This is a genomic window from Streptomyces sp. NPDC026672 (assembly GCF_040638185.1).
GTDB lineage: Bacteria > Actinomycetota > Actinomycetes > Streptomycetales > Streptomycetaceae > Streptomyces.
Window position 1 is genome coordinate 1 of record NZ_JBEZXS010000007.1, and the last position, 56,439, is coordinate 56,439.

A 56,439-nucleotide genomic window follows, 5' to 3' on the forward strand; every position below is an offset into this window, starting at 1 on the left:
GCCTCCGTGCGGTGAAGATTCGACACCTCCACCACACACGGAGGCCTTCGCCATGATCAAGCCCGGCGGCGTTAACAACGCTCGTGATCAATACAACTAGGGCGTGTTTCGAAAGTCCCGCCTGGCCCGCGACGCCTGGCACGCACACTCGCTGCGTTGTCGGAACGCCCAAGGACATCCAGTACGAGGGCGATCCTCCGCCTTGCGATTGCACGCACCAGACGCCGCGGACCCCGCCCTCCGGGCGGACGGCGCTACTTTCGAAACACGCCCTAGTCGGTGAGGGCCCGCAGCCACTCGGCCAGCGCGGCGCCCATCGCGTGGGGCGCGTCCTCGGGAGTCCAGTGCAGGCCCGGGACCGGCGCCTCGGTGAGGTTCGGCCACGTGCCGATCAGCTCCCGCTTGCGGCCGCCCAGCCGGGCGATCCCACCCGGGACACCGGGGAGGTGGAGCTTGGGCACCGGTGTGCGCGCGAGCCAGGCGGCCTGCGACTCCAGAGCGGTGCGCGTCTCGCCGCGGTCGTCGCCGAAGGGCACCTCACGCGGCCAGTCGCTGGTGGGGCGGCGGTCCTCGCCGGGCCGCGCGTAGGGCCGTACGATCTCGGCGAGTTCGGCCGGGGCGAGCATGCGGGTGATGGTCTGCGGGGCGGCGTGGACGAAGAAGTTGTTCTCCAGGACGTCCTTCTCGCCCTCCGCGGTGCGCAGGTACGCGAACTGGGGCCGCATCCCCTCCGGCCAGTCCTCCCAGTCGAACGGCGGGGTGATCGCCTCGGAGAAGGCCAGGCCGCGCACCCGCCCCTCGTTGCGCATGGCCCAGTCGAAGGCCACGTTGGCGCCCCAGTCGTGTCCCACCAGGACGACACCGTCACCCAGGTCGAGCGCTTCCATCCACGCGTCGAAGTGGCGGGCGTGGGTGGCGAAGGAGTAGCTGCCGGGTCCGCTGTCCGGGAGTTTGTCGGAGTCGCCGGCGCCGATGAGGTCGACGGCGAGGGAGCGTGTCCGCCCGCCGTCGAGGTGGGGGATCACGTTGCGCCAGAGGAAGGACGACATGACGTCGCCGTGCACGAACACGACCGGGACGCCGGTGCCTTCGTCGACGTAGGCCATGGTGCGGCCGAGGACGTCCACCCGCCGCTTGGTGAAGGGGGAGACGGCCGGGATCGGTGGGCCCTGCGGGGCCGGCGGGAGCAGGGCCACGTTGTTGAGCAGCGCGCCGAGGGGGGACAGGGCGGCGCCGCCGATATTCACCTGCTCGAAGTAGTCGTACCAGCCGGACGCGGCGATGCCGGCCTCGAACCCGCGCCGGGTGGCGGCGTCCGGCACGCGGTAGACGGAGAAGAAGTCGTAGGGGGCGCGGCGGTCGGTGTCGGGGTCGTTCGCGCCGTAGCCGATGATCTCCACTCCCTGCCGCTGGAGGTCGGCCAGGGCGTTCGAGAGGCCGAAGACGAAGGCGCGGCGCCGCTCGTCGTCGAGTTCACGCCACTGGGGACGGTAGTTGTACAGCTCGACGAATACTTGATGCATGGTGCTTTCCTCGGGTTGACCGGCCCGCGCGGTGCGGGCCTCGTCGGGGTGACTGATCTGACTGACGGGCGGGCGGCTACACGGCGGACGTGAAACGTCTGCGGTAGTCGCCGGGGGTGGTTCCGAGCCGTGTCCGGAAGACACGGTGGAGGGTCTCCACGGAGCCGAGACCGCACGCGGCGGCGATGGCGGCCGGTGTCATCCGCGTACGTTCCAGGAGACGGCGGGCCTGTTCGACACGCAGGCCCTCGACGTACTCGCCCGGTGTCGCGCCGACCTCGGTCCGGAAGACCCGGGCCAGATGGCGCGGACTGACCGACAGCCGCTCGGCGAGCGCGCCGACCGAGAGATCGGCGTCCAGGTTCTCGCCGATCCACCGGCGCAGCTCGGCGACGTCGTCCCGGCCGCCGGGCCGCGCCGCCAGCGGGACGCTGAACTGGCTCTGGCCGCCCGGCCGTTGGACGTACATGACCATGATCTGCGCGACCTGGAGCGCCATGTCGTCGCCATGGTCCTCGGCCACGAGGGCGAGGGCGAGGTCCAGCGACGAGGTGATGCCGGCGCTGGTCCAGACACGGCCCGAGCGCACGAAGATCGGATCGGCGTCCACCTCGACGAGCGGGTGGTCCGCGGCCAGTCGGGGCGCGGTGGCCCAGTGGGTCGTGGCCCGGTGGCCGTCGAGCAGCCCCGCGGCGGCCGCGATGTGGCTGCCCGCGCAGACCGCCGCCACCCGGCCGGCGTCCTCGCCCGCCGTAGCCAGCCAGGCCGTGACCTCCGGATCCAGCACGGGGTACGGCCCGTCGGGGCCGACGTCCATGCGTCCGCAGACGATCACGGTGTCGGCGTGGCCGTGGAACTCGTCGAAGGACAGGTCGGCCTGGACCCGCAGGCCCGTCGTCGTCCGGACGGCCTCGCGCGAGGGTCCGACGAAGCGGATCTCGTAGCGCGGCCGTTCCGGCGACAGCAGGTGGTTGGCCATGGTGAAGACCTCCGCGGGCCCGGCGACGTCGAAGGCGTCCACACCCGGGAAGACCGTCACCAGGACGATGTGCGTCGGTTCCGCTTCCATGTCTTCATCGTGGGACGCCGACCGGATGTCCGCAATGACAGGTGTTTGGCAGATACGGACATGGGCGTGGCGCGGGTCCGCAACGCCTCACCGGGTCCGTGCGACGCCGGTCGGGGCGAGGACGCGGTCACCGGGACACCGATCAAACGATGCCCCCCGGCCCGGCGGGGTCGGGGGAATGCTCAGTGGAATGCGTCGTACTGCCTGCGGGCCTGGCTGATCTCCTCCTGGTGCCGGGAACTCCAGTCGCAGACGGCGTCCAGTTGCGCGCGGAGTGAAAGCCCGAGCGGGGTCAGGGAGTATTCGACCCGGCGGGGATAGGTCTGGTGATCGTGCCGGACGACAAGACCGTCCCGTTCCATGCCGCGCAGGGTCTGCGTGAGCATTTTCTCGCTGATTCCCTCGAGGGACGCCCTGAGTTCGGCATAACGTCTGGTGCCGTCGGCCAGCAGCACGATGAGCCAGCCGCTCCACCGGTCGGCCATCCGGTCCATGCCCACCCGGCTGTCCCGGCCGGCGCGTGCGTCCGTTGCCGTGGGATCACTCGGCCCCGGGGATCCGGGCCGGGGCCGGATGCGTGCGTCATCCATGCTCAGACACTACAAGCATCCGCACTTGCAAGTACGTACTCCCCTTCCCGGAAGGTCCCGCCTAGCCTCTCGGAACATGACCTTCCCCGCACGAAGTGCACACCTCCGCATCGGCTCGACGACCCTCACCTATCTCCCGGACGGCCACGGCGTTCACCCTGCCGCCACCGTTTTCCCGGAAGCGGACCGGTCCGTTCTTCACGATTACCTCGACGACGAAGGACAGGTGATCCTGTCGTTCGGTTCCTTTCTCCTGCGGACCGGTGGGCGACGCATTCTCGTGGACCTCGGAATGGGCGCCGCCGACTTCCGGATTCCCGGCGTGGGGCGGATAAGGAGCGGTTCCCTGCTGGAGAGCCTGGCGGGCGAGGGCCTTTCCCCGCAGGACATCGACACTGTCGTCTACACCCATCTGCACCGCGACCACGTGGGGTGGACGAGCGACGTCTCCGCGCATCCCGCGGACCCGGACGGACCCGCGTCCGCGCCCGCCGCACTGACCTTCCCCCGCGCCCGCCACCTCGTCGCCGAGGCCGAGTGGACGTACTGGACGAAGGAGGCCGACGCGGACGCGGGCGGCCCCGACCCCCGCGGTGTCCTGGAGCCGCTGGGCGACGTCGTCGGATTCCTCGGCGACGGCGACGAGGTCGCACCGGGCGTCACGGTCCGGCTGACCGCCGGCCACACCCCGGGGCACCTGGCGCTGGAGGTCACCGACCCGGACGGCCCCGGTTCCGAGCGGGTGCTCATCGTGGGGGACGTCCTGCACTCCGCGGCGCAGATCGCGGAGCCCGGCTGGTCGTTCTTCGCCGACGTGGACGCCCGCCTGGCGCTGACGACCCGGGAGAAGGTGCTCGCCGAGCCCGGCACGATCCTCGCCGCCGGCCACTTCTCCGGCCAGGTCTTCGGCCGCGTGGAGCACTCCACGTCCGGCACGACCTGGCTGCCGCACCCGACGGAGGACCGGCCTCCGGCCGGCGGCGGGGTGGGTTCAGGCAGCTGAGCCGGTGGCGATCGACTTCAGTTCGGTGTACGCGTCGAGGCCGTGCGGGCCGTACTCCCGGCCGAAGCCACTGCACTTGTAGCCCCCGAAGGGCGCGTCCGGGTGGCGCGGGGCCCCGTTGACGGAGAACGTGCCCGTGCGGACGGCCCGCGCGATCTCCACCCCGCGCTCCCGGTCGGCGGTGAAGACCGCGCCGGCCAGGCCGTAGGGGGAGTCGTTGGCGATCCGTACGGCGTCGGCCTCGTCGTCGTACGGAATGACCACGACGACCGGGCCGAAGATCTCCTCCTGCGCGATCCGCATGGAGTTGTCGACGTCGGCGAAGACGGTGGGACGCACGTAGTAGCCGCTCTCCAGGCCCTCGGGCGCGCCGGGACCGCCCGTGACGAGCCGCGCGCCCTCCTCGATGCCGACCCGGATGTACGACTCCACCCGGTCGCGCTGGCCGGCCCGGACCATCGGGCCGATGAAGGTGGACGGGTCCGCGGGATCGCCGACGGTGAGGCCCGCGACGAGGTCGCCGATCGCGGTGACGATCTCCTCGTAGCGGCCGCGCGGGGCGAGGACGCGGGTGAGGGCGACACATGCCTCACCGTTGTTGGCGAAGCCGCCGTAGCGCAGCCCCTCCACGACCTGGCCCAGGTCGGCGTCCTCCAGCACGATCGCCGCCGACTTGCCGCCGAGCTCCAGGCTGACCCGCTTGAGCCGACCGGCGGCCACCGAGGCGATCCTCCGGCCGGCGGTGGTGGACCCGGTGAACGCGACCTTGTCCACTCCCGGGTGGCCGACCAGGTACTCGCTGACCTCACGGTCGGCCGGCAGCACGCTGAGCACACCCTCGGGCAGCCCGGCGGCGGCGAACACCTCCGCCAGCCGGATGCCGTCGAGCGCGGTCTCCGGCGACGGCTTGAGGATCACGGTGCAGCCGGCCAGCAACGCGGGGATCAGCTTGACCAGCGCGGACTGCTGCGGCGCGTTCCAGGGGATGACGGCGGCGACGACACCGACCGGTTCGCGGCGCACGAGCGTGCGCGGACCGGAGGCGCCGGCCAGTTCCTCCTCCCAGGGGTGGGCCGCGGCCAGTTCCAGGAAGTTGTCGGTCATGTCGCACACGTAGCCCTGGAGCAAACGCGTGAACCAGCTCGCCGAGCCGTTCTCCGCGGTCGTCAGGGCGGCGAGTTCCTCGATCCGCTCACGGTGCAGCGCGGCGAAACGGGCGACGACCCCTTGGCGCTCCTCGGGGGTCAGCCGGGGCCAGGGCCCGTGGTCGAACGCCTCCCGGGCGGCGGCGACCGCCCGGTCCACGTCCGCGCGCTCGGACTCGGGCGTGGTCCCGACGAGGCGGTGGTCGTGCGGCGAGCGGACCTCGATCACGCGGTCGCCCGCGGGGGCGGTCCAGCGACCGCCGATGAACAGCTTGTCGTAGCGGTACGGGGTGGTGAGGGGCGGGGTTGTGGTGCTCACGGACGTGTTCCTCCGGTTGATGTCGCGCGGGGTCCTGGGCCGACCCGCGCCGGCGCTCTCAATAAAACACTGTTTCGTAATTAGTGCAACCGTGTTGTGTTAAGGTCGGGGCATGGCCACGCCCCCCTTCCAGCGCGCCCGCAGCTCCGAGCACAAGGAGCAGCGGCGGCAGACGATCCTGGACGCCGCGCGGACGCTCGGCCTGCGGGACAGCGTGCGGGCGGTGAGCCTCACCGACATCGCGGCCGAGGCGGGTGTGCACAAGTCGGGGGTGCTGCGCTACTTCGAGACGCGCGAGGAGGTCTTCCTCCAGCTGACCGCCGAGTGCTGGGGGGACTGGGCCGCGGCGGTGGCGGAGGAACTGCGTACGCCGGGGCCGAGGGTCGCCGTCGTGCTCACCCGCACGCTCGCCGACCGCCCCCTCTTCTGCGATCTGCTCGCCCACGCCCCGCTCCACCTGGAACGCGGTGTCTCCACGGACGCGGTGCGCGCCTTCAAACTCACCGTGCTCGACGCGGTGGACACGGTGCGGACGGCCCTGACGACCGCGCTGCCCGGCCTCACCTCCGACGACGCGCAGGACCTGGTGGCCGCGGTGACGACGATGGCCGCGGGCCTGTGGCAGACCGCGCACCCGCCGCAGACCCTGGCCCGCCTCTACGCCGAGGACCCTCGTCTCGGCCACGCCGCCGTGGACTTCCGGCCCCGCCTGGAGCGCACGACGGAGCGACTGCTCGCGGGCATGGGCCCGTACTGAACGACCGGGACACCGTGCCCCGTCGACGCGGTCGACGCCATCGATGCCGTATAAGCCGTCAAGGCCGGTTCTTCCGCGTCCGATTGCGGGCGAGCCAGTCGGTGACCTCGTCGATGCCCTTGGTCAGATGCCTGCGGTAGGTGCTGAAGGGCAGGCCGAGCCGTTCCGCGGAGGCCTCCTGGTTGGGGACGCCGGAGAAGTAGGTGGCGTGCAGCGCCTCGAAGAACTTGCGGTCGCGCGGGTCTCGGGACAGCACCTCCACCGCGTCGGTGACGACCCTCACCAGTTCCCTGCCGTTCTCGGCGACCCCGGCCGCGCACAACGGGTTCCGGTCGAGGTTGTCCTCGCGCGCCAGACTGCGCAGCGCGTCCCGGACAGCCGCACGGAAATCGGTGCGCGACAGCTCCGCACCCCTCGGCCTGGCGTGGCCGACCCGTATCGGTTCGCCGCGCTGGACCTCCATGGCGAAGCGCTCGAACCAGTCGCCGAGGGGGCTTTCGACCCAGTCGTGCGCGTGCAGGGCCAGCGGTGACTTGTCCACGGCCGCCGAGGTGAACGCACCGGAGTCGGGGTCGACCTGGAAGCGTGACAGGAGGATGCTCTCGCCGGCCCGCAGCGGCCCGTGACTGTCGAAGTGCGCCTGCATCAGGGCGAGAACGGGATCGACGGACACCTCCGTCGGCTGCGCTTCTCGACGCCGGGGCGCATCTTCTCCACCCGGGCGGGGGTCAGCGCCTGGTCGACCAGACCGCGCAGCCGACGGTGCGCCGAACCATGGGAGTTGATGACGCTCTCGGTGCTGACGAAGCCGATCAGCGGCCAGCCGTCGGGGACCTCGCCGCGGTTCATGGCTCCCCAGTGCTCGATGCCCTTCGCCACCCGGGGGTCGGTCAGCACCCGGCGCAGATCGTCGTGGTGCGGTACGGCCCATGCCTCCACGTCGCCCGGAAGCCGGACCGGCACCGCCCGCCCGGCCGCTCGCAGACGCGCGTTCTCCGCGTGCTGGTCGGCTCCGGTCACGTCCAGGACGAACGGGCACCGCGCCGGTTCCCCGGCGGCCGATCCGGCACCGTGTTCTCGTGACTCCACTGCTGCTCCCGTTTCTTCGGCCGACAAAAAAGCCAGGACGTCCGCGGCGAAATCCTCGTGCTCCTGGAAGAGGAATCCGTGACCGGCGTGGGGGAATACCTTCAGCGTCGCATTCGGCAGCCGGGCCGCGAGAAGCCGGCCCTTCGCCGCGGAGATCATGACGTCCTGCTCGCCGTGGGCGACCAGAACGGGATGCGGAAGCGGCTTCTCGGAATTGTCGGGGAGGTCCGCGCCCCAGGTCTTCGCCGCGTCCAATTGGGCACGCCAGGAGATTTCCTCGACGCCGGTGTCGGGATCCTCCCGCGGGCGCCCGAGCCGGCGGATGAACGCCACTCCGGCATCCCGGCCCTCGGGTGTGCCGGGGAAGAAGAGGTGGATGAGGTCCTTGGGCCCGATGGCGCTCTTCCTGGTGATGGTGTGCACCCGGCCGCTGAGGGCCAGGTCCTCCCCGGAGCCGCGCGGCGCGGTGCCGGCCAGCACCAGGCGCCGTACCAGCTCCGGGCGGGTGCGGGCCACCTGCTGTGCCACGTAGCCGCCCAGGGAGAAGCCGAGGAGGTCGACGCGGGCGAGCCCCAGGGTGTCGACGAAGTCGAGGACGCCGTGCGCCATCTCCTCGACCGTGTGCGGGGCCGCGCCGTCCGTCAGGCCGATGCCCCGGTTGTCGATCAGGACGACCTCACGACCGGCGGCCAGCCGCTCGACGAGGGCCGGATCCCACATGTCGATGGTGGCGCGGAAATGCGACAGGAAAAGCAGCGGAGGCCCTGAACCGCTGCCGCCCCGCGAATAGGCGTACCGAATTCCTGTCGAAGACCGCACGAACAACTTCCTCATTGTCGCCCTTCCGTCCGTGATGCATCGTGCGCTCGGCAGAATGGGGCCCTCGAAGGCATGCGAGCACCCGTCGGGAATCACGGACAGTTCGTCGAGTCGCGTTTCGACTTCAGCACCGGAAGCTTAAACGGTCCGCTTCCCCGCGGATCACCGGACCGGCGGTGCGCGCTTTCACGGAAGTCTTCGGTCTTTGCACGATCCTCTTGCGCGCGGGATGGCCGTCGTGGGCGGTGTGCTGTACTCGGAGCATGTCTGTGGATGAGCTGCGTGACCTGCTGGAACGGCATGCGCGTCCCGATACGGGCACGGCCGTCGACGGGGTGCGGATCTGCCGGGCCGAGCCCGAGGTGTCGCCGGGGGCGTCGATGTCGGGCACGGTGTTCGCGGTCGTCGCCCAGGGCAGCAAACGGCTGGCGGTCGGCGACCGGGTCCACGAGTACGGCGTGGGGCAGTACCTCGTCACCTCCGTCGACCTCCCCGTGACCGGGTACTTCGTCGACGCCGTCCCGGGCCGTCCCGCGCTCGGATTCGGGATGGTCCTGGAACCCGCCGTCATCGCGGAACTGCTGCTCCGGACCGGACGGGCGGACCCGCCCCGCTCACCCGGCGCCGTCCGGCCGGGCATCGCGGTCAGCGACGCTCCGGACGAACTGCTCGACGCCGTCGTACGGCTGCTGCGGCTGCTCGACCGGCCGCAGGACCGCAAGGCGCTGGTGCCCCTGGTCAAGCGCGAGATCCTGTGGCGGCTGATGACCGGGGAACACGGTGACGCCGTCCGCCAACTCGGCTTCGCCGACAGCAGCATGAGCCCCATCACCCGGTCGGTGCGGTGGATCCGGGAGAACTACACCCGGTCGTTCCGGGTCGAGGAACTGGCCCGGATGTCGGGCATGAGCGTCTCCGCGTTCCACAAGAACTTCCACGCGGTGACGGCGATGTCCCCGATCCAGTTCCAGAAGCACATCCGGCTCCAGGCGGCGCGACTCCTGCTGGCGAACCATCCGAACGACGTCACCGGCGTCGGCTTCCGCGTCGGATACGACAACCCGTCCCAGTTCAGCCGCGAGTACCGCCGCCTCTTCGGCGCACCACCCAGCCGCGACGCGGTGCGCATGCGCACCGGCGCGGGGCCCGCCCCCGCCGCGCTGCCGTGACGGACCCCGGGTCGGACAGGATCGTGCAACCACGCAGGAGGATCCTGTTGGCCCGGCACACCCCCCGGTTGCTGTGATGGAGGCACCGGCACGATCCACGGACCGGCGACACCGGGTCCGGCCTCCCTCCCTGCCTTCCCGCAGATCAGGGGCCGGCGTATGCCCACATCACGGAGACCATCATGCAAGAGAACCTGATCAACGAGGTCTACGTCGACGGGGAGTTCGTCACCCCGCACGGCACGGAACTCTTCGACCTGTTCGACCCCACCACCGGCAAGGTGACCGGACAGGTGCGGCTCGCCGACGAGGTGGACGCGGCGGCGGCCGTCGCGGCGGCCGGGCGTGCGCTGCCGGTGTGGTCCGCGACCTCGAAGGAGGAGCGGATCGACGCGCTGCGCCGGCTCCGGGACGCGGTCGCCGCACACAAGGACGAACTCCTGGAGGCGGTCACCGTCGAGTACGGCGCACCCCTGCGCAACACCTACATGGTCGACTCCGCCGCCGACGCCTTCACCGACATGATCACGACTCTGGAGGGCTTCGACTTCACACGGCACATCGGCCGCGCGACCGTGGAACTGGCGCCCGTGGGTGTCGCCGCCCTGATCACGCCCTGGAACTCCGACGCGTTCTTCATCTGCGACAAGCTCGCCACCGCGCTGGCCGCCGGCTGCACCGTCGTCGTCAAGCCCAGCGAGATGAGCGCGACACAGACCCGGGTCGTCACCCGCGCCCTGCACGAGGCCGGGCTGCCCAAGGGCGTCCTGAACGTCGTGACCGGGCGCGGTGACGTCGTCGGCTCCGCGTTCACCCGCCATCCCGACGTCGCCAAGGTCTCCTTCACGGGCTCCACCGCGACCGGCAAGCTGATCCTGCGCGAGGCGGTCGACACCTTGAAGCGCGTGACGCTCGAACTGGGCGGGAAGTCCCCGTCGATCGTCCTCGACGACGCCGACATGGCGGAGGCCGTCACGGGCGCGCTCATGGCCGGGTTCGTCAACAGCGGCCAGGCGTGTGTCGCCGGTACCCGCATCCTCGTCCCGGAGAGCCGGCTGGAGGAGTTCCTCGCCGTCGCCGAGGAGAAGATGCGGGACTTCCCCGCGGGCGACCCGCGCGACCCGGCGACCGCCGTCGGGCCGATGGTGAGCGAACGCCAGTGGGAGCGCGTCCAGGGCTACATCCGCCGTGGTGTCGAGGAGGGCGCCCACATCGTCGCAGGAGGTCCCGGCCGCCCCGACGGACTCGCCGACGGCTACTTCGTGCGTCCGACGCTGTTCGCGGACGTCACCAACGACATGACGATCGCCCGCGAGGAGATCTTCGGCCCGGTGCTGTCGGTCATCGCCTACCGCGACGACGACCACGCCGTGGAGATCGCCAACGACTCGCCCTACGGACTGCACGCGTATGTGTTCTCGTCCGACCCCGAGCGGGCCCGTCGCATCGCCTCCCGGCTGGAGGCGGGCCGGGTGGCGATCAACGGCGGCTACGAACCACTGTCCCCGTTCGGCGGGTTCAAGCAGTCGGGCATCGGCCGCGAGTACGGCGTCTTCGGCCTGGAGGGCTTCCTCGAACCGCGGTCCGTGATGGCCTGACCGACGCGCGGACGGCACCGCGGCGGCCCCGGACGACGCCTTGTCGTCCGGGGCCGCCGCAGGCCGTGTGCCCGCACGCGGCGAGTCGGCCCGTCAGTAGGTCCAGCGCCAACTGCCGGACTTCAAGCGGCAGGTGATGGGGGTGCCGGCGGCGTTCGTGGTGGAGGCACCGTGGTCGCCGCTGCGGCAGAACTGGCCCGCCGAGTAGCAGTTGCCCGCGTTGGACACGATGGAACAGGTGCCCGCACGGGTGCCGCCGCCCGTGTTCGACGAGCCGCTGCTCGTGTGCGACGATCCCCCGCCCGTTCCGCCGCTGCCGGACGATCCGGAGGAACCGGCCGCCGCCCGCACGGTCTTGGTGACCGTCACGGTCGGGGCCGGTCTGGGTTCGGCGGTTCTGGTGACCGTGACTGCGGGCTCCGGAGCGGGTGTCACCGTGGTGGTCGCGGTGGTGGTGACCCGCACCGTCGGGGCGGCCGCGGCGACCGTGGTGCTCGCGGGGTCCGGGTTGCCGCCCATGGCGACGACGAGCGCGCCGAAGGTGAACGCGCTGAAGGCTCCGAACCAGATCCGCTTGCGCCGGTGCAGCGGGCGGGTGTCGGGCTCGTGCGGCGGCCCGGCGGGGCGTATCGGGCTGGGCGGGTACGACGAACTCATGAGATCCCCCCAAGGGATGTGATGGGTGCGCTCCCACAGGTGTGGTGCGCACGGCGCCTGCCTCCGGTGCGACCCCCCGGTCCCGAGCGTGAGCGGAGGCAGGCCGTGACGAACCGTCGGTTCGCTGTCGTACGCCGGCGTGCGAGGCGCTGGTGACGCCCGCCGCGGCGCACGCGACGGTGCGATTGTCGCGCAAAGCGCGCGCACGCGGGGGAGGAAGGGAGGGCGAAACTCGGACGGACACCGCGGGGGGACGGCCCGCGATCGGGGCCGGGGCAGGGCGCCGAGGACCGCTGCGCGACCCTGCCCGTACCGCCGAGCGCATCACCGCTCTCCTGCGCACCCGGCCCCGGGCCGGCTGAACCGGGGTCGGGTTTCCAGGCCGGAGAGTCAGTCGTGGACGAGTTGTTGGCCGCCGTCGATGTCGTAAGTGGCGCCGGTGAGGGCGTCGTTGACCATGAGGTGCACCGCGAGGGCGGCCACGTCCGCCGGTCCCACCACCCGGCCGATGGGCAGCGTCCTCCGCAACTGCTCGCGCCGCTCGTCGAGTCGGTCGCCGAGCAGGGCGGCCGACAGCGGTGTGTCCACGAACCCGGCCGCGATGAGGTTGACCCGGACCGGGGCGGTCTCCAGTGCCAGGTTGGCGGTCAGCGCGGGCAGCGCCGCGGTGACGGCGCCCATCACGGCCATCCCGGGCGCGGGCCGCCTGCCGCCGGTGCCGCCGACGAACAGCAGCGTCCCACCGGGCCTGACCTTCTCGCGGCCCGCCCGCGCCACCGCCAGCATCACCGCGACACGTCCGCCGAAGTCCCGCGCGGCCTCGGACAGGTCCACCTTGGCGAGGGGCGTGTACAACGGGCTGCCAGCCGTGACCAGCACATGGTCCACCCGGCCGGGCAGCTCACGCAGAAAGGTCTCCAGCCGCTCGGCGTCCTGGGCGTCGAACGCGGCCGTGCTCAGCGGGCCCAACTCCCGTGCCGCACGCTCCAGTCGTTCCGCGTTCCGCGCCACCAGCACCAGTTCGCCGCCCGCCGCGCGGACCTGCCGCGCGGTCTCCAGGCCGATGCCCGCGCTGCCGCCGACCACCACGACCGTCTGCCCCGCCAGCGGCCCGTCCGCCCGGACCGCTTCCCGCTCCGCCCCGCTCACCATGCGCCACCACCGCCCGCGCCCGGCCCCTGCGCATCCCTTCGCTCGCCCCACATGACCGCCTCCAGGCGTCCTCCGCGCGTCTGCCTTCCCCCAATTGTCCCGCCGGGTCCCCGGTCCCGCCTTTCCGCGCCGGCGCACGGCCTCGGGACCCGACGGCACGTCCACGGCGTCCCGGGGGTCGGCCCGTGCTACGCCGGACGTGACGGCGCCTCCCGCTCCGCCGCGGTCGCCGTAGCCGTGGCGGGACGGTGGGCGAGCCGGTCCTTCGCCCTGCGGCCCCGCCGCTCCACCGGCACCTGCCCGTGCGCGGCGGCGAGGCCGTACGCCGGCATGTCCCCGTAGATCGACTCGTACGACCCCTGTGGCACCACGTACGTCTCGTGCCAGATGCCCACGTGTCCGCGCGCCTTGCCCGCCTTCTCCTTGCGGTTCATCAGCGACCACGCCCTGTGGTGGAGCATGCCGGGCGCCGAGGCGTAGGCGTACAGCTTCTCCTTCGACTCCCAGTACTGCACGACGTAGTACGACCGTGGCGAGCCGGTCAGCAGGACATGACCGAGCAGGCCGCGTTCGGGGTTCCTCCTGAGCTCGCGGAGCATGCGCGGCATCGCCGCCAGCGTCGGGAACCAGTGGTGAACCGCCCAGAAGTGGTTGATCCGCACGCCGATCAGCAGGACGACCACGTCGCCCTCCGCGGCGGCGGTGGTCCGTCCCGCGGTCACGGGCTTTCCGAACATGACGACCCCTTCCCCGTACGACCTGGATAGCGGCGCTATCCAATCGTTCTGCTTGGATAGTGGCACGATCCAATCGGGGGTCGCAAGGGGGTTCGGGGGCCGTGATGGCCGTATTGGATAGTGTTACTGTCCGCGATGGGCGGGGACGGTAGTGGACGGCCGGAAGGGCGCGACCCTCATGCGAATCTCGGAACTCAGCCGGAAGAGTGGGGTGTCCGTCCCCACGATCAAGTACTACATCCGGGAGGAGCTGCTGCCCGCCGGGCGGCTCGTCTCCGCCACCCAGGCCGAGTACGACGAGCAGCATCTGCGCCGGCTGCGGCTGATCAGGGCGCTCATCGGGGCCCGCGGGCTCTCCGTGGAGGACACCCGGAAGGTGCTCGGCGCGCTCTCCGCGGAGCAGTCGCATCCGCACATCGTCCTCGGGCTCGCCCTCGGGGCCATTCGGCTTCCCGACGAGCCGGCCGAGGAACCGGAGCAACTTGCCGCGGTCAACGCGCTCCTGGACGAACTCGGCTGGCAGGTCCACGATGTCGCGTCCGCCCGCGGTGTGCTGGCCGGGACCCTGGCCACCCTCCAGCAGTTCGGGATCGCCATGGACTGGCGGACCCTGCTGCCCTACGCCCGACTGGCCGAGCGGACCGCCCGGCTCGACCTCGACCAACTGGAGGGTGTGTCCGAGCCGCTTGAGCTGGCCGAGCGGGCCGTCGTCCTCACCGCCCTGCTGGAACCGGCCCTGCTGGCCCTGCGCCGCCTCGCCCAGGAACACGAGTCCGCACGGCGCTACGACACCTAGCGGCCGAGGCGGGCGGTGGGTGGTCGGTGGTGGGGCTTCGGCCTCATGGGCGTGACTGCTTCGGCAGGGTGAGGACCTCGGCTCCGTCGTCGGTGATGGCGATGGTGTGCTCGCTGTGTGCCGTCCGGCAGCCCGTCGCGCTTCGGAGCGTCCATCCGTCGTCGTCGGTGACGAGTTCGGCCGTGTCCGCCATGACCCACGGCTCCAGGGCCAGCAGCAGCCCCGGGCGCAGCTTGTATCCGCGGCCGGGTCGCCCGGTGTTGGGGACGTGCGGGTCCTGGTGCATCGTCGATCCGATGCCGTGACCGCCGAACTCGGTGTTGATCCGGTACCCCGCCTCGCCGAGCACCGTGCCGATGGCGTGGGAGACGTCCCCGATGCGGGCCCCGGGTCCGGCGGCGGCGATCCCCGCGGCCAGCGCGCGCTCGGTCGCGCCGATCAGCGCGACGCTCTCCGGGGGCCTCGTGTCACCCACGACGAAGCTGATGGCGGAGTCCGCGGCGACCCCGCCCAGGGAGACGGCGAGGTCGAGCGTCAGCAGGTCGCCGTCGGCGAGCGCGTAGTCGTGCGGCCGTCCGTGGAGCACGGCGTCGTTGACGGCCGTGCAGATGTAGTGGCCGAACGGCCCGCGTCCGAACGACGGCGCGTAGTCGACGTAGCAGGACTGTGCTCCGGCCTCGACGATCAGGCTCCTGGTCCACCGGTCGATGTCCAGGAGGTTCGTGCCGACCGTGCTGCGCCCCTTCAGTGTCTGGAGGATGTCGGCCACCAGGGCGCCCGTGTCCTTCGCTCGGGACAGCAGGGTGGGGTTCAGGATCTCGATCACGCGGCGCCCTTCTCATGCGACCAATAACTATACCGGCCATACTATACCGGTACTAGAATCGGGGGCATGGTCAGGTTGCCGCTCACTCCCGCAGAGGTCGAACGAGGACAGCGCCTCGGCGCGCTCCTGCGCCGGGCCAGGGGAGCGCGTTCGATGCTCGAGATCGCGCTCGACGCACGTGTCTCACCGGAGACCCTCCGGAAGATCGAGTCGGGGCGCGTGGCCACCCCCGCCTTTCCGACCATCGCGGCGATCGCCGACGTCCTCGGCCTCTCCCTCGACGCGGTGTGGGCCGAGATCAACCAGCCCGAACACATCGTCGCGCCGACCGCCTCCGGCCGCCCCGCACATGGGCAGTTGACCTCGTAGACCGAGGCGGTGAGCCCTACTCCCAGTCGAGGAGGCCGTCCGTGACACGTGGGGCGGTGTCGCCCCTCGGGGCGTGCTCCGCCCACAGTGTGTCGGCGATGTGCGTCAGGTACGTGGCGAAGGTCGATTCTCCGGGACTCGGGACGTCGGCCTCGGCGTAGGAGCCGAGCAGCCCGTATCCGTGGCCGGGAGTGCAATCGGTGAACGTGCCGTAGAAGCCGTCCGGGTCGGTGGTGGTGACGGGCAGGTAGCGCTGGTCGGGCCGGTCCTCCCGACGCTCCATCGACACCGGGCCGTCGAACCAGAGGGCCAGCTTGTCCAGGGGCCCGATCCCCTCTCCCCTGGGCAGGAAGTACCCGGTCGGATCGGGGGCGTCCCGCGAAACGGGCCAGTCGAAGTCGGAGGCCGGTCCGGTGCCGTTGCGCACCAGGTAGAACGCGCGCACGTCCGCGGGGATCCGCAGGTCGAGTTCGCGCTCCAGGGCGTCGATCTCGGCCTGAGCCGCGGGTGGGGGCAGCCGCTCGAAGGTGCGGGGCGCGTGCCGCCCGAGCCAGCTCTCGACGCGTGCCCAGGCGGCGACGGCCCGTTCGGCCCGTATCCGGTCGTCATCCATTTGCGGGACTCTAGCCGCGCCGAGGCGACGCCAACGCCCGCCTCGACCACGTCGGACGGGCGCGGCGTCACCTCGGCGCCCGAGGGCCGGCGGTGTCACCCCGGCGTCAGGCGAGCCGTGGTGTCACCTCGGTGGCGATCCACTCCATGGCCTCCTCGACGTGCTCGGCCGCGACGGGCAGCCACAGGGTGCAGGCGGTGAGCCCCGCCTCGGCGAGCCGCCCGAGGTCGTCGGCCACGCTCACGGCCGTGGGCGCGGCGCCGCCGAGCGGTCGTCCGGGTGGTGCGACCGCCGCGGGGACACCGGGCGGAGTGAGGAACGCGGCCGAGGCGAGCGTCATGCGGTCGGCGTGCTCCGCGTCGGCGAGGTCACGCAGGCGGCGTCGGACGTCGGTGACCTCCGAGGCGTCGGCGCCGGTGCCGTACCAGCCGTCGCCGAAGCGCAGCGCACGGCGCAGCGCGGCGTCGCTGTGGCCGCCGACCCACACGGGCGGGCCGCCAGCGGTCACCGGAGGAACACCGAGGCGCGCGGCGCGCAGGGTCGTGAACGGCCCGTCGAAGTCCGCGGGCCGCCGGGTCCAGAGGGCCTTGGCGGCGGCGAGGTGGTCGTCGGTGCGTGCGCCGCGTTCACGGGCGGGCACACCGACGGCGGCGAACTCGTCCGGATTCCAGCCGGTGCCGACGCCCAGGATCAGCCGGCCGCCGGAAACGACGTCCAGGGTGGCCGCCTGGTTGGCGAGCACCAGGGCCGGGTAGTACGGCGCGACGAGTACGGACGTCAGCAGCCGCAGGCGCGTTGTGGCCCCCGCGACGGCCGACAGCAGGACGAGGGGGTCGGTGTCGAGGCCGAATCCGCTGTCCAGAAGGCGGTTGCCGACGGCGACATGGTCGAAGCCCAGATCCTCGGCGTGACGCGCGGCGCGGAGCACACCGGCTCCGTCGTCGAGCGGCCAGCCCGGTTGCAGGGAGACGCCGAGACGTAACGGGGACACGGGGTTTCCTTTCGATCGCGGTCCGGTGGCGACACGACGGTCACCGACCGCCCTGTCGTCACCCCCAACTCCCGCACCGCCCCCGTTGTTTCGTCCCCGGCCCGAGGAGGCGCCGAGGCACCGCGCCAGGGTCACCGCCGGCGCCGCCGGACGCGCTCGCCTCTGGCGCGTTTGCTGCTCGTCTCCGGCGTCCCTCAGGGAAAGACTCGTCCCTGAGGAGACCCCATGCTGCGCATTCATTTCACCTCCGACGACCTGCAACGCATCCGTCTGACACGGCAACCGGAGCCCATGTGGGAAGTGGTGTGCAGTCTGTGCCGACTGCAAAGCCGGGAAGGGGCCGTCTTCTTCGGCGAATGGCGGCGGAGATCGGCCGCGGCCCTCGCGCGGCCACGCCACGAGCACGCGCGCGCCGTGCTGAGACCGCTGGTGCCGCTCGGACCGTACATCCCGGACTTCCTCACTCCGGCCGAGTCCGAGGTGGAACCGGGCGGCGCGATCGAGTCGGTGCTGGGCACCTCCCCGCACTGTTTGCGCCATGATCTGTCGGTGCTCGGCGGCCACGGCACCCTGCCCGGCTGGACCTCGCAACTGGCCGACGGGCGGCCTAGGACGCTGGATCACCTCGGCGCGGCGCTGCACGCCTACTTCGACAGCGTCCTCGCTCCCGTGTGGCAGGGGCTGTGCGAGCAGGTCGACGCCGATGTCCAGCTGCGCATAAGACAGTTGGTCGACGGCGGGAGCGAGGCGCTTCTCCTCGGGCTGCCGACGACACGCTGGGAGCCACCCGTTCTGCACCTGCCGTATCCCGCCGACCGGGACCTGCGGCTCGCCGGGCGGGGACTCAGACTGGTGCCGTCGTACTTCTGCTGGCGGCGTGTCCTCACGCTCGTCGACCAGACGCTCGCGCCGACCCTCGTGTACCCGGTGGAGAAGCACGCCGGCGCGCTGATCCCGCCGTCCGCCGCCGACCGGGGCGCCCCGACGCTGCCCGCGCTGCTCGGAAGGACCAGGGCCTCGCTGCTCGCCTCGCTGACCCTGCGCGTCGGCCTGTCCACCTCGGAACTGGCGCACGGCGTCGGTGTCTCCCTGCCGTCCGCCAGCCAGCAGATCGCCGTTCTGCGCTCGGCGGGCCTGGTGACCAGTCGGCGCGACGGCAAGCGCGTCCTGCACACCGCCACCAGACTGGGCTGCGAACTCGTCTCCCGGACCGGGCCGTTCGGGGACTGAGCCGTCGAACGGCGGGAAGCACCGCCGAGTCGTACCGGAGCATGCGGAGTACCGGACCATTCGGCTGTCGCCTAAACGTCTTGCCGGGGTCGTAGCGCGTGGAAAACCTGGGGCTGCGCGGGAGAACTGTCCCGCGCGGAACCGGAGTTCCATCGTGAGACAAGGTGATCGTCCATGCGTAAACGTTTGGCGGGCATCCTGGCAGCCACCGCGGCCGTGGTCCTCGCGGGCGTCGTACCCACCGCGGCCCGTGCTCAGGACCGGACCGCGTGCTCATCGTCGGACTACGCCACGGGGGTCTGTCTCGCGTTCGCCGTCACGGGGACCGAGAAGCCGGAAACGGGGGCCGTCCGGGCGGCCGTCCGACGCGGGGACCTGAAGCAGGCCCGCGCCTACGTCCAGCAGCGCGCGAAGAACCACCACGACAGCACCCAGGACACGCTCCGGGCGCTGGTCGCGCCGGGCGCCGAGCCGTCCGGCGACAGCATCCTCAACGACCCGGAGAACGACGGCGTCGGCACCATCACCAGCCGCTGGACCTGGGTCATGGACCAGCCCGTCATCTTCGGCTACTGCGACCCGCAGGGCTGCACCCGACGGGACACCCTGGACGCCCACTACGCCCTCAACATCTTCTTCTCGGGCGAGACGACCCTGGACGGGGAACTCTCCACCCGGGGCGGGGCTACGTTCTCGATCAACAACCACGACTGCACCCTGTACGCCGATCTCAACTGGCAGACCGATCCCAACCTCGCGGACTGGCGGATGTGCGACACCGCGTACGGAGTGAGCCGCTACACGATCCTCCCCGGCAACGTCACGCAGATGCGCCGGAACGAGTGGAACTACCTCGCGATAGGTCTGCGTTTCACACCCACCGGCAGCGACCGTGCCTTCGCTTTCAACTGGGAGTCCCGGCGCTGGTACGTTGACGGCGGTGGCTCCCAGGAGTTCCGCCAGTACACGGGATGACGCACGCGGGACGCACTCGACCCATGGGAAAACGATGCCGGACCACACCCAGGCCGCCGCGGAGCGGCTGGACGTCCTCGAAGGACTGCTCACGGCCATCGAGCGCAGGCACGAACTGATCGACCTGCTGTCGGCGTGCGCATCCGTCGACACGGCCGTGCGCGAGGTCGTCGACACCTTCGGCGTCACGGAACCGGCCGCGCGCGTCGTCCTGGACACGCAGTTCCGGCGGCTGCTGCCCCAGCAGGTGGAGGGCCTGCGCGCCGAAGCGGCCGAACTCCGGGCCGCACTGGGGCGGTAGCCGGCGCTCCCGTCGCCCCGGCCGGGGGATCATCGGACAGGTGGCCGAAAGACCACCTGCGGCGAAGTCGCGGGGGAACCGATGATTCTGACGGGTGCATCAACGCCCACAGGAGGCAGCTGCCGTGCCTCGAAGGGTCTGCGCGCGTACGGGGTGGAACATGCCGCGTTGGAAGGAACTGCCGAGTCCGCTCGACGACCGGGTGCGCCAACTGGTGGTCCAACTGCGCAGATTGAAGGACCACACGGGTCTGAGCCTGTCGTCCCTGCAGTCCAAGACGGGCTACAGCCGTTCCTCCTGGGAGCGTTACCTCAACGGCAGGGCACTGCCGCCGCGCCGGGCGGTGGAGGAACTGGCACGGGCGGGCGGGGTCGACCCCACGCGGCTGCTGGTCCTGCGCGACATGGCCGAGGAGTCCTGGCGGCAGGAGACCGGCACGGCGGAGGGGGACAGGACAGGGCGGGAACGACGGCCGGCGCGGTCTCCCTGGCTCACGGCTCCTTCGCCTACAGGCCCGGCAAGACGTACCCCTGCACGGTCGAGCGCAACGGCGGACGGCTCTACGCGGGCTACAGCACCACCCGCACCGCGGTGCTCTCCCAGCCCGGGTGGGACGTCGTGGAGGCCCAGTGCCTGCTGCGGCACCGGGGCTTCGACCCGGGCGGCATCGACGGCGTCTACGGCCGGAACACCACACGCGCCGCCAAGCGCTTCCAGGAGAAGGCCGGTCTGCCCCCCGACGGCATCGTGGGCCCGCACACCTGGCAGGCGCTGCGGAAATGACGGACCCCGCGCCGTCCGCCGCCGGTCCCGCCTGCGCCCGGCTGGCGGAGGGGCTGCGCGAACTCAGGAAGCGAACGGGCCTGAGCATGGCCGCGCTGGCCGGGCGCACCCCGTACAGCAAGTCCTCCTGGGAGCGTTATCTCAACGGGAAGCAACTCGCCCCCCGGCGGGCCGTCGAGGCGCTGTGCGCGATGGCGGACGAACCCGCCGGGCGCCTGATGGCGTGGTGGGAGCTGGCGGACCAGGAGTGGAGCGGACGGGCCCTGAGAACCGCGCCTCCCGCGCCTCCCGCGGACGCCGACGGACGGCTCGGTGGTGGGCGGCTCAGCGACGGGCGGCGCGGTGGCGGGACGCCGAGCGGGTCGTCCGGCGGACGGGGCCCCGGTCGTCGGAGGCGGGCGCTCGTCGCGGCCGTCTGCGTGCTCGCCCTCGCCGCCGCGCTGTGGGCCCTGATCCCGACGACCCGCACCGGCGACGCCACGAAGAGGGCCGCCGTGCCGTCCGCCCGGTCCGCTCCCGCGTGCCGGAGCGGGGCGTGCTCGGGGAGGGACCCGGAGACGATGGGCTGTGCGATGCCCGGCCAGGTCAGGGACGTCGGCACACGGCGCCGCGCCTCCACCGGAGCCCTGCTGGCCTTCAGGTTCAGCACCCGGTGCCACGCCGCGTGGGCACTGCTGTGGAACACGCACGTCGGAGACGCCCTCGAAGTCTCCGTCCCCGGCGGCGGAGCACAGCGGATCACGGTGACCGACCGGTACGACGCGGAGAGCTCCCTCGTCACGCCCATGATCGACGGGAGCGACCTCAGCGGCCTCCGCGCGTGCTTCGAACCGTCGGGCAGCACACACGCGCAGTGCTTCCGTCCCTGACGCGCAACCCCCGACCACGCCGGACGGGCCGCCCTCGACCGTCTGCTCACCCTGAACGAGCAGGGCTGCACCCAGTACCGCAGGACCGCCACGGCCGCTCTGGCCCGGGCCCATCGCATCATCGACGAGCGCAAGGCACCGGAAGGCCGCTGATCCCGGGGGGCGGCTCCCGCGCCGGGACACGGCGAGGGGCCGCCCTCCTGGAGAGCGGCCCCCTGGTGCGTGGTGACGTGCCGGTCCGGACCTACTGGACCGTGACCTTGAAGGTGCTGGTGCGGTTGCGGATGTCCTCGGCGTTGCCGCTCATCCGCAGGTTGCGGAAGATCGCCTCGCCGACCGCCGGGCCCTGGCCGGGTTCCGGCAACTCGTTGGCCCAGATGCCGAATCCGGACTTGGCGTCGAACGCGTCCCCGCTCTTCCTGGAGTTGGTGATGGAGATGTCGGTGAAGATCGTGTCCTTCACCGGGAACTGCGGCTGGCCGCCGACGTAGTTGGTCTGGAACATCACGCCCCCGTAGGTGGAGTCGTCGATGTCGACGTCGTTGACCCGGATGCCCTGGAAGACCTTGGACGCGGAGAACGCCCAGATGGCCGGGAAGACTTGCGAGCCCCAGAAGTGGCCGCCCGTCCGTTCCAGGGAGACGTTCTCGATCGTCGTGGGCTCGGTCCCGAAGCCGTTCATCGGGTAGCCGAAGTCCAGCGAGGAGATCGTGATGCCGGAGTAGACCAGGGTGTCGGCGACACGGATGTTGCGGAAGGTGTTGTCGTAGCCGCCGTAGACGGCGATGCCGGCCGCCCGCCACGTCAGCGTCGACGTCAGGTTCTCGTACAGGTTGTTCTTCTCGTCGGCCCCGCCCGCGTCGATCGCCGAGAAGAGCGCGAAGCTGTCGTCACCCGTGGCGCGGGCGTCGTTGTTGACGACGTGGTTGTCCGTGGAGCCGTTCGTCATGTTGATGCCGTCGGCGAACATGTCCCGGATGCGGGAGTTCTTGATGGTCATGTTGTCGGTGTTGGCGCCCCAGTACAGGCACACCATGTGCTCGACCCAGATGTCGTCGATGGTGATGTCGGAGACGTTCGAGAAGTCGAACACCTTGCCCGGCCCGTCGATCCTGGACGTGTAGTTGCCGAAGTAGGCGAAGCCCGCGAACGAGGAGCCCTTGGCGCTCGCCTCGGCCCGGAAGCCCACGTCGGTGTTCTCCTGCGAGGACGGCGCGTGGAAGCGGGTGAACCAGGGCCCCGCCCCGACGACCTTGACCGCCTTGCCGTAGACCTGGAACTTGCTGGAGGTCTCGTAGTCGCCGGCGGGCAGGTAGACGCCGATCAGCTTGCCCGTCGTGTCCATCCGGACCTTGTCGAGGGCGTTCTGCACGTCCTGGTGCGCGAAGCCGGTCGGGACCGCGTAGGCGGCCGGGTCCGGGTTCGCGGCGGCCGTCGCCTGCTCGGTGTTGACGAAGTCGATGGCGTAGGTGGACGTGTTGGCCGCGTCCTTCTGGAGCCGGATCTTCGAACCGGCCGGAACGGTCCTGCCGAGCAGCACGTTCGCCTCGTCGTAGATGTGCCGCGGGGCCCCGGCGCCGGGCGAGTTGCCGGGTGCGGTCTCGTTGCCGTACAGCCAGGCGTACTTGGACGTGAGGTCGATCGGCTTGAGGAACTGGCCGTCCACGTAGACGTTGAGTGTCGTGGTGGTGCCGTCGGGGATCGAGAAGCGGGTCACGAGGGTGTTGGTCGCCGCCCGGGTGGTCCACTCGACGTACTGGCCGTTCCCGTTGAGGGTCACGGCCCTGCGGCCGCTGGCCTCGCCCGCGACGTCACCGATGGTCCGGTTCGGACCGACCACCCTGGCGCCGCCACCGACCGTGCCGTCCTCGGCCTCGTACATGTCGTACGGCATGTCCGCGCCGCGCCCCACGAACAGGGCCTGCGTCGTGGTGTTGTTGGCCCGCTTGACCGGTACCTCGTTGGCGTCGTCGGCGATGACCGTCCTGACGGTGTACTTGCCGTTGGCGGCCGTCCAGGAGCCGAGGGAGACCGGGGCGGTGGTCTGCCCCGCCGCGATGGTGCCGTTGTAGGAGCCGGTGAGCGTCTTCACGGTGGCGCCCTGGGCGTTCAGGACCGTCAGGGTCACTCCGTGGGCGCCGGAGGCCGAGTCCGTCGTCCCCTGGTTCTTGATCGCGACGGTGAACCGCACCTCGTCACCGGCCGAGGCGCTGGACGGGGTCCAGGCGACCGGCGCGGCGACCAGGTCGGAGCTGGAGACGGGCCTGACGACCAGGGCGTCGGAGCGGGTGAAGACGTTGTTCGCCTCGTTCTGCTCGATGACCTTGTTCGACGGGTCCACCTGGGCGCCGACCGGGTAACTGCCCGCGTCCCGGGTGCCGATGCCCGCCGTGACGGTCCTGGACTCGCCGGCCGCGAGAGCCGGGACGTCCGCGGTGGCCGCCTTCGTGCCGCCCAGCGTGAAGTTCAGGTCGGTCGCCTTGGCCGGCCTGCTGCCGCCGTTGGTGACGGTGGCGGTGAGGCTGATGGCGTCCGACTCGACCGGGGAGGCGGGCGAGTTGGTGATGCCGGTGACCTTGAGGTCCGGGTTGGCGGCCGGGGTGCCGATGATCTCGACCTCGGCCACCTGCGCGCCCGGGGCGCCGGTGTTCCTGGTGAACTTGAGCTGGATGTCGGCGGCGGCGCCGGAGACCGGGATGGTCACGGAGTTGCCGCTCGCGGGGGAGAAGGAGTAGTCCTTCGCCGCCACCAGGCTCGTGAAGGCCGTGGCGTCCTGGTCACGGCCGAGCACCTGGATGTTCTGGGTGCGCGCGGACCAGGCGGCGTCCGGATTGAGCTTGACGACGACCTGGCTGAGGTCGGCGTTGGCGCCGAGCGCGGTGGTGAGGGTGGCCGGGTAGGCGCCGCCCCCGCTCTCCCAGTAGGTGCCGGTCTGGCCGTCGTTGGCGTTGGCGGCGACGTACGTGAAGGTGTACGAGGACGCCTCGATGGGCTTGCCCTGGGCGAGGTTGGAGCCCGGACCGGTCGGTGAACCGGGTCGGGTGACGCTGTTGCTCGCCACGGACACGTTTCCGGCGGCGTCCTTCGCCTTCACGTAGTACGTGACGGTGGCCGCCGCCGACGGGGTGTCGGTGTAGGTCGTGACGTCACCCGCCACGGACCCGAGGAGCTGGTCGTTGGCGTAGACGTCGTAGCCGGTGACCTTGACGTTGTCGGCCGACGCCTGCCAGGTCAGCTTCACGTCGCCGCCGGACTGCGTGTAGGCGAGGCTGCCCGGCGCGGTGGGTGCCTGGGTGTCGCCGCCCGCACCCCTGCGGGTCACGCTGTTGCTGTTCGCGGAGACGTTGCCCGCGGCGTCCTTGGCCCGGACGAAGTAGGTGATGTCGCTGCCGGCCGGCTGGGTGTCGGTGTACGTCAGGACGTTCCCGGCGACGGTCGCCCGCAGCTGTCCGTTGGCGTAGACGTCGTAGCCGGTGACACCCGTGTTGTCACTGGCCGCGTTCCAGGTCAGCCTGATCTGCCCGGTGGCCGGCTCGGTGTAGGCGAGGTTCGAGGGCGCGGTGGGCGCCTGGGTGTCGCCGGTCGCCGGACCGTACACCTCCAGCTCCGACAACTGCCCCGCGGGCCAGCCGGTGTTGGCGGTGATGAGGGCGCGCACGTACCGCGTGGTGGTGGTGTCGAACGTGATGTCCTGCGACTGGTCGTTGCCGCTGTCGAAGGTGTACGCCTTCGACGCCGTCAGATCCGTGAAGTTCCGGTTGTCGGTCGACCCCTGGACCTTCAGGGTCTGGCTGCGGCTCGGCCATCCGCTGGGCAGCCGCAGGCTCACCTGGTTGACCTGGACCGACGAGCCGAGGTCGACCTGGACCCACTGCGGGAAGGCGTTGTTCGTGCTCTCCCAGTAGGTCGAGCGGTTGCCGTCACCGGCGTTGGCCGCGCCGTAGACGTCGGCGTGTCCGCTCTCGCTGAAGGGCTTGCCCTGGGCGAGGTTGGGCGTCGCGGCGGCGGCGGTCGTCAGGACCTTCATCTCGGCGAGCTGCGCGGTGGCGGCGACCGAGTTGCCGCTGAAGTCGGCCCGGACGTAGCGGGCGAGGGTCGCGGGGAAGGAGATCTTCACCGTGTTGCCGTTGCCGGGGCTGAAGACGTACTGCGCCGACGACTTGAGCGTGGCGAAGCTCTTGCCGTCGGCGCTGCCCTGGAGGGCCAGCGTCTGCTTGCGGGTCTGCCACTGCTCGGGCAGCCGCAGCACGACCTGGCGGACGCGCTGGGTGCGACCGAGGTCGGTCTGGACCCACTGGGCCGACGACTTCGCGGCCTGCCAGTAGGTCTCGGCGTCACCGTCGGTGACGGCGGCGGCCGGGTGGGCGCCGAGGGCGCTGCCGGCCCTGGCCGCGCCGTCCGCGGCGGCGTCTGGGCCGCCGGCGGCGTGCGCGCCGAGGGCGGGCAGCCCCAGGACCATGACGGTGGAGGCCAGCGCGGCCGTGGCTGCGCGCCGTCTCCACCAGTTCGGTTTGTGTCGGGTCATGCGGGGTCACTCCCTGCAGAGGTTCGCGCGCCGGAGGGGCGGCGGGGGCGGCTCGTTCCTGGGCGGAGCGGTGGCGCGATTCGACAGAGCGGCAGGAGCTGTCCGGGGGCGCACATCATGTACCTGACAGTGCGCAGGTTCTTGCAGTGTTTCATCGCAATATTGCAGAGGCTTGTGGATTCGTCTACGGCAGGGACGGTGCAAGTTCCACGGATCTCACCGTGACTCGATCCCGGATGCGTTGTCCCTGCCGCTTTCCCGCCGATTCAGGCCCGTGAACTGGGAAGTGCAAGAACTTGCAATGTGCGTAAGATTTTGCGCTTCCTGGACGTCAGAATGAACGCGGACTTGCGCGCCGCTCGAAGCGTGCGCGGGCGGCGTCGTGGGCGTCGCGCAGGAGCGCCAGGACCGTGTCCGTCGTCCGCGCGCCGGGATCGACGACGCAGATCCAGCCGAGGGCGCCGTACACCGGGTGCGGCAGCACCGTGTCGGTGACCGCGAAGTCGCGGGGGCGGCCGAGGGCGCGCGGCTCCTCGCCGGTGAGTTCCCGGAACGTCGCGCGGCCGACACGGACGTTCACCCGCCAGCGGTCCGGAGGGTCGAGGTCGGACGCGGTGTCGTCGGGGTAGTCCTTGGTGACGATCGTCCCGTACGGCTGCACGTCGCGCGGCACCCGGCCGTCGGGGGCGTAGTAGAAGAACGCGTCTCCCCACGCCAACTCCGGGAAATCGCCGCCCGGTTCGGGTACGAGCACCAGCGCGCCGGTGAAGCCGCGCACGGTCGTGATGATCTGTTCCATACTCATGGTTCAAGCATCACCTTCAAGTGCTTGTGTGGGGTTGGCGAGGGAGGGGCCGGTGAACGACGCAGCACAGGAGCGGCTCAGGACGGTCGACGTCGCAAGGGAGTCGGGGTACTCGCCCCAACAGGTGCGCGACCTGGAGCGGTTGGGCGTCATTCCCCCGGCCGCTCGGTCGGGCAACGGCTACCGGTCCTACTCACCGGTTCACGTGCGGGCCCTCCGCGCTTACCGAGGGCTCGCGGGTGCCGTCGGCCCCGTCGTCGCCCGGCAGTTGCTCACGGAACTGCGAACGGCGACGCTCGCGGAGGCCGCCTCGGCGGTCAACGCGGTCCATGTCCGGCTCGCGCGGGAACGGGACGAGGCCCTGCGCGCCCGACAGGCCCTGGACGCGATCAGGGCCGAGGCGGACAGGGCCGAGGCGGACAGGGCCGAGGCGGACAGGGCCGAGGCGGACAGGGCCGAAGCCGGCGGGGCCGGGTCCGGGACTGTGGGTGACGGGCCGGAGGGTGACAGTGACGTGGGGGAGGGCGACGCCATGACGATCACGGAGCTCGCCGGGGCGCTCGGTGTGCGGCCCTCGACCCTGCGGTTCTGGGAGCAGGAGGGGCTTCTCGCTCCCGAGCGGGTGACGTCGCTGCGGGCACGTCGCTACGGCCTTCCGGCGATCAGGACGGCCAGGATCGTCGCGGCCCTCCGCGGCTCGGGGCACGGCATCCCGGCCGTGCGGGAGATCGTCGACTCCCTGGGCCGCTTCGACGGCGTGGAGGAGACCGAGCGCGTGCTGCGGCAGCGCCTCGACGGGATCGCCGTACGCACCGTGGCGCTGCTGCGGGCGGGCGCCGACCTGGCGGCCGTGGTCACATACGCCGGAGAACACCACGTCCGGGCCGGCGACCGCACGGCCGCCGACCCGGACGTCACCGAGTGCCCGGGCCGCCCTACTGCGTGACCAGGCCGTAGACGGAGAGCTCGCTGACCGCCATCTGGCCTCCCGTCTGACCGCCGCCGTCCGGCCGGTCGACGAAGACCCGCACGTACCGCGCCTTCACCGGTGCGTCGAGCTGGACGCCGGTGATGCCTCCGGCGGAGTCGGTGTGCCGTGCGACCGTGTTCCAGCTCGCGCCGTCCGTCGAGACGTCGACGTGGAAGTCGGTGGCGAACTTGTCGTCGGGCTGGAGCAGGGTGATCAGGTCGACCGACTTCGCCCTTCCGAGGTCGATCTGCTGTATCCAGCGGTACCGTCCGGTCGCCTGCGCCCATGTCGACGGATTCCCGTCGGTGGCGTAGGAGGGCAGGGAGCCCGGCTGCATGTCGGCCTGCGTCCGGTCGATGAACAGCGCCTGGGCGGGCGCGCCGAGCGCCAGGTTCGCCTCGCCACGGACCGGTGCGTAGGCGCCCACTTCACTGATGGCCATCTGGTCGCCGCGCTGGCCCCAGTCGTCCGGCTTGTCGGCCACGATGCGGAGGTACCGCGCCTCGACCGGTGAGGAGAACACCACGGGGACGGTTCCCCAGCCGCTGCCGTGGACGGCTCCGGCGGTGGTCCAGGTCTGTCCGTCGGTGGAGACGTCCGTGTGGAAGTCGGTGGCGAAGTGGGGCTTCGGCATTCCCACGGTGACGGTGCCGAGCGTGCGCGACGCGCCCAGGTCGACGACGAGCTGCCAGCGGAACTGCCCGCTCGCCTGGACCCAGGTGCCGAAGGAGCCGTCGGTCGCGTCGGCCAACTGCGTTCCCGGCTGGAGAGCGGCGGTGCTGCCGTCCAGGAACTGCGCCTGCGCGGGCCTGCCCGCCGCGAGGTTCGTCGGCGTCACGCCGGCCTCGGGGGCGGCCAGGTGCGCGTACCGCGGCTCGAGTCCCGCGTGGGCGACGATGTCCGCGGGCACGCCGGTGCCGTCGGCGGCGACCCGGGTGTTGTCGAGCGTGAGGTCGTCGGGTGCCCCGCAGGCCCAGTTCGGGGTGGTGTCCTCGACGTAGTTGCCCGTGAAGGAGAAGTGCCCGTACGGGAGGTCGGCCTCCTTGCAACCGCCCATGGAGTACGTCGCGTTGCCGAACATGGCGTTGCCGGTCATGGTGACGTACTCGCTGCCGCCGTCGGTGTAGACGGCGTGGCCGCCCTGGCCGCCGTTGCGTACGACGTTGCCCTTGATCAGCAGGCCGTTCGCGAGGGAGTCGCCCTCCTTGCCGAGGACGTAGATGCCGCCGCCGTCGAAGCGCTGCTGCATGGCGTCGAAGACCAGGTTGTCGAGGATCTTGTTCCCGGAGGTCCTGGTGTCGGTGCGGCCCCAGCCCCAGTTGGAGCTGATCCCGCTGTAGGGGACGTCGTTGATCTGGTTGTGCTCGATCACGTCGTCCCGGGTGTATCCCTGGAACACACCGACGCCGCCCGTGTACTCCACCGCGATGTCGTGTATCCAGTTGTCGGCGACGGTGTTGCGGGCCGGCAGGACCGAGAGGTCCGCCGGTGTCGCGTCCTCCCCGTTGCCGATCTCCAGGCCGTTGCCGGAGATGTCGGTGAACACGTTGCCGCGGAGCGTCGAGCCGAGGACGTTGCGGCCGAGTTGCAGCCCGGCCGCCCCCAGGTGCTGGAACGTGGAGTCCGTGATCGTCAGGTCCCGCGTGTGGTCGAAGACGACGTTGCCCGGCGTCATCGTCCAGTTCCCGTAGGGGCAGGTACCGGGGTCGGTGGTGGAGAAGCGGTCGCAGGAACCCTGCTTCTCCCACGCGTCGTCACCCGTGAGGCGCATGTTGGCCTGGACCTCGGAGAAGCCGTTCGGTCCGTCGGGCTCGGTCCAGCCGCCGTACTCGAAGGAGATGCCCCTGAACGCCAGTCCCGCCAGCGGGCGTTGTGTCGTGCCGGTGCCGGAGACCAGGGTCTGCAGACGGGGGATCTCCACGTCGGCGTTCTTCAGGTCCTGCCCTGCGCGGGGCAGGTAGTAGACGGTGTGCGCCGACCGGTCGAGGTACCACTCGCCGGGGTCGTCCAGCAGTTCCCTCGCGTTCTCGACCGCGTCGGGCAGATTGGCGTTGACGCCGTAGCCCTTCTTGGTCGAGTTGTCGAAGCACGGCTGGTCCATGGTGACGGTGGTGCCCGACACCGACGCGACGCCGCAACTCATCTCGGTCCAGCCGACGTTGTAGACGAACTGGACGTCGGAGACGTTCTTCCAGCCGGCCAGGGTCGTGTCCGAGGTGGTGTAGCCGGTGGTCGTGCGCGTGAACCGGGTCGGGCTCGCCCCCTGGGCGCGTGTCGCCCGCACGCCGTCGACGTAGAGCTGGCGGGTGTCGGTGCCGGCCGGCACGGTGGCCTGCCAGACCCCTCCCGCTCCCTGCTTCCAGCCGCTGACGCGCCGCCCGCCGCTGAGCACGGGATGCGCTCCGGGCGCCGCCTCGTAGGTGACGGTGTGGTCGCTTCCTCCGCCGTCGCCCCGCGCCGCGTCGAAGGCCAGGGTGTGGTCGAGACGGTACGTCCCGTCGGCCAGGACCACGTGGATGTCGTGCTGCCCGGCCCGCGTGGTGGCCCGGACCGTGTCCTGAGCCGTGGTGAGCGAGCAGGGCTCCTGGGCCGAGCAGGCGTGTCCCCGGCCGTCCGGGGACACGGCGAGGGTGATCGCCGGGGCGTCGTGGAGCGCGGGCGTCGCGGACGCCCAGCCGCCGGACAGGAAGCCGGAGAGCAGGACGAGGGTACTGCCCACGCCCAGGTGGAGGACTCGACGCCGCGAGCGGTGTCTGTGCGCGTGTGTCACTGGTGAGGTCCTTCGCTTCGCCATGGGAAACCGCTGCCGTCATGTGCTCGGCAGCGGTGGAAGGCTGCGTCATCCGCGAGTGGGGAGAGCGGCGGCGGGCCGTGAGCGCGGTCCTGTGGACACCAGGGTCGCTCCTTACCCGTCCGATGAGTCCGACTCATTCGCGCCGTCACTATGACAGTCGCGCCCCGCGCATGGGAAGAGTCGGGTCAATGCCAGTTCGAACGCGGTCCCATGGAGTGAAGAAGCGTCATGTACCAGGTGGTTACGTCGGATTCCCTTCCGTGACCCCACCCTCCCCTTCTCGAATGAACCTGACTCATCAACACCGACCGTCGATGAGCTGCCCGTATCCCCCGGCGGGGGAGGTCACCTCGCGGTCGACGCGGCGAGGTCGAGGGCGATGTCGGTGAGCAGGTCCTCCTGGCCGCCCACCATGCCGCGGCGGCCCGCCTCCACGAGCACGTCGCGCGTGTCGAGACCGTGGCGGGCCGCGGCGGTCTCGGCGTGCCGCAGGAAACTGGAGTACACGCCCGCGTAGCCGAGGCTCAGCGTCTCGCGGTCGACGCGGACCTCACGGTCCTGCAACGGCCGTACGAGATCGTCGGCCGCGTCCATGAGCGGGAACAGCTCGCAGCCGTGCTCCCAGCCCATCAGGTCGGCCACCGCGACGAACGCCTCCAGCGGGCAGTTGCCCGCCCCGGCGCCGTGCCCCGCCAGCGAGGCGTCCACACGGACGGCGCCGCTCTCCACGGCGACGACGCTGTTGGCCACACCGAGCGCGAGGTTGTGGTGGGCGTGGATGCCGACCTCGGTGGCCGGGTCGAGGACGTCGCGGTAGGCGTGGACACGGTCGCGGACCCCGTCCATCGTCAGCCGGCCGCCGGAGTCGGTGACGTAGACGCAGTGCGCGCCGTAGGACTCCATCAGCTTCGCCTGCCGCGCGAGTTCGGCCGGCTCCACCCGGTGCGACATCATCAGGAACCCCGCCACGTCCATGCCCAGTTCCCGCGCCGCGGCGATGTGCTGGGCGGCGACGTCGGCCTCGGTGCAGTGGGTGGCGATCCGCACCGAACCGATGCCCAGGCGGTGCGCCTGCCGCAGGTCCCTCAGCGTACCGATGCCGGGCAGCAGCAGGGTCGTCGGCACGGCCCGCGCGGTGGCGCCGCAGACCGCCTCGATCCACTCCCAGTCGGTGTGCGCGCCGACCCCGTAGGTGACGGACGAGCCGGACAGCCCGTCCCCGTGGGAGACCTCGATCGCCGCGACCCCGGCCGCGTCCAGGGCCGCCGCGATCACGCGGGCCTGTTCGACGGTGCAGCGGTGCCGGACGGCGTGCATGCCGTCCCTGAGCGTCACGTCCTGGACGTACACACTGGTCATCGGGGGGAGTCCTCCTGTGCGTGGTGGAGGGCGATGCGCTCGGCCGTGCGCAGGGCCGCGGACGTCATGATGTCGAGGTTCCCGGCGTAGGCGGGCAGATAGTGCGCCGCCCCCTCGACCTCCAGGAACACGGTCACCTTCACCGGGGCGCCGGTCACACGGTCCGGCAGCAGGGCGCGCAGCGGATCGTCGCCGGTGACGGTGTCGAACTGCACCTTCTGCTTGAGCCGGTACCCGGGCACGTACGCCTGGACCCTGCCGACCATCGACTCGACCGACGCCGTGATCGCCTCCGGGTCCGCGTCCGAGACCAGGCAGTGGACCGTGTCGCGCATGATCGGCGGGGGATCCGCCGGATTGAGGACGATGATCGCCTTGCCCCGTGCGGCGCCGCCCACCGTCTCGATCGCGGCGGCCGTCGTCTCGGTGAACTCGTCGATGTTGGCGCGGGTGCCGGGACCGGCGGAGCGGGACGAGATCGACGCGACGATCTCGCCGTAGTGCACGGGGGTGACCGCGCCGACCGCCGCCACGATCGGGATGGTGGCCTGGCCTCCGCAGGTGACCATGTTGACGTTGGGCGAGCCGAGGTGCTCGTCCAGGTTCACCGGCGGGACGACGTACGGGCCCACCGCCGCGGGCGTCAGGTCGACGACCGTCCGGCCCAGGCCGCGCAGCACCTCGTCGTGACGGCGGTGCGCCCCGGCGGAGGTCGCGTCGAAGACGTACCGCACGTCGGCGAACTCGTCCATGGCCACCAGGCCGTCCACGCCCCGGTGGGTGGTGGCCACCTTCAGCCGGCGTGCCCGGGCCAGTCCGTCGGAGTCCGGGTCGATGCCGGCCATCGCCGTGATCTCCAGGTGCTCCGACAACCGCAGAATCTTGATCATCAGATCGGTTCCGATGTTGCCGGAACCGATCACGGCCACCTTGACGCGGTCACTCATCCGCTGCTCCCTCCTCGGTGGATTCCTGGGCGAAGACGACGCTCACGGGCCCCAACCCGCAGAGCGAGGCGGCGAACACGTCACCCGGCGCGGCCACGGCCATCGGACCCAGCGCGCCCGTCAGGACGATGTCCCCGGCGCACAGCGGATCACCCAGCCGGGCCAGGGTGCGGGCCAGCCACACGGCGGCGTCGAGCGGACTCCCCAGACAGTCCGCGCCGCTTCCCTCGGAGACCACGTCGCCGTTGCGGAACATGGTCATCCGGACGGTCCGCGGATCGACCTGGCCCAGGGGCACACGGGCCTCCCCGAGGACGAACAGTCCCGAGGACGCGTTGTCCGCGACGGTGTCCACGAGGGTGATGTCCCAGTCCGCGACCCGGCTGTCCACGATCTCCAGGGCAGGGACGGCGAACTCCGTCGCCGCCACCATGTCCTCGACCGTGCACCCGGCGTCCGGCAGTCCGGCACCGAGGACGAGGGCCACCTCGGCCTCCACCTTCGGCTGGAGCAGCCGGCCGACGGGCACCAGGCCGCCGGGCGGCACCGTCATGTCGTCCAGCAGGGCACCGAAGTCGGGCTGGTCGACGCCGAGTTGACGCTGAACGGCCTGCGAGGTGAGGCCGATCTTGCGGCCCACCAGCTGGCGCCCCGCGGTGACGGCGCGCTCGGTGTTCACCCGCTGCACCGCGTACGCGGCCTCGATGTCACCGGGGGCGAACAGGTCCCGGACGGGTGGGCAGGGACGGCCGGTCCGGGAGGCGGTCGCCAGCAGGTCGGCGGCCTGCCGGACCGCGATCTGCCGACTGGCGGTCGGGGAGACTCCGGCGACCTCGGTCACGGCAGCCTCCCCGTCGGGCGGACGGACGACGACATACGGAACCTCCAGGGGATCGGGGGCCGTCGGGTGTGCGCCCAGGTATAGGCGACTCCGGATCGGGGTGACAAAATCCGTTCCATGTCGCGGAACAACGCCAGCGGAAACATGCTCGACAAGGCGGCCGGAATCCTGGACGTCTTTCACCCCTCGGGGGAGGAGTTCCGACTGACGGAACTCGCCGCACGGGCGGGACTGTCGAAGACCACGGCCTTCCGTCTCGCCGGAGACCTCGTCAGGCTGGGCTTCCTGGAGCGGGTGGGTGAGCACTACCGGCTCGGCGGGCGGCTGTTCGAGCTCGGCTCGCTCGTCCCCCGGCGGCTGGATCTGCGCGAGGCGGCGCTGCCGTTCCTCCAGGACCTCTTCGAGGGCACCCGCCGGACCGTGCACCTCGGCGTCCGGGACGGCGCGGACGTCGTCTACCTGGAGCGCATCCACGGCCACGCCCCGTTCCCGCTGCCGTCGCGCATCGGCGGGCGGCTCCCGCTCACCTGCACCGCGATCGGCAAGGCCCTGCTGGCGTTCTCCGAACCCGAGGTCACCGAGGAACTCCTCGCGGCGCCGCTGCCCAGGCTCACCCGGCACTCGGTCGACGATCCCGTGCGCCTGCGCACCGAGTTGGAGCAGACCCAGGTGTCCGGACTGGCGTACGAGGAGCAGGAGGCGGCGCCGGGCGTGAGCTGCATCGCGGCCCCGGTCTTCGCGGGCGCCACCGCCGTGGCAGCCCTCTCCGTCGCCGTCCCCCGCGAACAGTTCCGCCCGGCGCACCTGGCCCCCGCCGTACGCACCGCGGCCCTCGGCCTGTCCCGTGTCCTGCGCGGGGGCGTCCGTCCGACGTGACACCGCCGCCCCTGAGCGACCACACACTGGGCGAGGGCGAGGGCGAGGGCGAGGGCGGTACGGCCGGGTACGGCGCACGAGGCGTCCGGCCGGGGGAGCGCCGTCGCGGTGTCCCACTCGCGCGCCGCCACCCGCGGGTCGGCGCGGGAGCCGCCCGTCGTCAGGCCGTGCGGCGGTCCGCGCCCCGGGTCCCCGCCTCGCCGTCCGGGGTGCCGCCGCGCTCCGCGCCGGGCGCGGCCCCGCGCAGGCGGTCCATCAGCCCGTCGAACAGGGTGAGTTCGTCCTCGGTGAAGTCGTGGAACAGCTCACGGACGTTCACCCGCTGATACCGGGCCGCCTCGTCCAGCTTCGCGCGGCCGTCGTCCGTGATGCTGGCGAAGGCGACCCTGCGGTCCTTCGGACACGGGACGCGGGCGACGAACCCGGCCGCCTCCAGACGGTCGACCAGCTTGGTGATGCCCCCGCTGGTGAGGGTCGTCTGCACCGCGAGTTCCCCCATGGTGAGCCGTCCCCCCTCGGAACGGGCCAGCCGCAGCAGCACCTCGAACCACGGGTGCGGCAGCGCGCACTGGTCCTGGAGCCGCCGGGCCATCCACCGCTCGGACCGATTGCTGGCCTCGATGAGCCGTCCGAAGGTCGTCAGCAGGGGGTCGTGGATGGGGGACGAGTGGTCGGACCTGCGTGAAGGCATGCGGTGACTGTACCTCCGGGCGATCGGACCAGAACAACCTGACATGGAAATATCTTCATCCCTATTAGTTGACCAGGAAGATACCCCACTCCTAGGTTGGGCGGACAGCGAGCCGCGCGAAGGAGCGGAACCATGCGTATGGCGATCATCGGCAGTGGCAACGTGGGCCGTGCACTGGGACGGGCGGCGGTCCGGGCGGGACACGAGGTGACACTCAGCGCCTCCCGACCGGAACACGCCGCGGAGGCCGCGTCGGAGACGGGGGCCGACGCGGCCGAGGACAACAGAGCGGCGGTGGCGGCCGCGGACGTGATCGTCCTGGCCGTGCCGGGCAACGCGGCCGTCGAGGTCGCGGACGAGATCGCGTCGGCGGTCGCGGGGAAAACCGTGATCGACGCGACCAACCCCCTCAACGGCACGTTCACCGACCTGATCGTCAAGGAGTCCTCGGCCGCCCAGGAGATCCAGCGCCATCTGCCCGGCGCCGCCGTCGTCAAGGCGTTCAACACCGTCTTCGCGGCGCGCCACGGCGACCCGGAGGAGGACGGCGTCCCGCTCGACGCGCTCTACGCGGGAGACGACACCGCCGCCAAGGAGACCGTCGCCGCACTCGCCGAGTCCCTGGGCTACCGTCCCGTCGACGCCGGCGGCCTCCGGATGGCCCGGGCCCTGGAGGAGATGGCCTTCCTCAACATCACGCTCAACGCCCGCGGCAAACTGCCCTGGCGGAGCGGATGGAAACTGCTGGGACCGATCGGCTGAGGGGAACGGCGTGCCGTACGACCCCGATCGGCCGACGCCCCACGACTGCAACACGGTGCTGGGCAAGACCGTGACCCTCCTGGAGTCCTTCACGGCCGAGGACCGTTCCGTCTCGTTCACGGAGCTCCGCGCCCGCACCGGATTCCCGAAAGCCACCCTGCACCGCATGCTCACGGACCTGGTCGGCGTCCATCTGATCGACAGAACACCGCAGGGCGGATATCGCCTCGGCCGGCAGCTCTTCCAACTCGGAATGCGCGTCTCCACGGAACGCAGACTTCTCGAAGTGGCCATTCCCTTCATGGAAGACCTGTACGAGCGCACGCACGAAACCGTGCACCTGGGGATCGTCGACCACATGGAAGTCGTGTACGTCGCGAAGATCGGCGGACACCGCCAGGCCCTCGCACCCTCACGCGTAGGCGGCCGAATGCCGCTGTACTGCACCGCCATCGGCAAAGCGCTGCTGGCCCACTCGCCGTCCGAGACCCTGGCACGCGTCGTCGGCCGGGGACTCGCCCCCCGCACCCACCGCACCATCACCTCCGCCCTCGTGCTGCGCCGGCAGCTGGAGCAGGTCCGCGCCACCGGAGTGGCCTTCGAGTACGAGGAGTCGGCGGCCGGAATCGCCTGCGTCGCCGCACCGGTCCTCGACACGCACGAGGGACCCGTCGCGGCGATCAGCGTCGTCGGGTCCCTGCCCGCCTTCCGCCCCGAACGCCACGCGAGAGCCGTCCGCGACGCCGCGACGGGAACGGCCGCCGCGCTGCGCCCCTGCGGCCAAGGTCCGTCCGGCTGCGGAGAATTCGGTTCTGCTGGACGGAACCGGCCGATGGAATCCGATTACCGCGGCACACATACTGACGGTCGTCCGAGCGGTTGAGGAATTGATCCCCTCCTCCGCCTCATCGGGTTATGGGTCGGCCGCGCAACGGAATTCACGTGGGCGCCACGAGAGCCGACACGTCACACGGACGAGAGGGAGGCACCGTGCCCCCGTGCGCAGCGGTCCCGGCGGATTCCACGGCCGCGCAGGTCACCTGGATCCGGAATTTCGTGGACGGAGAATTCTGGCCCCCGGTTCCCGGCGGCGGTTTCGACAAGACGGACCCGGCCACGGGGGAGGTGTTCGCCCATGTGCACGAGGCGGACGCCGCACTGGTCGACCGGGCGGTCCAGGCCGCCCGGCGCGCCCTGGACACCGGCTGGGCCGACAGCCCCGTCCGCGAACGGGTGGCCCTCCTGCGGCGCGTGGCCGACGGCATCGAGCGCCGCTTCGAGGAGTTCGTCGCCGCCGAGGTGCGCGACACCGGCAAACCGGTCACCCAGGCACGCCAACTCGACGTCACCCGCGCGATCCTGAACTTCCGCACCTTCGCGGACGTCATCGCCGCCGCCGGACAGGAGTCGTACCTCACCGAACCGGCCGGCGGCCGGCGTGCCCTCAACTACACCGTGCACCGGCCCCTGGGTGTCGTCGCCGCCATCGTGCCGTGGAACCTCCCGCTGCTCCTGCTCACCTGGAAGGTCGCCCCCGCGCTCGGCTGCGGCAACGCGGTCGTCGTCAAGCCGAGCGAGGAGACCCCCTCCACGGCCTCGCTGCTGGCCGAGGTCATGAACGAGGCCGGTGCCCCGCGCGGCGTCTACAACGTGGTGCACGGCTTCGGGTCCGGATCGGCGGGCCAGCACCTCACCGAACACCCGGGCATCGACGGTGTCACCTTCACCGGCTCGTCCGCCACGGGCGCCCGGGTCATGCGGACCGTCGCCCCGCGCGTCCGCCCGGTCTCCTTCGAACTCGGCGGCAAGAACGCGGCCGTGGTCTTCGACGACGTCGACACCGAGGAGGTCCTCGACGGACTGACCCGCTCCGTGTTCGCGAACACCGGCCAGGTGTGCCTGTGCACCGAGCGCGTCTACGTCCAGCGCGGTGTCTTCGACGAGATCGCCGAGGGCCTGACCCGCCGGGCGCGGGCGCTGCGCCTCGGCGACCCCTGGTCGGAGACGACCACCACGGGACCGCTGATCTCCCAGCGGCACCGGCGCAAGGTCGTCGACTGCTTCGCCCTCGCCGAGGAGGCGGGCGCCGAAGTGCTCACCGGCGGCGGCACCCCCGAGATGGGGCCGCTGTCCCGGGGCTCCTGGATCGAACCGACCCTCTGGACCGGACTGACCAACAAGGACCGGGCCGTCCGGGAGGAGATCTTCGGCCCGGTGGCCGCGCTGATCCCGTTCGACACGGCGGAGGAGGCTATCGCCCTCGCCAACGACACCGAGTACGGTCTCGCCGCCTCCGTCTGGACGAACGACCTCCGGCGCGGACACGACGTCGCCCAGCGCATGCGCGTGGGCATCTCGTGGGTCAACACCTGGTTCACCCGCGAACTGCGCTCCCCCTTCGGCGGTTCGGGCCTGTCGGGCATCGGCCGCGAAGGCGGACTCCACTCGCTGCACTTCTACACCCAGCCCGTGAACGTGTGCGTCCAGCTGTGACCCGGCCCGCCGCGCTCCGCCGCCGACCGCCCCCACCCGCACGACCCACCGAGGAGCCGACCGGGATGACCCTCGCCGACACCGACGTCGACGCGCTCGCCGAGCGCCTCGACGAGGCCGAGCGCCGACGGCGTGACACCGTCAGCATCGCGGCCGCGACCAAACTGTCCGTCGCCGACGCCTACCGCGTCCAGCACACCCTGATCCGCCGCAGGACCGCACGCGGCGAAACCCTCGTCGGCGTGAAACTCGGCTTCACCAGCCGCGCCAAGATGGCCCAGATGGGAGTCTCGGACGTCATCGTCGGACACCTCACCGACACCATGCGCCACGCCGACGGCGACGCCGTCGACCTCACCGCGTTCATCCATCCGCGGATCGAACCGGAGATCGCGTTCCGGCTCGCGGCCGACGTCGACCCCGGCGACCCCGGTACGGACATCGAGTCCCTGGTGGACGCGATGGCACCCGCGCTGGAGATCATCGACTCCCGCTACCAGGCATTCCGCTTCACCTACACGGACGTCATCGCCGACAACACGTCCGCCGCGGCCTTCGTCCTCGGCGCCTGGCAGCCGTACGAGAACCCCGGTGGCCGCGCCGTCCGCCTCGACACCCCCTCCGCCGTCGCCACCGGATCGACCTCGGCCGTCCTCGGCGACCCCCGACGCGCGCTGCACGAACTGGTGACCATGAGCCGGCGCCACGACATCCGGCTCACGGCGGGCAGCGTGATCCTCGCCGGCGCCGCCACGGAGGCGCTGCGCTTCGAGGCGGGCGTCACCCGGTGCGACATCGCCGGCCTGGGACACCTGACGGTACGGGGTGTGGCATGAGCACCGCCCGCGTCATCGCGGCGCTCGCCACCCCCAGGGGCCGCTTCCCGCACGTCAGGACCGCCGGCGACTTCGTCCATGTGTCCGGCACCAGCGCCCGCCGCCCCGACAACACCATCGAGGGCGCCACCGTCGACGAGTTCGGCACCACCACCCTTGACATCCGCGTCCAGACCAGGGCCGTCATCAGGAACGTCGAGGCCGCACTCGCCGCGGTCGGCGCGGAACTCGGTGACCTGGTCCAGGTCACCACCTACCTCGTGTCCATGAACGACTTCGGTGGATACAACGAGGTCTACGCGGAACTGCTCGACGAGACAGGCCCCACCCGCACCACCGTCGCGGTCCACCAACTCCCGCACCCGCACCTGCTGCTGGAGATCCAGGCCGTGGCCCACCGACCCGGACTCTCCCGGCCCCCTGACACCCAGGCCCGCTGACCTTCCCCCGGCCGGGCACCCACCCGACACCCTCACCACGGCACGACCGAGAGGCATCGCCATGACAGCAGGCAGGATCGTCGCGGGCTACCTCGCCCCGCACCCGCCCCACCAGGTCTACGGGGAGAACCCACCACAGAACGAACCGCGTTCCAACGGCGGCTGGGAGCAACTGCGCTGGGCCTACGAGCGGGCCCGCGCCACCCTCGAACAGCACCGCCCCGACGTCCTCCTGGTGCACTCGCCGCACTGGGAGACCCAGGTCGGCCACCACTTCCTCGGCGTGCCCCGGCTCAAGGGCAAGTCGGTCGACCCCATCTTCCCCCATTTGTTCCGCTACCACTTCGACCTCGACGTGGACGTGGAACTGGCGCGCGCCTGCCACGAGGAGGCGCGCGCCATCGGCCTCACCGCCAAGCTCATGACCAACCCGCACTTCCGGGTGGACTACGGCACCATCACCACCCTGCACATGATCCGGCCCCAGTGGGACATCCCCGTGGTCGGCCTCAGCGCCAACAACTCCCCGTACTACCTCAAGACCGAAGAGGGCCTGGAGGAGATGGACCTCCTCGGCAGGGCCACCGCCAAGGCCATCGAACGCACCGGCCGCCGAGCCGTCGTCCTCGCCTCCAACACGCTCTCCCACTTCCACTTCAGCGCGGAGCCGGAGTCGCCGGAGGACATGACCCGGGAGCACCCCAAGAGCAACGACGGCTACCGCTGGGACATGCGGATGATCGACCTCCTGCGCCGCGGCGAGACCGCCGAAGCCGTCGCCCTGCTCCCCGAGTTCATCGACCAGGCCGCGGCCGAGGTCAAGTCCGGCGGCTTCACCTGGATGATGGCCGCCCTCGGCTACCCGGAGATCCCCGCACAGCTGCACGGCTACGGGACCGTCATCGGCACCGGGAACGCGATCATGGAATGGGACATGGAGGCGTCCTCCGTCACCCTCGCGGGAGCTGGTCTGTCATGAGCGCAGAGATCAAGTCCGCCTACCTCGTCCCCGGCAGCCCGCTGCCGCTGCTCCGGCCCGACGCCGCGGCCCTGCGCCCCGTCGTGGAAGGGCTGGACAGGGCCCGCCGCTCGCTGGAGAAGGCGGCCCCCGACACGCTGATCGTGTACTCCACGAGCTGGATGGCCGTGGTGGACCAGATGTGGCTGACCCGGTCCCGGATGCAGGGCCGGTTCGTCGACCACACCTGGCACGAGTTCGGGCACATCGACTGGACACTGGAGGTCGACGTGCCCGTGGCGGAGAGCGCGATCGCCGCCACCGGCGACTTCGGAGTCCGCTCCCGCGGCTGCGACTACGACCAGTTCCCCATCGACGCCGGCACGATCGTGCTGTCCAAGGCGCTCAACGCCGACGCGGCCCGCCCGTTGGTGGTCACCACCAACAACCTGTACCACTCGTGGGAGACCACCAAGCGGCTCGGGGCCGCCGCCGTCGAGGCCGCCGCCCGGCACGGCCGTTCGGTCTCCGTCGTCGGCATCGGTGGACTGTCCGGCTCCCTCCACCGCGAGGGCGTCGACTTCGACCACGACAGCATCGCCTCGCCGGAGGACGACGCCGCCAACCGGTGCCTGGCCGACCTCGTCACCGAGGCGGACGCCGAACGGGTCGAGGCGTACATTCCCGAGTACGCCGCGGTGGCCCGCGCGGACATGGGGATGAAGCATCTCGCCTTCGTCCTCGGCGCGTTGGGCGGGAAGTACAGCGGTGCCGACGTCCTCGGCTACGGACCGCTGTGCGGCTCTGGCGGCGCGGTCGTCGAGTTCACGCCCTGACGGCGGGGCTACGAGCGGGGGCCGCCGGTTTCGGAAGGGGAGGGGTGCTTCCGAAACCGGCGGCCCCTCCCCGCTCGCGGGCACGGGCGCGCGGGTCACACCTCGTGCGCGACACCCTCCGAGATGTGACAGTGCGCCACCTTCCACCCGTCGCCGAGACGGACAAGCACGAACGTCAACCGCACGTCCAGGAAGCCGTCTTCGAGCATGTCCACCCGGCCCGTCCCCGTGAGCCAGGCGACGTCCCGATGCGTCCAGCCCTCCAGCCTCAGGTCCGACACCTCGCGCGGCGGATACTCGGCCAGATGCCCGAGGAGGTCGGCCAGGGTGAGCCCCGGGTCCGGTCCCGACGCGACCGTGTGGACGGCCGAACCGGCGGGGGTGTACGACGCCTGCTCGACGTAGGGGACGTCACGGGCGTGCGCCCGCGTGATCCACTGCCGCGCACAGGCGATGACGTCTTCGGATGCCTTGTCCATGGGCACCGATGCTAGGCCGGGGCCGCCACGCCGCCCGGTGGGCGTTCGTGCTGCTTCGGCCCCTCCGGCTGTGCGGACCGCCCATCCCCGATGCCGCGGACGGCCTCTACCTTCCTCCACCAGGGAACCAACGGAGGAGGGAAGAGAACATGTCACGCAACGGACATGACGATTACGCCCTGGCCAGAGTGCCGGCCTCGGCACGGCGGTCCTGGTTCGGTCTCGCGGTGCAGCGCTTCGGGCAGCTGTCCGCGCTCATCCAGTTCCTGGTCGGCGCGACGCTCGGGTTCGGCATGGACTTCTGGCACGCGTTCTGGGCCCTGACCCTGGGCTCCGTGATCCTCGAACTCGTCGCGATCGGTGTCGGAGTGATCGGCGTACGCGAAGGGCTGTCGACCACCGTACTGGTCCGCTGGACCGGCTTCGGCCGGGGCGGCAGCGCCCTGCTGGGACTGCTCATGGGGGTCGCGATCACGGTCGCCTTCGGCATCCAGACGGCCGTCTCGGCCGACGGGCTGGTCGCGCTCTTCGGCGGTCCGCCCTCCTGGGTCTGGTCCCTCGTCTTCGGCCTGGGCGTGACCGCGATCGTGGTCGTGGGCATCCGCTCCATGGCCTGGACCGCCTATGTGACGGTGCCGTTGTTCCTGGCGCTGGTCGCGTCGTCCGTCTGGAGCGCCCTGTCGGGCCACGCGTGGGGCGACCTCGTCCCCGGGACACCGGCCGGACCGCCGCTGTCCCTCGTGCAGGGGACCACGCTCGTCGCGGGGAGCTTCATCGTCGGCGCGGTCATCACCCCCGACATGACACGCTTCAACCGCACGCCGGGCGACGTGGTCAAGCAGACCCTGGTCGGAGTGACCCTCGGCGAGTACGTGATCGGTCTCGCGGGCGTGCTGCTGGCCCACGCGTCACGCTCCGCCGACGTGATCGCCATCGTCGTCTCCACCGTCGGATGGGTGGGCGCGATCGTCGTCGTCGCGGCCACCCTGAAGATCAACGACTGGAACCTGTACAGCGCGAGCCTCGGCACGGTCGGGTTCCTCGAATCGCTCACCGGACGGCGGCTGCACCGCGGAGCCGTGACCGTCGTCCTGGGCCTGGCCGGGAGCGTGCTCGCCGCCGCCGGGGTCCTGGACCGGTTCGCGACGGTCCTGGACGTGCTGGGCTATGTGTTCCCGCCCGTCGCCGGCGTGATGCTGGCCGAGTACTTCGTCGTACGGCGCTGGCGTCCCGAGCTGGACGAGAGCCGCGCGTCGGGACGGCTGCCCGCCACCGCCCCGCAATGGGTGCCGGCCACGCTCGTCGTGTGGGCGGCGTCGGCGACGGTCGGCGCCACCGTGCCGCTCGGCCTCCCCAGCCTCAACGCCCTCCTGTGCGGCTTCCTGCTCTACACGGCCGCGGGCCGGGCCGGACTCGTCCGGCCCTTCGGCAGCGCGCGCGAGACCACGACCGCCGAGCCGAAGGTCGTGCTCGATGCATGACCTCGTACTGAAGGGCGGCACGGTCTACGACGGGCTCGGCTCGCCCGGCACACCCGCGGACCTCGCCGTCGCCGCCGGCCGGGTCACGGCCGTGGGACACGACGTCGGCGCCGCCCGCCGCGTCGTCGACGTCACGGGACTGGCCGTCGCCCCGGGGTTCGTGGACGCGCACACCCACTCCGACCTGATGCCGCTGGCCGCCGACGTCCGGCCCGGCAAACTGCTCCAGGGCGTCACGACCGAGATCGTCGGCAACTGCGGCATCTCCTTCGCCCCCGCCGACGAGGAGGGCGCCCGCACGCTCGGCGGCCTCTACGGCGACCTCGCCTGCGGCACCGCCCCGGCCGCCCGCACCTTCGCGCGGTACCTGGACGAGGTCCAGGACGCCGGGCCCGTGACCAACATCGCCGCACTCGTCGGACACGGCACCCTGCGGATCGCCGCCAACGGCATGCGGGAGACCCTTCGCGACGGCGCCCTCGACCGCATGCGCACCCTGCTGGACGAGGCCCTCACCGCGGGTGCGTTCGGTCTGTCGTCCGGCCTCGTCTACGCCCCCGGCAGCTACGCGGACACCGCCGAACTCGCCGCGCTCGCCGAGGTGTTGCGGCCCCGGAACAGGATCTACGCGACGCACCTGCGCGACGAGGGGGACGGACTGCTCGCCGCGCTGGACGAGGCCGTCGAGGTCGCCGAACGCGCCCGCGTCCCGCTCCAGGTCTCCCACTGCAAGGTCACGGGACGGCGCAACCACGGCTCCGCGCCCGCGCTGCTCGACCGGCTGAGGGCGGCCCGCGCCAGGGGCGTCGACGTACGCGGCGACGCCTACCCCTACACCGCCGGGGCGACGGTCCTGGTCGCGCTGCTGCCCCCGGAAGCCGTGGCGGGCGGGAGCGAGGCGCTGGTACGACGCCTCACCGAGCCCGGGGCGCGGGAGTCGCTGAGGTCCCTGGCCGCGACGGGCCGGGGACTGTGGAACGCGGTCGCCGCGGCCGACGTCCGGGTGGCCCGGCACCGTGACCCCGCCGTCGCCGGCCGCACCCTCGCCGAACTCGCGCACGACGGCGACCCCTGGGACACCCTGTGCCGTACGGTCGCCGCCGACCCGGCCGCCACCGCCGTCCTCACCGCCATGGACCCGGACGACGTACGCACCGTCCTCGCCGATCCGCTCATCGGCATCGGCTCGGACAGCACCCCCACCGCCGGACCCGGCCATCCCCGCGACCACGGGTGCTTCCCCGAGTTCCTGGGCCACCACGTCCGCGAACTCGGCGTCGTGGACCTGCCGACGGCCGTACGGAAGTGCACGTCCGCCAACGCCGAGCGCTTCGGCCTCACCGGCCGGGGCCGCCTGGAGCCGGGAGCCGTCGCCGACGTGTGCGTCTTCGACCCCGTGCGGATCGCGCACCCCGGCGGCTACGCCGACCCGCGCCGGCCACCGGTCGGCATCGAGCACGTCCTGCTCGCCGGCACACCCGTCGTCGAACGGGGCGTGTTCACCGGCGTACGGGCGGGCCGGGTGCTGCGGGCGCGCTGACCGCCCACTCCGCCTCGGGGGTGTCCGTACGGCTCACTCCGCCTCGGGGGTGTCCATACGGCCGGCGCGCGTCGCCAGGTGCGCGGCGAGCCGGTCGTTGGGGTCGGCCAGGTCGACACCGAGCGCCGACCGGATCCGGGCGAGCCGGTTGAGCACGGTGTTGCGGTGCACACCGAGCGCCGCGGCGGTCGTGGCCAGCGACGACTCATGGTCCAGATAACAGGCGAGGGTCCGGCCGAGCTCACCGGTGGGGTCGATCTGCCGCAGCGGGGCGAGCACCTCGTCGGCCAGCTCCTGGGTCGGCGCGTACGCGTACCACGCGTCGAGCAGCCTTCGCAGCCCGCCCGGATCGGTGACCTCCACCGCGCCGCCGACCGCCCGCGCCCGCGCGATCATGCACGCCCGGCGCGACTCCTCCAGCGACGCGCCGATCCCGGCGGCGCCCGAGTGGGGGAGACCGACTCCCGCGCACAGCATCCCCGTGCGCCCGCGCGACCCCGCGTCGAGGAGCGCCGCCCGCACGGCACGGGTCAGCCGCCCGATCGCGGCGGCGTCGGGCGGGGCGTCGTCGGTCACCCAGAACATCCACCCCTCGGGACGGTCCACGAGGGACACGTCCAGACCGGCCCGGCCAAGCGCGGCCTCCAGCAGCCCGACGGCGCCCATCGGCCGGCCCTCCGAGGCACGGGCGGTGAACGCCAGGTGGACCGCGGTGTGCCAGCCCGACAGCCGCCAGCCCAGCATGGCGGCCCGCTCCACGGTGTCCCGCGCCGGCACAGGCGCGGTCTCCAGGATCTCGGTCAGCAGGAGCGTACGGTCGCGCCCCTCCTGGGCCCACGCCAGCGAACGGCCCGCGAGATGGGAGGTGAACGCCAGCCCGGCGATCGCCAGACAGTCGCGCGCCGACTCGGGCGTGGTGGGACCGTCCGGATCGACCACGGCGGCGAACCACAGGTCGGCCCGGCGGCCCGGCGGCAGCACCACCGGGTGCAGCAGCACCTCCTGGTCGTCGGAGCCACCGAGGCTGCGGGACCCCGGATGGTCCGTGCCCAGCCGTACGCGCGCCGCCGCCAGCAGCCCCTGCCAGTCGACGCCCGTGTCACCCTCCACGGGACGGGCCTCGCCGTCCAGCAGCGCGACGGGCGTCCGCAGCACCTTGCCGAGCGTCCGCACGATGTCCGCCGCACCGGAGCGGGCGCCGACCTCCCGGACCACCGAGCTGATCAGGCGACCACGGGTGATCTCCGGCGCGCGGACCTCGCTCTCCAGCGCGGCGACCGCGGCGGCCGGGTCGGGCCGGTCGACGACGATCAGCGGAACGGCGTGCCTGTCGGCCAGTCGCCGGGTCGACAGAGCGATCCCGGCACTCCTCGGGCGGCGGGCGACCAGCCCGGCGACCCGCGCCCCGGCGGCGAACCGGACGGCCAGGTCGGCGTCCGGTTCCTCCAGCCGCAGCCCGTCCCCGGCGAACACCACCAGGCTCCCCGGCGCCGCGTCCCGCACACTGCGGGCCCCGGCACCGGTCACCACCGCGTGGACGACGTTCGACAGCCCGGACGCACCGGCCAGGACCGTGTGCTCCCCCAGCACGTCGGAGGCGAGCAGCCTGCGCAGTCTCATCGTCATCGCGCCGTTCCTTCGTTCGGGGCGTGCACGGTCCTCCCGCCGGTGCGGACGGGAGCGCCGCCGGTCAGGACAGGAGCGGACCGACCGCCTTCGCCTGGACCCGGACACTGTCGCCCGGCATGTAGCTCATGGGAACCTCCGTGAGCGCGGTGATCCGCACCCGCGCCGGATCGGCCCCGGCGCGCACCGCCTGCTCCACGGCCAGCTCCCGCGCCTCCTCCAGACTCGCCTCCCGGCCGCGCTCCGCATAGGAGAAGGTACGGTCGACGGAGCCGGACGCCTCGGCGATCGCCGCGCCGATGGCGTTGGCGACGTCGGCGTGCTCGTGCCGGTGCACCGCGCTGATCCCGTCGAGCCGTTCGGGCAGCAGATGCGCACCGCCGCCCACGGCGATCAGCGGCTGCGCACCGCCGGACACCTTGATCCGGTCGGCCAGCGCGGAGAACCGCTCGTCGATCACCTTCAGCACCCGCCGTACGAGAGCGCCGTCGACGGCGGACAGACGCCTCCGGTCGCCGACGGCGCCCCGTCCCGCCGCGGTGCTCACATCACTCAGCGTCAGCGTCGTCCCGCCGAACGCCAGCGCCTCGGAGGTGATCCGGTACCCGACGCTGTCCGGACCGATCCTCAGGTCGTCGTCCTCGGAGACGACCGTGCCCCCGCCGAGGCCGATCGCGATGAGGTCGGGCATCCGGTAGTTGGTGCGCACCCCGCCGATGTCCACGGCCATGGCGGACTCCCGGGGGAAGCCGTCGACGAGCAGCCCGACGTCCGTCGAGGTGCCGCCCACGTCCATGACCACCGCGTCGGACAGTCCGGACAGATAGGCGGCGCCGCGCATGGAGTTCGTCGGGCCCGAGCCGATGGTCAGCACCGGCCGGCGGATCGCCTCCTCGACCGTCAGCAGCGTGCCGTCGTTCTGGGTGAGGTACACGTCCGGCGTGATCCGGTGCCGCGCGAGGGCCGTCACCAGGCTCTCGGCCACCTGCCGGCCCACACCGACGAGCGCGCTGTTGAGGATCGCGGAGTTCTCGCGCTCCAGCAGTCCGATCCCGCCCACGTCACGGCTCTCGGTCACCGGTACGTCGCCCAGCACCTCGCGGACCAGGTCCGCCGCGTGCCGTTCGTGGGCCGGGTTGACGGGCGAACCCATCGCCGTGACGGCGACGGCGTCCACCCGGCCCCCGCACCGCTCGGCGAAGTCCCGCACCGCGCCCTCGTCCAGCGGCTGGCCCTCGACGCCCGTGTACTCGTGCCCGCCCCGCACGATCGCCACCGGCCCGCGGACCACGTCGACCAGGTCGGCCGGCCAGCCCGCGAGCGGGGGCACCGACAGCGTCGCCGGGGCACCGACCCGCAGCACCCCGACGCGGCCGAGTCCGGAACGCCGGATGACGGCGTTGAGGGGATGCGTGGTCCCCAGCATCACCTGGCCGACGGCGGAGGCGTCCACGCCGGACAGCACCGCGGCCAGGGCCGTACCCACACCGTCGAACACGGCCGGTGTCGTGGGCGCCTTGTGGCGGGCGCGCACCACACCGGAGGCGTCCACCACGACCGCGTCCGTGTTGGTGCCGCCGACGTCGATGCCGAGCCGCAGGTCACGCTTGGCGGTCACCGGGCGCCTCCGAAGGGGACGTAGTCGAGGTCGTAGCCGAACGAGCGGGGTCCCGCGAGCTCGATCCCGTCGGGCTCGTGCCAGCGCGGATGGGCGGGACAGGCGAGGACGTGCAGCCGCTGGCCGTAGGCGAGGGTCTCCGTCGTCAGCGGTGTCCCCGTCTCCACGTCCAGCAGCGTGATCAGATCCGGCACCGTGACGATCGGCAGCCCGTCCTCGGTCGCGACGAGGTTCTCGTTCTGGAAGTCGATGCGCAGGACACGGTCCGTGCCGTCCAGGTCCTCGAACGTGATCGTGCCGCGGGCCCAGCCGTCCACCGTGCGCCGGTCGAGGTCCACGATCTTGCCCGTGAAGACGAGCCGGCCACCGGTGAAGTCCAGCAACTCCCCGTACCCCGCGCCCTCCTGGACCGCCCGGACCCGTCGGCCGATCTCGGCGCAGTACGTCAGCGAGCCGTCGATGGCGAACTCGGCCGCCTGCCGCGCCGTCACCGGATAGAGGGTGCCCACGGCGATCATGCCCATCTCCGTGGTCGCCGCCCGGGCGAGCCGTTCGGCCATCACGTTGTTCTCGGCCTCCACGATCACCGTGTTGCCCGCCGGGTCCACCAGGACGATCGGCGAGGCCGGGATGCCGGCGAGGTTGAAGTGGGTGAGCTCGCCCCTGGGGAAGGCCCGGCGCATCGTGTCCGCGTCGACGAGGGGCAGCCCCAGCTCGGCGGCCGCGGCGATGGGCAGCAGTGTGCTCCCGCCGCCCACCTCGACCGGCATCACCCCGACACCCTTGCGGCCGACGTGCCGCTCCAGGGCGCGCAGCGCGGTCAGGGCTTCGCCGCCGTTGAAGAACTTCTCGGCGAACGCGGTGGGCGCGCCGATCACGGCGAGGGGCAGCAGCAGCCCTTCCGGGTCGAGGTCGGCGGCGCGCACCAGGGGCACCGGGCCGTAGCGGCGCAGCGCCTCCTCGGCCATGAGCCGCGGCACGAACGGCTCGCCGCCACCGCCGGTCGCCAGCACACCGGCGCCCAGTGTCACATCGGGAATGTCCTCAAGAGTGATCTCTTCCATGCCACCTCCTAGTCACAGACAGAGAATCAACTCGTCCCCTCCGCTTCACTGGGCGAGCGGCACAGACAACGCGGCCCGCTTAGGCTATGCGCCCAGCAGGGCGGCACGGCCTTGGCGCGGCGTGGTGCTCACTCCGTACGCCGACACCCTGCGAAGCGGACTCGCGGTGACCGCCGAGCCGCCCGCCTCGGTCCTCGGACGGGAGTCCTCGGACCCGCGCCGCCTGCGAGGGCCCACCCGCACGTGGGCCCTCTGTCCTCGTCGGGGTCAGGCCGAGGCCGCGGTGAGCAGAGCGAGTTCCCGCGCGTCGAGTTCCAGGGTGACCCCGGCCAGCAGCGGCGGCACCTGGCGGGCGTTGTCCGCACTCGCGATCGGTGCCACCACCGTCGGCTGCGCGGAGAGCCAGGCGAGCGCCACCGAGGCGACCTCTGCACCGCGGGCGGCGGCGACCTCGTCGAGGGCGGCCAGGACCCGTCGGCCGCGTGGGTCGGCCAGATGGCTCACCGCGCGGGGGGCCCGGACGCTGCGCACGGACCGGCCCGGCCGGTAGGCGCCGGTGAGGAAGCCCCCGGCGAGCGAGGCGTAAGGCGCCGCCGACAGACCGTACTCGGCGACCACCCCGGCCAACCGGCCCTCGTAGTGGTCGCGTTCGACGAGGTTGTAGAGCGGCTGCACGATCTCGTAGCGCGCGAGCCCCTCGTGTTCGGAGAACTCCAGGGCGGCGGCGAGCCGTTCGGGGGAGATGTTCGAGGCCCCGATCGCGCGGACCTTGCCCTCCCTCACCAGTCCGTCCAGCGCCCCGATGATCTCCTCGACCGGGACGCGGGGGTCGTCGGCGTGGGTGTAGTAGAGGTCGATGCGCTCGGCGCCGAGGCGGCGCAGCGATTCCTCGGCCGCCCGGCGGATCGTCGCGGGCCGCAGCCCCGGGAACCGGTCGCCCAGGCCGACCTTGGTGGCCACGACGAAGTCGTCCCGGCGACCGCGGCTGTCCAGCCACCTGCCGATGATCGGCTCCGAGTGGCCGTCCGCGTAGATGTTGGAGCTGTCCACGAAGTTGCCGCCCGCGGCGGCGTAGGCGTCGAGGACGGCGAAGGACTCGGCCTCGTCGGCCGTCCAGCCGAGGACGGCGCCGCCGAGGGCGAGGGTATGGACGTCGAGGTCGGATCTGCCGATGCGTGCCACTGGGGTGATCTTTCCGGTGTCCTGCGGGCGGGCGTGGACGCGACCTGGTGTCCACGCCCGTGGACACGATATGTCCTCGCGCGAGGACATGTAAAGGCCCCAGGTGGACCTCAGGTCAGGGGATCCGGACCGTCACGGACTTGCCGGGCTTGAGGCTGATCTGCTTGCGGAAGGAGCCGGCGCGCAGTTCGGTCGTCGTCCCGCCGACGCTGCGGATGGTCACCGAGGTCGCCCTGCCGTCGCGCCACGCCAGATCGACGACGAAGCCGCCGCGGGCGCCGACACCGCTGACCGAGCCCTTGTCCGCCCACGCCTCGGGGAGCGCGGGCAGCAGCTCGATCACGCCGGGTCGCGAGTAGAGCAGCATCTCCAGCGCCGCGGTGGCGCCACCCAGGTTCGCGTCGATCTGGAAGATCGTGTAGCTGCCCTGGCTGTACATGTCGAACCAGTTGGCCGAGGTACCGTTGCCGTTGGAGATGGACGGCCGCAGGACGGTCAGATAGAGGTCGTACGCCTTGTCCGCGTCCTTCAGGCGCGACCAGCACAGCGACCGCCAGGCGCAGCCCCAGCCGAAGGTGTCCATGCCGCGGGCGGTCAGCAACGCGCGCACGCCGTCGAGCAGTTCCTTAGGGCTGGTGTCCGCGGCGATCCGGTCACCGGGGAAGAAGCCGATCAGCGGGGACAGATGCCGGTGGGTCGTCTCACCGAGGTTGTCCGGGCTCATCCACTCCTCCAGCCAGCCGGACTTGGGGCTGACCCGGGGGAGGTAGAGCTTGGCCTGCATCGCGGCCAGGTCCGCGGCCATCTCCTGGTCGCGCTCCAGCACCTTGGAGGCGGTCCTGAACTCCTCGAACAGCTCCCACGCCAGCTCCTGCGCGTAGGTGATGCCCTTGTTGTCGGGGCCGTGCTCCGGCGACCAGGCGGTGTCGTCGATCAGCACCTCGCGCGAGGTCCCGTCCGCGTCGGTGACCGTGCTGGTGATCAGGCGCGCCTGCCAGAACTCGGCGGCGCCCTTGAGGACCGGGTAGATCAGCTCCAGGTACTCACGGTCCTGGCTGAACTCGTAGTGCCGCCACAGCGAGTTGCAGAGCCAGGCGTTGCCGGAGGGGTGCCAGGCCCAGCCGCTGCCGCCGTGGATGTTCGTGGAGAACGCGACCGCCCAGCCGGCGATCTTGCCGGAGCTGTTGCGGAACCGGTTGCGGTCGTTGTTGAACAACCGCTTGGTGACGTCGGTCCAGACCGGCAGTTGGGAGACGCAGTACTTGGCCAGGGCGTAGGAGTTCTCGCCCAGGTTGGCCGGGTCGGCCAGCCAGTAGTTCATCTGGATGTTGATGTCGGTGTGGTAATCCGCGTACCAGTCCGGGTTGTTGTTGTGCACCCAGATGCCCTGGAGGTTCATCGGCAGCCAGTCGCGGGAGCCGGTGATGGTGAGGTAGCGGCCGTACTGGACGTAGGCGGCCTCCAGTTCCGGGTCCGGAGTGGACTTGTCGGTGTAGCGCACGGCGATGCGCGACCACGAGTCCAGCGACCGCTGGAGGTCCGACGACTCGCCCAGGTCGATCGAGAACCGGTTGTACAGCCGCTGGTAGTCGGCCACGTGCGTGTTCAGCAGCGTGGTGCCGGACACCTTCGCCGCGGTGGTCACCTTGGTGCGGGCCAGGGCGAGGGGGTCGGTGCCCGCCCGGAAGTCCTTCGCGGCGTCGGGGGAGTAGTCGGTGCCGGCGCAGACCACGACCAGCAGTTCGCGGCAGTTGGTGAAGGACAGCTTGTCGTCGGCGACCCTGACCTGGCCGCCGGTGCCGACCGCGGTCACGGCGGCGGCGTACCGCAGGCCGTTGCCCAGCTTCCCGGTGAAGGACAGCTGCCCGTTGCCGCCCGAGGTGGTCTCGTCGTGCGTGCCGGCCAGCGAGATCGTGCCGGTGTGCGGACCACCGGTGAGCCGGACGACGACCACGTCGTCGGGGTGGCTCGCGTAGACCTCACGGCGGTAGCGGGCCCCGCGGTACCGGTAGGTCGCGGACACCACGCCGTTGCTCAGGTCGAGTTGGCGGCGGTAGTCGCTCACCGCGTCGCCGGAGTGGCCGGGCAGCGCGATCCGGAGCTTGGCCAGCAGCCCGAAGCTGCCGAAGTCGTCCTTGCCGTAGGGAAGTTGGCCGTCGTCGGTCAGGGTGTCGTTGCGGCCGCCGGACCAGAACGAACCGTCGGTGAGGTAGAGGAAGTCGTCCGCGGGGTCGGAGCCGACCAGCGCGCCGAGCCGGCCGTTGCCGACGGGCAGCGCCTCCTGGATGATCCGGGTTTCGTCGGCGGGCGTGCGGTACCAGATCGTGGTGGCCTTGCCCTCCGGGACGAGGTCCACGTTCGACGGGCGGGACGGCGCGGCGTGCGCGGTGAACGCGGGAAGGCCGCCGGCGAGAGCGAGGCCGCCACCGGTGGCACCGGTGAGTCGGAAGAAGTCGCGACGAGAGGGCACGGTAGAAGTTCCCTTTCAAGGGGCGGCAGCGTGGGGAGGGCCCTCGAAAAATAGGTCAGATGTTTCGAGCATGTCAACGGATCGGACGCGCAATCATCCGATCTATTCGACCCAAGATCGGTCATGAATGCTCACTCTTGCCTCATAACGGAACTCATTCCATACACTTCCCCAGGAGCGGCCTCACTGGATCGGATGTATCCGACAGCCGGCCCCGCGGCGGCTGTCGGTGATCCGTCGGCGATGTGTCGGCGCCCGCTGGAACGGTGGGGACCGGGCCGATCCCCTCGGGAGCGGCCGTGACCGTTCCGGCCGTCCGGCAGCAAGGGAGACCGCCACCATGTCGTCCGCGTCCACCACCCCGCCCTGGGACGTCCACCGGCTGCCGCGCGCCGAGGGCAGCGTCTTCCTGGTCACCGGCGGCAACACGGGCATCGGCTACTTCGTCGCGGAGCAGCTGTCCGCCACCGGCGCCACCGTCGTCCTGGGCAGCCGGGACCCCGCGAAAGCCGAAACCGCCATGTCCTCGATCCGCTCGCGCGTGCCCGACGCGCGGGTACGCGCCGTACCACTGGACCTCGCCGACCTGTCGTCACTCGGTACGGCGGTGGACGCGCTGGCGGTGAACCGGCTCGACGCGGTGGTCCACAACGCCGGCGTCGCCCTCAACGCCCCGCCGCGGCGCGAGACCGGGGACGGCCATGAGCTGATGTTCGGCACGAACCACCTCGGGCACTTCGCACTGACGGGCCTGCTGATGCCGCTGCTGTCGGCCGCACCGGCGGCCCGTGTGGTCACCGTCGGCAGCTTCGCGGCGAAGACGGAACGGCTGGACCTCGACGACCTCCAGTCCCTGCGGGAGTACCGGGCCAAGCGCAGCTACGGACGGTCCAAGCTGGCGCAGATGTACTTCGGCCTCGAACTCGACCGCCGTCTGCGGGACTCCGGCAGTTCGGTCGCGAGCGTGGTGGTCCATCCCGGCGGCGCGCTGGACTCCCTCACCCCGCCGAGGCCACCCGTCCACGTACACGGTCTCGGCGCCCGGCTGCGCGCGGCACCCGCGGCCCTCCTCGTCCAGGGCAAGGACGCGGGGGCGTGGCCCGCGGTCCGGGCGGTACTCGACCCGTTCGTATACGGAGGCGGGCTCTGGGGCCCGCGTCACTTCGGCCTGCGCGGTACGCCCCACCAGGAGGCCCTGTGGCCGCACCTCACCGACAGCACCACCGCGACCCGACTGTGGGACGCCGGCCGCGACTTGACGGGCATCGACCCGGTCGCCGTGACCGGAGAGGCATAACGGGCGGACCGGCGACCTCGGTGGGCGGACGGGACTCCGTCCCTGTCCTACGGTCCCGGCGTCGGCGCGGCGGCCAGCGCCTGCTGGATCTCGGCCGCGGGGAAGGGGGTGTGCTTGCTCCGGGTGAGCAGCCGCCGGTGGAACTCGTCGAGGACGACGGCGTGCGGGGCGTGCCGGTCGATCACCGCGCGGAGGTCGGGCGAAATCCCCTGGGGGCGGTGCCCGTCGACCCAGGCCCGCAGAAAGTCCCCGGGCCCGGTGCCGTCGCGCAGGGCGTCGGGCAGGTGATGGCGCAGCAGGTGGGCCGGCGCGTACGAGCGGTCGTAGGCGAGGTGGCCGGTCAGGAAGTCGGCCTCCTCGGCGGAGAGTTCGAAGTCGCGGCTCAGCGCGAGCCCGAAGTCCGCGAAGTGGACCCGTCGGCCGTCGGTCAGCAGATTGGCGAAGTGCGCGTCGAAATGGACCAGTCCGCGGCTGCTCATGAACCGCGTCCCCCGGACCAGTTCGTCCTCGACCCACCGGTAGGCCGACGTACCGCCCGGCCCCGGTGGCCGGGCGTCGTCGCGATGCTCACGGAGCCAGTCGGCGAGCGTCCGCGGCACATGTTCCAGGAACAGGACCAGGCTGTGCGACGACCGGCCCACGGCCTCCAGCCGACGGCGTACGGCCGGTGATCCGTCCCAGTGCGCGACCGCCCCCTCCACACCACCGAGTTCGTCCATGAAGCCGACCGGGGGACCGTCGGGCACCACCCGCCAGTGATGGAGCAACGGGAATCCCGCGTAGGCGTCCTCGAGCACCCAGCCGGTGGTCATGATGTGCGCGGCCAGCTCGCGCCAGGCCCCGAAGCCCGCCGATCCCAACCCGTACTGGTAGAAGAGCGGAAGCCCGAACAGGTTGGCGGTCGAGCGCACATGCCCCGGCTCCAACTCGACGTCGGTCAGCGGGACCCGTTTGACGAACACCGGGACGCCCGCGACCTCCATCCGCGCCGACCTGCCGCCGACACCGGAACCCGTTTGGGGCGCCGCGGCCACGGCCGCCCCGAGTTGCCGGTCGCCGAGGAGGGACAACCGCGTCCCCACGGCCGCGTGGGCGGCCACTCGCCCGGCACGGTCCGACTCGGTCGCTTCCATCAACGGCTCCAACCCGACGTCCGATCCCACCTGTTGATCATGCCAGGAGCACGGCGACGGGGGCGCGTTCGCCGGACGGCCTCTCCGTGGCTCGGTCGCACGTCGGGCCTGCGTGCGGCGGGCCGGGACCGCGGCCTGCGCGCCGCTGTGGCATCCGATCCTCTTCGGCACGCGGCCGACGCGGGTCTTCGACCAGGACACCTCCCACCGGCCGTCTACACGACAGGGCCGCTCGCCGCCGGGGGCGTTCCGACCCTGCCCGCTGCCGTACGAGCCGGACGGGCGCGTCGTACGAGGGACGCGGCGGCCCCTTCCCACTCCGGGTGGACGAAGTCGAACCCGGCGGCGCGCAGTAGTCCGGGCACCACCCTTCGGCTCTTGAGCAGCAACTCCGTGTCCGAGCGCAGCGCGAACGCCCCCGCCTCGGCCATCCAGCGCGTCGCGGGCAGCCCCACCGGGACGCCCCAGGCCCGGCGCAGCGCCCGCATGAAGTCGCGCTGGGGAAGGGGCCCGGGCGCGGCGAGGTTCACCGGCCCCTCGACATCGTCCCGGGCCATCAGGAACTCCACCGCGCGCACGAAGTCCTCGTCGTGGATCCAGGAGACGTACTGCGCCCCACCGCCCACCGCACCGCCAAGGCCGAACCGGGCCAGCCGCGACAGGACGTCGAACACGCCGCCCCGGTCCGGACTCATCACCATCGCCGAGCGCAGTGCCACCTTGCGCGTCGCGGGTGTCGGCGCCTCGGCCTGCGCCCGCTCCCAGTTCTTCGCGATCTCGACGCTGTACGCCCAGTAGTCCGGCACCCCGGCCTCCGAGCCGCCGATCACGCCCGTCGCCTCGTCGTGCGCCGGGTCGAAGCGGTGGGCGTAGATCGTCGCCGTACTCATCTGCAGCCAGACACGCGGTGGTCGCGCGGCGGCGGCGATCGCCTCGCCGACCACCCGGGTCGAGTCCACCCGGGAGTCCATCATGGCCCGCAGGTTCTCGGGCGTGTACCGGCAGGAGACGCTGCGCCCGGCCAGGTTGATCACGA

50 protein-coding genes and 1 pseudogene (1 of these 51 only partly in view) are annotated in these 56,439 nt (G+C 71.7%); 24 read left to right on the forward strand and 27 right to left on the reverse strand.

Features of this window, described 5'->3' with window-relative positions; genetic code table 11:
* Window positions 1–272: 272 nt before the first annotated feature.
* From AB0F77_RS09885 to AB0F77_RS09895, 3 genes are all read right to left on the reverse strand, one after another.
* A complete protein-coding gene (locus AB0F77_RS09885; RefSeq protein ID WP_361944305.1) occupies window positions 273–1,523 on the reverse strand; it encodes a haloalkane dehalogenase in 1,251 nt (416 codons plus the stop codon).
* A 76-nt stretch (window positions 1,524–1,599) separates the two neighbouring features.
* On the reverse strand, window positions 1,600–2,592 hold the full coding sequence (locus AB0F77_RS09890; protein WP_361944308.1) for a GlxA family transcriptional regulator: 993 nt from the start codon (window positions 2,590–2,592) through the stop codon (window positions 1,600–1,602).
* 182 nt (window positions 2,593–2,774) lie between these two features.
* Window positions 2,775–3,182: a helix-turn-helix domain-containing protein gene (locus AB0F77_RS09895; RefSeq protein ID WP_361944311.1), complete on the reverse strand. Its 408-nt coding sequence runs from the start codon at window positions 3,180–3,182 to the stop codon at window positions 2,775–2,777.
* A 76-nt stretch (window positions 3,183–3,258) separates the two neighbouring features.
* Here AB0F77_RS09895 and AB0F77_RS09900 point away from each other — a divergent pair, with 76 nt between their 5' ends.
* Entirely contained in the window at window positions 3,259–4,185 is a 927-nt protein-coding gene (locus AB0F77_RS09900; RefSeq protein WP_361944314.1) for an MBL fold metallo-hydrolase, read from the forward strand.
* On the opposite strand, the gene AB0F77_RS09905 is transcribed toward AB0F77_RS09900, so the two are convergent.
* Window positions 4,174–5,649, reverse strand: a complete 1,476-nt coding sequence (locus AB0F77_RS09905; RefSeq protein WP_361944317.1) for an aldehyde dehydrogenase — start codon at window positions 5,647–5,649, stop codon at window positions 4,174–4,176. The genes AB0F77_RS09900 and AB0F77_RS09905 overlap by 12 nt on opposite strands.
* Window positions 5,650–5,761: 112 nt before the next feature.
* Between AB0F77_RS09905 and AB0F77_RS09910 the strand changes: the two genes are divergently transcribed.
* Window positions 5,762–6,406, forward strand: a complete 645-nt coding sequence (locus AB0F77_RS09910) for a TetR family transcriptional regulator (protein ID WP_361944320.1) — start codon at window positions 5,762–5,764, stop codon at window positions 6,404–6,406.
* A 58-nt stretch (window positions 6,407–6,464) separates the two neighbouring features.
* Here the strand turns inward: AB0F77_RS09910 and AB0F77_RS09915 are convergent, their stop codons facing one another.
* Entirely contained in the window at window positions 6,465–7,079 is a 615-nt protein-coding gene (locus AB0F77_RS09915) for a hypothetical protein (RefSeq protein ID WP_361944323.1), read from the reverse strand.
* Window positions 7,052–8,329: an alpha/beta fold hydrolase gene (locus AB0F77_RS09920; RefSeq protein WP_361944326.1), complete on the reverse strand. Its 1,278-nt coding sequence runs from the start codon at window positions 8,327–8,329 to the stop codon at window positions 7,052–7,054. Before AB0F77_RS09920 ends, AB0F77_RS09915 begins: the two co-directional genes overlap by 28 nt.
* Window positions 8,330–8,577: 248 nt before the next feature.
* Between AB0F77_RS09920 and AB0F77_RS09925 the strand changes: the two genes are divergently transcribed.
* Window positions 8,578–9,483, forward strand: coding sequence for an AraC family transcriptional regulator (locus tag AB0F77_RS09925; RefSeq protein WP_361944329.1), 906 nt, complete (start codon window positions 8,578–8,580; stop codon window positions 9,481–9,483).
* 182 nt (window positions 9,484–9,665) lie between these two features.
* The gene (locus AB0F77_RS09930; RefSeq protein WP_361944332.1) at window positions 9,666–11,081 is read left to right on the forward strand and encodes an aldehyde dehydrogenase family protein; all 1,416 of its coding nucleotides are present in this window, start codon (window positions 9,666–9,668) and stop codon (window positions 11,079–11,081) included.
* A 93-nt stretch (window positions 11,082–11,174) separates the two neighbouring features.
* Here AB0F77_RS09930 and AB0F77_RS09935 read toward each other — a convergent pair whose 3' ends face one another.
* The 3 genes from AB0F77_RS09935 to AB0F77_RS09945 all read right to left on the reverse strand — a co-directional run bounded on the left by AB0F77_RS09935 (window position 11,175) and on the right by AB0F77_RS09945 (window position 13,627).
* On the reverse strand, window positions 11,175–11,738 hold the full coding sequence (locus AB0F77_RS09935; RefSeq protein ID WP_361944335.1) for a hypothetical protein: 564 nt from the start codon (window positions 11,736–11,738) through the stop codon (window positions 11,175–11,177).
* 390 nt (window positions 11,739–12,128) lie between these two features.
* Entirely contained in the window at window positions 12,129–12,890 is a 762-nt protein-coding gene (locus tag AB0F77_RS09940) for an SDR family oxidoreductase (protein WP_361944338.1), read from the reverse strand.
* 188 nt (window positions 12,891–13,078) lie between these two features.
* Complete coding sequence (locus AB0F77_RS09945; RefSeq protein ID WP_361944341.1) at window positions 13,079–13,627, reverse strand: DUF4188 domain-containing protein; 549 nt, start codon at window positions 13,625–13,627, stop codon at window positions 13,079–13,081.
* Between the two features lie 178 nt (window positions 13,628–13,805).
* Here AB0F77_RS09945 and AB0F77_RS09950 point away from each other — a divergent pair, with 178 nt between their 5' ends.
* On the forward strand, window positions 13,806–14,423 hold the full coding sequence (locus AB0F77_RS09950) for a MerR family transcriptional regulator (protein WP_361944344.1): 618 nt from the start codon (window positions 13,806–13,808) through the stop codon (window positions 14,421–14,423).
* A gap of 43 nt (window positions 14,424–14,466) precedes the next feature.
* Here AB0F77_RS09950 and map read toward each other — a convergent pair whose 3' ends face one another.
* Entirely contained in the window at window positions 14,467–15,249 is a 783-nt protein-coding gene (gene map, locus AB0F77_RS09955) for a type I methionyl aminopeptidase (RefSeq protein WP_361944347.1), read from the reverse strand.
* A 66-nt stretch (window positions 15,250–15,315) separates the two neighbouring features.
* Between map and AB0F77_RS09960 the strand changes: the two genes are divergently transcribed.
* Window positions 15,316–15,618, forward strand: a complete 303-nt coding sequence (locus AB0F77_RS09960; RefSeq protein ID WP_361944350.1) for a helix-turn-helix transcriptional regulator — start codon at window positions 15,316–15,318, stop codon at window positions 15,616–15,618.
* Between the two features lie 16 nt (window positions 15,619–15,634).
* Here the strand turns inward: AB0F77_RS09960 and AB0F77_RS09965 are convergent, their stop codons facing one another.
* Complete coding sequence (locus tag AB0F77_RS09965) at window positions 15,635–16,231, reverse strand: SMI1/KNR4 family protein (RefSeq protein ID WP_361944353.1); 597 nt, start codon at window positions 16,229–16,231, stop codon at window positions 15,635–15,637.
* Between the two features lie 106 nt (window positions 16,232–16,337).
* Complete coding sequence (locus tag AB0F77_RS09970; protein ID WP_361944356.1) at window positions 16,338–17,222, reverse strand: TIGR03619 family F420-dependent LLM class oxidoreductase; 885 nt, start codon at window positions 17,220–17,222, stop codon at window positions 16,338–16,340.
* A gap of 225 nt (window positions 17,223–17,447) precedes the next feature.
* On the opposite strand from AB0F77_RS09970, the gene AB0F77_RS09975 reads away from it, so the two are divergent.
* The 6 genes and pseudogenes from AB0F77_RS09975 (at window position 17,448) to AB0F77_RS10000 (ending at window position 21,380) form a co-directional block, all read left to right on the forward strand.
* Window positions 17,448–18,452 carry a winged helix-turn-helix domain-containing protein gene (locus AB0F77_RS09975; protein WP_361944359.1) on the forward strand — a complete coding sequence of 335 codons (1,005 nt, stop codon included), beginning with the start codon at window positions 17,448–17,450 and terminating at the stop codon, window positions 18,450–18,452.
* A 174-nt stretch (window positions 18,453–18,626) separates the two neighbouring features.
* On the forward strand, window positions 18,627–19,427 hold the full coding sequence (locus AB0F77_RS09980) for a hypothetical protein (protein ID WP_361944362.1): 801 nt from the start codon (window positions 18,627–18,629) through the stop codon (window positions 19,425–19,427).
* Between the two features lie 34 nt (window positions 19,428–19,461).
* A complete protein-coding gene (locus tag AB0F77_RS09985) occupies window positions 19,462–19,728 on the forward strand; it encodes a hypothetical protein (RefSeq protein ID WP_361944365.1) in 267 nt (88 codons plus the stop codon).
* A gap of 160 nt (window positions 19,729–19,888) precedes the next feature.
* Window positions 19,889–20,053: pseudogene (locus tag AB0F77_RS09990) on the forward strand (helix-turn-helix transcriptional regulator); the annotation flags it as partial.
* Window positions 20,054–20,319: 266 nt separating this feature from the next.
* Window positions 20,320–20,511 carry a peptidoglycan-binding domain-containing protein gene (locus tag AB0F77_RS09995; protein ID WP_361944368.1) on the forward strand — a complete coding sequence of 64 codons (192 nt, stop codon included), beginning with the start codon at window positions 20,320–20,322 and terminating at the stop codon, window positions 20,509–20,511.
* Entirely contained in the window at window positions 20,508–21,380 is an 873-nt protein-coding gene (locus tag AB0F77_RS10000) for a DUF2690 domain-containing protein (RefSeq protein ID WP_361944371.1), read from the forward strand. The genes AB0F77_RS09995 and AB0F77_RS10000 overlap by 4 nt, the downstream gene beginning before the upstream one ends.
* 244 nt (window positions 21,381–21,624) lie before the next feature.
* Here the strand turns inward: AB0F77_RS10000 and AB0F77_RS10005 are convergent, their stop codons facing one another.
* Both AB0F77_RS10005 and AB0F77_RS10010 read right to left on the reverse strand, forming a co-directional pair.
* Window positions 21,625–25,905: a discoidin domain-containing protein gene (locus AB0F77_RS10005; protein ID WP_361944374.1), complete on the reverse strand. Its 4,281-nt coding sequence runs from the start codon at window positions 25,903–25,905 to the stop codon at window positions 21,625–21,627.
* A gap of 331 nt (window positions 25,906–26,236) precedes the next feature.
* Entirely contained in the window at window positions 26,237–26,704 is a 468-nt protein-coding gene (locus AB0F77_RS10010) for a DUF6194 family protein (RefSeq protein ID WP_361945097.1), read from the reverse strand.
* Window positions 26,705–26,762: 58 nt separating this feature from the next.
* On the opposite strand from AB0F77_RS10010, the gene AB0F77_RS10015 reads away from it, so the two are divergent.
* A complete protein-coding gene (locus AB0F77_RS10015; protein ID WP_361944376.1) occupies window positions 26,763–27,656 on the forward strand; it encodes a MerR family transcriptional regulator in 894 nt (297 codons plus the stop codon).
* Here AB0F77_RS10015 and AB0F77_RS10020 read toward each other — a convergent pair.
* The 4 genes from AB0F77_RS10020 to AB0F77_RS10035 form a co-directional block, all read right to left on the reverse strand.
* On the reverse strand, window positions 27,646–30,399 hold the full coding sequence (locus AB0F77_RS10020) for a discoidin domain-containing protein (RefSeq protein WP_361944379.1): 2,754 nt from the start codon (window positions 30,397–30,399) through the stop codon (window positions 27,646–27,648). The two genes, AB0F77_RS10015 and AB0F77_RS10020, sit on opposite strands and share 11 nt — an antisense overlap.
* A 420-nt stretch (window positions 30,400–30,819) precedes the next feature.
* The gene (gene dmpG, locus AB0F77_RS10025; RefSeq protein WP_361944381.1) at window positions 30,820–31,833 is read right to left on the reverse strand and encodes a 4-hydroxy-2-oxovalerate aldolase; all 1,014 of its coding nucleotides are present in this window, start codon (window positions 31,831–31,833) and stop codon (window positions 30,820–30,822) included.
* Complete coding sequence (locus tag AB0F77_RS10030) at window positions 31,830–32,780, reverse strand: acetaldehyde dehydrogenase (acetylating) (protein WP_361944384.1); 951 nt, start codon at window positions 32,778–32,780, stop codon at window positions 31,830–31,832. Before AB0F77_RS10030 ends, dmpG begins: the two co-directional genes overlap by 4 nt.
* Window positions 32,773–33,621 carry a fumarylacetoacetate hydrolase family protein gene (locus AB0F77_RS10035; protein WP_361944387.1) on the reverse strand — a complete coding sequence of 283 codons (849 nt, stop codon included), beginning with the start codon at window positions 33,619–33,621 and terminating at the stop codon, window positions 32,773–32,775. Before AB0F77_RS10035 ends, AB0F77_RS10030 begins: the two co-directional genes overlap by 8 nt.
* Window positions 33,622–33,765: 144 nt before the next feature.
* Here AB0F77_RS10035 and AB0F77_RS10040 point away from each other — a divergent pair, with 144 nt between their 5' ends.
* Window positions 33,766–34,497: an IclR family transcriptional regulator gene (locus tag AB0F77_RS10040; RefSeq protein WP_361945100.1), complete on the forward strand. Its 732-nt coding sequence runs from the start codon at window positions 33,766–33,768 to the stop codon at window positions 34,495–34,497.
* A 160-nt stretch (window positions 34,498–34,657) separates the two neighbouring features.
* On the opposite strand, the gene AB0F77_RS10045 is transcribed toward AB0F77_RS10040, so the two are convergent.
* Entirely contained in the window at window positions 34,658–35,188 is a 531-nt protein-coding gene (locus AB0F77_RS10045) for a MarR family transcriptional regulator (protein ID WP_361944390.1), read from the reverse strand.
* A gap of 96 nt (window positions 35,189–35,284) precedes the next feature.
* Between AB0F77_RS10045 and AB0F77_RS10050 the strand changes: the two genes are divergently transcribed.
* From AB0F77_RS10050 to AB0F77_RS10080, 7 genes are all read left to right on the forward strand, one after another.
* Window positions 35,285–35,950 (forward strand): NAD(P)-binding domain-containing protein, encoded by a 666-nt coding sequence (locus AB0F77_RS10050; protein WP_361944393.1) that lies wholly within the window; start codon window positions 35,285–35,287, stop codon window positions 35,948–35,950.
* 10 nt (window positions 35,951–35,960) lie between these two features.
* Window positions 35,961–36,833: an IclR family transcriptional regulator gene (locus tag AB0F77_RS10055; protein WP_361944396.1), complete on the forward strand. Its 873-nt coding sequence runs from the start codon at window positions 35,961–35,963 to the stop codon at window positions 36,831–36,833.
* A 107-nt stretch (window positions 36,834–36,940) separates the two neighbouring features.
* Window positions 36,941–38,443, forward strand: coding sequence for a 2-hydroxymuconic semialdehyde dehydrogenase (locus AB0F77_RS10060; RefSeq protein WP_361944399.1), 1,503 nt, complete (start codon window positions 36,941–36,943; stop codon window positions 38,441–38,443).
* A gap of 65 nt (window positions 38,444–38,508) precedes the next feature.
* On the forward strand, window positions 38,509–39,279 hold the full coding sequence (locus AB0F77_RS10065) for a 4-oxalocrotonate decarboxylase (RefSeq protein ID WP_361944402.1): 771 nt from the start codon (window positions 38,509–38,511) through the stop codon (window positions 39,277–39,279).
* A complete protein-coding gene (locus tag AB0F77_RS10070; protein ID WP_361944405.1) occupies window positions 39,276–39,719 on the forward strand; it encodes a RidA family protein in 444 nt (147 codons plus the stop codon). Before AB0F77_RS10065 ends, AB0F77_RS10070 begins: the two co-directional genes overlap by 4 nt.
* Before the next feature lie 61 nt (window positions 39,720–39,780).
* Window positions 39,781–40,698, forward strand: a complete 918-nt coding sequence (locus AB0F77_RS10075; RefSeq protein WP_361944408.1) for a tRNA U-34 5-methylaminomethyl-2-thiouridine biosynthesis protein — start codon at window positions 39,781–39,783, stop codon at window positions 40,696–40,698.
* Window positions 40,695–41,513, forward strand: coding sequence for a tRNA U-34 5-methylaminomethyl-2-thiouridine biosynthesis protein (locus AB0F77_RS10080; protein ID WP_361944411.1), 819 nt, complete (start codon window positions 40,695–40,697; stop codon window positions 41,511–41,513). The genes AB0F77_RS10075 and AB0F77_RS10080 overlap by 4 nt, the downstream gene beginning before the upstream one ends.
* A gap of 95 nt (window positions 41,514–41,608) precedes the next feature.
* Here AB0F77_RS10080 and AB0F77_RS10085 read toward each other — a convergent pair whose 3' ends face one another.
* Complete coding sequence (locus AB0F77_RS10085; protein WP_361944414.1) at window positions 41,609–41,992, reverse strand: nuclear transport factor 2 family protein; 384 nt, start codon at window positions 41,990–41,992, stop codon at window positions 41,609–41,611.
* A 149-nt stretch (window positions 41,993–42,141) separates the two neighbouring features.
* Between AB0F77_RS10085 and AB0F77_RS10090 the strand changes: the two genes are divergently transcribed.
* Window positions 42,142–43,473: a cytosine permease gene (locus AB0F77_RS10090; RefSeq protein ID WP_361944417.1), complete on the forward strand. Its 1,332-nt coding sequence runs from the start codon at window positions 42,142–42,144 to the stop codon at window positions 43,471–43,473.
* The gene (locus tag AB0F77_RS10095; RefSeq protein WP_361944420.1) at window positions 43,466–45,013 is read left to right on the forward strand and encodes a D-aminoacylase; all 1,548 of its coding nucleotides are present in this window, start codon (window positions 43,466–43,468) and stop codon (window positions 45,011–45,013) included. The genes AB0F77_RS10090 and AB0F77_RS10095 overlap by 8 nt, the downstream gene beginning before the upstream one ends.
* Before the next feature lie 33 nt (window positions 45,014–45,046).
* Here AB0F77_RS10095 and AB0F77_RS10100 read toward each other — a convergent pair whose 3' ends face one another.
* The 5 genes from AB0F77_RS10100 to AB0F77_RS10120 all read right to left on the reverse strand — a co-directional run bounded on the left by AB0F77_RS10100 (window position 45,047) and on the right by AB0F77_RS10120 (window position 52,973).
* Window positions 45,047–46,639, reverse strand: a complete 1,593-nt coding sequence (locus AB0F77_RS10100) for a helix-turn-helix domain-containing protein (protein WP_361944423.1) — start codon at window positions 46,637–46,639, stop codon at window positions 45,047–45,049.
* Window positions 46,640–46,703: 64 nt separating this feature from the next.
* Window positions 46,704–48,257 (reverse strand): hydantoinase/oxoprolinase family protein, encoded by a 1,554-nt coding sequence (locus tag AB0F77_RS10105; protein WP_361944426.1) that lies wholly within the window; start codon window positions 48,255–48,257, stop codon window positions 46,704–46,706.
* The gene (locus AB0F77_RS10110) at window positions 48,254–49,321 is read right to left on the reverse strand and encodes a DUF917 domain-containing protein (RefSeq protein ID WP_361944429.1); all 1,068 of its coding nucleotides are present in this window, start codon (window positions 49,319–49,321) and stop codon (window positions 48,254–48,256) included. Before AB0F77_RS10110 ends, AB0F77_RS10105 begins: the two co-directional genes overlap by 4 nt.
* Before the next feature lie 267 nt (window positions 49,322–49,588).
* Window positions 49,589–50,512 carry an aldo/keto reductase gene (locus AB0F77_RS10115; protein WP_361945103.1) on the reverse strand — a complete coding sequence of 308 codons (924 nt, stop codon included), beginning with the start codon at window positions 50,510–50,512 and terminating at the stop codon, window positions 49,589–49,591.
* Window positions 50,513–50,618: 106 nt separating this feature from the next.
* Entirely contained in the window at window positions 50,619–52,973 is a 2,355-nt protein-coding gene (locus AB0F77_RS10120) for a glycoside hydrolase N-terminal domain-containing protein (RefSeq protein WP_361944432.1), read from the reverse strand.
* A 340-nt stretch (window positions 52,974–53,313) separates the two neighbouring features.
* Between AB0F77_RS10120 and AB0F77_RS10125 the strand changes: the two genes are divergently transcribed.
* Window positions 53,314–54,270, forward strand: coding sequence for an SDR family NAD(P)-dependent oxidoreductase (locus AB0F77_RS10125; RefSeq protein WP_361944435.1), 957 nt, complete (start codon window positions 53,314–53,316; stop codon window positions 54,268–54,270).
* 47 nt (window positions 54,271–54,317) lie between these two features.
* Here the strand turns inward: AB0F77_RS10125 and AB0F77_RS10130 are convergent, their stop codons facing one another.
* Both AB0F77_RS10130 and AB0F77_RS10135 read right to left on the reverse strand, forming a co-directional pair.
* On the reverse strand, window positions 54,318–55,403 hold the full coding sequence (locus AB0F77_RS10130) for a protein kinase family protein (RefSeq protein WP_361944438.1): 1,086 nt from the start codon (window positions 55,401–55,403) through the stop codon (window positions 54,318–54,320).
* A gap of 215 nt (window positions 55,404–55,618) precedes the next feature.
* Window positions 55,619–56,439, reverse strand: partial view of a TIGR01777 family oxidoreductase gene (locus AB0F77_RS10135; protein ID WP_361944441.1) — the 3' portion only. 175 nt of this gene lie beyond the right edge of the window; only the last 821 of its 996 coding nucleotides appear in the window; its start codon lies beyond the right edge, outside the window; the stop codon is at window positions 55,619–55,621.

Bases quoted from the DNA above. Each gene is read 5' to 3' on its own strand.
- AB0F77_RS10000 (WP_361944371.1), top strand. From the start codon at position 20,508: ATGACGGACCCCGCGCCGTCCGCCGCCGGTCCCGCCTGCGCCCGGCTG.
- AB0F77_RS10125 (WP_361944435.1), top strand. From the start codon at position 53,314: ATGTCGTCCGCGTCCACCACCCCGCCCTGGGACGTCCACCGGCTGCCG.
- AB0F77_RS10040 (WP_361945100.1), top strand. From the start codon at position 33,766: ATGCTCGACAAGGCGGCCGGAATCCTGGACGTCTTTCACCCCTCGGGG.
- AB0F77_RS10110 (WP_361944429.1), bottom strand. From the start codon at position 49,321: ATGGAAGAGATCACTCTTGAGGACATTCCCGATGTGACACTGGGCGCC.
- AB0F77_RS10045 (WP_361944390.1), bottom strand. From the start codon at position 35,188: ATGCCTTCACGCAGGTCCGACCACTCGTCCCCCATCCACGACCCCCTG.
- AB0F77_RS09985 (WP_361944365.1), top strand. From the start codon at position 19,462: ATGCCGGACCACACCCAGGCCGCCGCGGAGCGGCTGGACGTCCTCGAA.
- AB0F77_RS10085 (WP_361944414.1), bottom strand. From the start codon at position 41,992: ATGGACAAGGCATCCGAAGACGTCATCGCCTGTGCGCGGCAGTGGATC.
- AB0F77_RS09975 (WP_361944359.1), top strand. From the start codon at position 17,448: ATGCTGCGCATTCATTTCACCTCCGACGACCTGCAACGCATCCGTCTG.
- AB0F77_RS09925 (WP_361944329.1), top strand. From the start codon at position 8,578: ATGTCTGTGGATGAGCTGCGTGACCTGCTGGAACGGCATGCGCGTCCC.
- AB0F77_RS10130 (WP_361944438.1), bottom strand. From the start codon at position 55,403: ATGGAAGCGACCGAGTCGGACCGTGCCGGGCGAGTGGCCGCCCACGCG.
- AB0F77_RS09965 (WP_361944353.1), bottom strand. From the start codon at position 16,231: ATGGATGACGACCGGATACGGGCCGAACGGGCCGTCGCCGCCTGGGCA.
- AB0F77_RS09935 (WP_361944335.1), bottom strand. From the start codon at position 11,738: ATGAGTTCGTCGTACCCGCCCAGCCCGATACGCCCCGCCGGGCCGCCG.
- AB0F77_RS09910 (WP_361944320.1), top strand. From the start codon at position 5,762: ATGGCCACGCCCCCCTTCCAGCGCGCCCGCAGCTCCGAGCACAAGGAG.
- AB0F77_RS10075 (WP_361944408.1), top strand. From the start codon at position 39,781: ATGACAGCAGGCAGGATCGTCGCGGGCTACCTCGCCCCGCACCCGCCC.
- AB0F77_RS09940 (WP_361944338.1), bottom strand. From the start codon at position 12,890: ATGGTGAGCGGGGCGGAGCGGGAAGCGGTCCGGGCGGACGGGCCGCTG.
- dmpG (WP_361944381.1), bottom strand. From the start codon at position 31,833: ATGACCAGTGTGTACGTCCAGGACGTGACGCTCAGGGACGGCATGCAC.
- AB0F77_RS09885 (WP_361944305.1), bottom strand. From the start codon at position 1,523: ATGCATCAAGTATTCGTCGAGCTGTACAACTACCGTCCCCAGTGGCGT.
- AB0F77_RS09945 (WP_361944341.1), bottom strand. From the start codon at position 13,627: ATGTTCGGAAAGCCCGTGACCGCGGGACGGACCACCGCCGCCGCGGAG.
- AB0F77_RS10100 (WP_361944423.1), bottom strand. From the start codon at position 46,639: ATGACGATGAGACTGCGCAGGCTGCTCGCCTCCGACGTGCTGGGGGAG.
- AB0F77_RS10010 (WP_361945097.1), bottom strand. From the start codon at position 26,704: ATGGAACAGATCATCACGACCGTGCGCGGCTTCACCGGCGCGCTGGTG.
- AB0F77_RS09920 (WP_361944326.1), bottom strand. From the start codon at position 8,329: ATGAGGAAGTTGTTCGTGCGGTCTTCGACAGGAATTCGGTACGCCTAT.
- AB0F77_RS10080 (WP_361944411.1), top strand. From the start codon at position 40,695: ATGAGCGCAGAGATCAAGTCCGCCTACCTCGTCCCCGGCAGCCCGCTG.
- AB0F77_RS10095 (WP_361944420.1), top strand. From the start codon at position 43,466: ATGCATGACCTCGTACTGAAGGGCGGCACGGTCTACGACGGGCTCGGC.
- AB0F77_RS10005 (WP_361944374.1), bottom strand. From the start codon at position 25,905: ATGACCCGACACAAACCGAACTGGTGGAGACGGCGCGCAGCCACGGCC.
- AB0F77_RS10030 (WP_361944384.1), bottom strand. From the start codon at position 32,780: ATGAGTGACCGCGTCAAGGTGGCCGTGATCGGTTCCGGCAACATCGGA.
- AB0F77_RS09980 (WP_361944362.1), top strand. From the start codon at position 18,627: ATGCGTAAACGTTTGGCGGGCATCCTGGCAGCCACCGCGGCCGTGGTC.
- AB0F77_RS09950 (WP_361944344.1), top strand. From the start codon at position 13,806: ATGCGAATCTCGGAACTCAGCCGGAAGAGTGGGGTGTCCGTCCCCACG.
- AB0F77_RS09900 (WP_361944314.1), top strand. From the start codon at position 3,259: ATGACCTTCCCCGCACGAAGTGCACACCTCCGCATCGGCTCGACGACC.
- AB0F77_RS09890 (WP_361944308.1), bottom strand. From the start codon at position 2,592: ATGGAAGCGGAACCGACGCACATCGTCCTGGTGACGGTCTTCCCGGGT.
- AB0F77_RS10070 (WP_361944405.1), top strand. From the start codon at position 39,276: ATGAGCACCGCCCGCGTCATCGCGGCGCTCGCCACCCCCAGGGGCCGC.
- AB0F77_RS09930 (WP_361944332.1), top strand. From the start codon at position 9,666: ATGCAAGAGAACCTGATCAACGAGGTCTACGTCGACGGGGAGTTCGTC.
- AB0F77_RS10065 (WP_361944402.1), top strand. From the start codon at position 38,509: ATGACCCTCGCCGACACCGACGTCGACGCGCTCGCCGAGCGCCTCGAC.
- AB0F77_RS10090 (WP_361944417.1), top strand. From the start codon at position 42,142: ATGTCACGCAACGGACATGACGATTACGCCCTGGCCAGAGTGCCGGCC.
- AB0F77_RS09960 (WP_361944350.1), top strand. From the start codon at position 15,316: ATGGTCAGGTTGCCGCTCACTCCCGCAGAGGTCGAACGAGGACAGCGC.
- AB0F77_RS09895 (WP_361944311.1), bottom strand. From the start codon at position 3,182: ATGGATGACGCACGCATCCGGCCCCGGCCCGGATCCCCGGGGCCGAGT.